This window comes from Bacteroides sp. 4_1_36, from assembly GCF_003466325.1.
In the GTDB taxonomy this organism is placed as follows: Bacteria; Bacteroidota; Bacteroidia; order Bacteroidales; family Bacteroidaceae; genus Bacteroides; species Bacteroides uniformis.
Genome location: NZ_QSOX01000020.1, coordinates 1 through 57,671, shown reverse-complemented (window position 1 = coordinate 57,671; position 57,671 = coordinate 1). Strand labels below are relative to the sequence as shown.

Here is a 57,671-nt window from a genome sequence, read left to right as displayed (position 1 = left end):
TACAGTCTGGAATGTCGAAATTAGTTTACCTAAGGACAAGGCTTATTTCACAACGCACACAACTTGGTTTAATCAGTCTTCTATTGATCAACCTTATTACCAATGGATGAATGCTGGTTATGCTACTAAAACTGGAACAAGATTTTATTATCCAGGTACTTATAGTATAGGACATTCGGGAGATTTGCATCCTTATCCGATTGATGAGGAGGGGCGAGATGTCTCGTGGTATGATAATAATAATTTTGGTGCTTCTAAATCTTTACATATAATAGGTGATTATAATGATTATTTTGGGATTTATTGGCATAATGAAAAACATGGTTCAGCTCATTACTCCAATTATGATGAGAAATTGGGGATGAAATTTTATCTTTGGAGTTTTTCACGTGAAGGGGCCATCTGGGAAGAACTATTGACTGATGATAGTGGGCAATATGCGGAACTACAATCTGGTAGAATGTATAATCAGCCAAGTGTGACCAGCGGTTTTACACCATTTAATCATAATGAGTTTGCTGCACAGATGACAGACCAATGGACTGAATATTGGTTTCCTATAGCCGAGATCGGTGGTCTTTCTCAAGCAAGTCCGCTAGGCGCTATATATGTAGAGCACTCTGAAAAAAATATTGAAGTTCATTTATCTGCTCTGAAAGATATTTGTACCGATATGGAAATTTACAATGACAGGCAATTATTGATGAAGATGCCTATAAAAGCTAAAATATTAACTCCTGAGTATTTTAATATACCTTTGCCTTTTGATATTCCGGAAGGAAAGCTCAGAATTATAATAGGGAATAAGGAATTGGTTTATTCAGAGATAAAAAATGATTATGAACTGAACCGTCCGAAAGAACTACCAGCTGATTTTGACTGGAATTCTACATATGGGCTTTATATGCAGGGTAAAGACTGGCTAAATCAGAAAATGTATGGAAATGCGGAAAAATATTTGAAAGCAGCTCTAGAGAAAGATGTATATTTTATTCCGGCATTGGTAAGCTTATCTTCATTGTATTATAAGAAAGGGATGTATCTTGATGCTTGTGAATTGGTAAAACGAGTGTTGAGTTTAGATACTTATCATGGAGAGGCCAACTATTTGTATGGATTATGTAGTCGTGCTATGGGAAATCTGGCAGATGCCAAAGATGGCTTTTCCGTGGCAACATTTTCTCCAGGTTTTCGTACGGCTGCTTATGAGCAGTTGGGTGAACTTTATATGAGAGAGGAAAATTGGGAAAAAGCTGAGCAATATGCATTAAAAAGTTTGGAGTATAATCAAATGAACTTATATGCGAAGCAGTTGCTGATTGTCCTTTACAGAAAAAGTAATCATGCGGAAAAAGCGTTGAGTGAAATAGAAAAAATGACAGAACAGTTGCCATTGCTACATTGGGTTCGATTTGAAGAGTATTTATTGGAAGCCTCGACTGCTGAAGAATTCAGTTCTCTTATTTGTAATGAGCTCTCTTTCGAGACTTATATGGAAATGGCTGTATGGTATGAGTCTATTGGCTGTCTGGATGAAGCTATTACACTTCTATCATTTGTAGATACTTATCCAATAGCTTTGTATCAGAAGGCCTATATATATCATTTGAAAGGGGATGAAAAGGGGGCAATGGTATTTTTGGATGAGGCTAATAAGAAGTCTCCTAAAATGGTGTTTCCTTTTCGTGCCCATACATTGAAAGTTTTGGAATGGGCAGCAGGTTTGTCTGATAATTGGAAAATAAGTTATTATCGTGGGCTGATTCAATGGAGTGTTGGCAATACATGTTGTGCTTTAAATTTATTGAATAGTTGCAAAGATGTTCCTGATTATGCTGCTTTTTATTTAAGTCGTGCTGAGTTGCGAAAGGATAAGTCTGGTTTGCCCGATTTGCTCATGGCTCAAAAACTTGATCAATCATGGAGAACACAGTACTATTTATTAAATTATTATGTTGATCATGAGCAATGGGCAGAGGCTGTAAAAGTGGGAAGGAATGCTTATAAGAGATATCCAGATAACTATTATATTGGATTAAAATATGCAATGGCTCTTTGTGAGAGTGGACAGTATATGGCTAGTCTCAATTGTCTGAAGAAGTTACAGGTACTTCCTTATGAGGGATCGTATATTGGACGTGATATTTATCGCAGGGCTTGTCTGTATCAAGCTATGAAAGAATGGGAAGATGGTAGGTATGCCAAAATGTTAACAATGATAGAGAAAACACAAGAATGGCCGGAGAACTTGGGGGTAGGAAAGCCTGATGAGGAGTTGATAGATACTCGCTTGGAAGACTATATGGCAGCTATTGCGTATGTAGAACAAGGGCAAAGTATGCAAGCAGATAATTTGTTCTCTCAAATTGCAAGTAGCAATATGTCTGAAGCTTATTTTGACTCAAATAACCTTTTGGTTGTGCTGGCATTGCGTAACTTAGGAAAAGTTGACATGGCAGATAGTCTTGTGAATGAATGGAAAGTTAAACATGTACATAATGAAATAGCTCAGTGGTGTATATTGGTTTATAATAATGAAAAGAAAAAGGCAACAGAGATACTTAATAAGTATGAAGAAACGGAAGAAATTGCTCCATGGAATGTTGGTTATAGGGATTATAACTTTAAATTGATAAGAAAATTGAGTCGTATATTGAAAAAATAAAATTCTAACCTTGTTTATTATATAATAAGAATGCAATGTGTATTTTCGTAACTATATGTTTTTTGCTCTTTTTCTGGCTTATACCTATTTCTTTATATGCAGATAATGAGATTCATCTGACATTGATACCTCCTGCTATTGTAACGAATCAAGTTGATCTTGATATTCGTGGAGGAGTTGTAAATAAGAGCAGTCAAGAGCAAATGTATATTGTTTCATTGTATTGGAATAAAGAAGATGATGAACATCTGATATGTCGTTCTACTTTCAAACTTTTGCCCGGTCAGTCAAAGACTGTTTGTTCTATTGTAGATACAGAAAAGAGGATAGGCCAAAATCGAGTAATCTTTAAGGTTAAAAGTCAAAATAAGCTATATAGGAAAGTTAAGGATATTGAAATTTGTAAGTCCGATATTCGTTCTACTCAGAGACTTTCTGGTGCTTGGACTGGCATCTATCACTGGAGTGAGACTGAGGGAAAATATTGGAACAAAAAACTTCAGGAAATGACGGATAGCCATTGGGGCGAGATGGTGAGAGCCATGGATAAGTTGAATATGAATATTATCGTTATTCAGGAGGTTTTTCGCAATGAAGAATATGCAGGCAAACATTCTGTAAATGTCACAAATTATACTGGTAAAGCCTTTTATCCTTCAAATCTGTATCCGGGACGGATGGATATCAAGGCTGATGATCCTATTGAGGCTATATTGACAGAGGCAGATAGGAGAAATATGAATGTATTTCTAGGAATTGGCATGTTTGCTTGGTTTGATTTTACTACTGAATCTCTAGAATGGCATAAACGAGTGGCTAAAGAGCTTTGGGAAAAGTATGGACATCACGAGTCCTTTTATGGGTTTTATATTTCGGAAGAGAGTGGAGGAGGGCTAGATAATTGGGAAAAGAGTCCGTTGATGAGAAAGAAGAGGAAGGAGGATATTGTAACCTTCTTTAAAGAGTTTAAGGCCTACTGTAATACTTTTGCACCAGGGAAACCTATGATGCTGGCTACCAATAGTTTTGATATTCCTAATGGAATGGATACTTATCCGGACTTATTGAAGCATCTGGATATATTATGTCCATTTGGATTTGCTAGAATGCCTAAAGAAGATTTAAAAGGACTTGAAGCTGCAAATTTATTACAAAAAGTATGTGATGAAGCGAAAGCTCATTTATGGTTTGATTTGGAGGCTTTTTTATTCAACCAGGATAATTCATTATATCCTCGGCCTATAGATGGAATCATTCAAGACTTAAATCAATTTGAGAATTTTGAAACTATTTTGTGTTATCAGTTTCCTGGTGTATTTAATGATCCGGAAATGTCTGTCTGTATAGGTGAAAAAGAGACAATTGATTTGTTTAACGGATACTTGGACTATTTGAACGAACAAAAAAAAGAAGGTAAAGACAAGATTGTTTCCGAAGTAAAGCCAATTACCGGTACATGGATAAATCTAGCTTATCAGGATGTACGTAATAAATATACCAATCTGCAATATTTTGACAATACTGACCCTGGAATATGGGAACAGAAGGTGAAGGAATTATCAGATATGGGGATGGAATATTTAGTTTTTATGGCAGTAGCTAATGAAGGGGAAGCCTATTATCCTTCAAAACTAATGCCGTGGGCGTATTCTGAGAATAGAAAAAGCCCGGTGGATGCCATTATGGATGCGGCAGCTCGACTAGGCATGAAGGTTTTTATGAGTATTGGCTGGGCTAAAGACCAGGATGATAATTTACGCGATCCGGTGATTCAGCAAAGGCAATTGGATATGATGAAGGAGTTGGCGTCCATATATAGGACACATAAAGCGCTTTATGGATGGTATTTACCGGTTGAGGATTGCTTGTGTCCTATACTTTCTGAGCATGCTGTGAATGCGGTCAATGCTTTGGCAGAGCAGGCGCGTAGATTGACTCCGAATAAGAAAATTCTGATTTCTCCTTATGGCATGGTCAATTCTGATTTTGATGATCCGGAATATGAAAGGCGGTTGTCTAGGCTAAAGGTAGATGTCATAACCTATCAAGATGAAGTGGGATGTGTGAGGGAAAAGTTTCCTTTGGTCCGCTTGAAGGAAAACTGGCAAAAGCTGCGGACTATTCATGATAAACTGAATATTGCCTTATGGGCGAACTGTGAAACGTTTACGTGGGAAGATGAGCTTAACGACCGCACTTCTGCTTTGATTCCGGCTGCCTATTCACGCTTACTTTCTCAGCAAGCAGCAGCATCGGCAGCGGGAGTGGAGAATATTGTTTCTTTCATGTTTTGTGGCATCATTGAGAATCCGATGTCATCTTTTCAGTTAGGACAACCTATTTGGTCCAATTGTACTTTTCAGAACTATATGGATTGGAAGCGGGGTACGAGATATTGGAAATTGCTTGAAGCTTCTTTCCTTGATAAATTGGCTAATGGTGCGACACCTGAGATGATAAGGGACGAAAAGACTCCATCGGCATTATTGGATGGCTTGATTGCTGAGGAAAATACCGGAGACAGTTGTTGGATAATCTTTAATAAGGGATATCATGAGCTGCAGGTTGATTTGCAAAAGGAAATGGAGCTCCATGACGTTTTACTGCGTATGTTAAATTATAGGCCGGGAGGTATTAGACTGCCCTCGAAAGTCTATTTATATGCTTCACTAGATGGAGACTCGTATCGTTTATTATCTATTAAAGACACTCCTTCCTTCCAGAATGCCAAGCATGATGCCTGGATTGACGGAGTCTTGTTTGAAGGTATAGATGTCAATACCCGCTATCTCAAAGTTGCTTTTGAGGCAGATACGCCGGTGTATATGGATGAATTATTTGTTAATCCAGTAATCAGATAATAGGAAAGCCTCCCGATATTTTAGTGCATATTGGGAGGCCTTCTTTATTATCTCTATTTTTTTATCAGTCGAACAGACTCTTGAACTTCTTGAATATTTTCTCCTTAATCGAAGTATTTGGCTTGAAGTTATCCGATTCTTCCATCTCCTCCAGCGCCTTCTTCTCATCCTTGTTCAGCGTTTCGGGTACGTATACGCTGACATTTACCAGCAAATCTCCCGTGCCGTATCCGTTCACGTTGGGTAAACCTTTGCCGCGCAGGCGGAGCACTTTTCCCGGTTGCGTACCTGAGTCAATTTTTACTTTCACCTTTCCATCAATCGTGGGAATTTCTACCGCACCACCCAAGGCGGCTGTCGGGAAGCTGAGGAGCAGGTTGTAAATCAAGTCGTTTTCGTCGCGTATCAGGTTCGGGTCTTGTTCTTCCTCTACAAGAATCAGCAGGTCTCCCGGCACGCCGTTGTGCTTGCCTGCGTTTCCTTTTCCTCCCATAGAGAGTTGCATACCTTCTGCAACGCCTTTCGGAATTTTTACGGTTACTACTTCTTCACCGTATACAATGCCTTCACCGGCACACTCCTTACACTTGTTCTTGATGATTTTGCCCTCACCGCCACACGTCGGGCAGGTGGTTCTTGTCTGCATGGTGCCGAGTATGGTTTGCTGGTTACGGATTACCGTGCCGCTGCCGTTACAAGTCGGGCAGGTCTCTGAACCACCGTCACCTTCGGCTCCCGTACCATGACAGTGGGTACAAGGCACGTATTTCTTCAGTTTGAATTTCTTTTCCACGCCGGTAGAGATTTCCTTGAGGTTCAGTTTCACCTTGACACGCAGGTCCGAACCACGGTAACGGCGTTGTTGTTGTGCTCCACCGCCTCCGCCGAAACCTCCAAAACCGCCGAAACCTCCACTGTGTCCGCCAAAGATGTCACCGAACATGGAGAAGATGTCGTCCATGGACATGCCTCCACTGAAGCCGCCGAACGGACCACCATTACCGGCGGCACCACCCAGTCCGGCATGACCGAACTGATCGTAGCGGGCACGCTTGTCCGGATTGCTTAGTACGTCGTATGCTTCTGCCGCTTCCTTGAATTTCTCTTCGGCTGTTTTGTCGCCCGGATTCTTGTCCGGATGATATTGGATGGCTTTCTTGCGATAGGCTTTCTTTATTTCTTCTACCGTTGCTGTCTTTTCGACTTCCAATACTTCGTAGTAATCTCTTTTTTCCATACAGTTTTATGTTATTCTCCGACTACCACTTTGGCATGACGGATCACTTTGTCGTTTAGGATGTAACCGGTTTGTACACAGTCCAGAATTTTGCCTTTCAGTGCTTCATTGGGTGCCGGAATCACGGCGATGGCTTCGTGATAGTCTGTATCGAGCGGTTGTTCCTTTGTTTCTATCACCTTAACGCCGTTTTGTCCCAATACAGACATGAACTTGTTGTAGATAAGTTCAACGCCTTCTTTTACGGCGGCTACGTCGGTGGCTGTTTCCATGTTTTTGAGGGCGCGTTCAAAGTCATCCACGATGGGGAGAATACTGCTGATACTCTTTTCACCACCGTTCAGGATAAGTTCTGCCTTCTCCTTCATGGTGCGTTTGCGGTAATTGTCAAACTCGGCAGACAAGCGCAGGTATTTGTCCTTCTGCTCTTCAATCTGTTCATTGGCCTTTTCCAGTTCCTGGGCGAGCTTTTCTTCTTCTGTCAGGGGAGCTTCGTTTTCTTGTGAAGTTTCTTGTCCGACAGTTTCTTCGTCACATTCGTTAGGAGTAGCTTGAGTTTTCAGCTCCTCTTCCTGGTTGTTTTCTTTTTCTTTCGGATTCATATTGTTATGCTTATTATTCTTGTAAAATGATTTAGCTTTCATTGCTGTTAAGGGTTTAAGTTAATACGATATTAGTGCTCCAGCAAAAACTTTGCCAAAACGGATATTTTTGCCGAAAACGCTGCAAAGGTAATACTTTTATGTCAGATTGACAGCGCTTCTCTGTGTCTATTCATGGAAAAATAACTATCTTTGCACTCGCAATTCGCAGACTAATAGGTATTAAATAGTAAATTGTAAATAAATAAATCGTAAATATAAAGATGATTACAGTCTCTAATGTCTCAGTACAGTTTGGTAAAAGAGTGTTGTTCAATGACGTAAACCTGAAGTTTACAAGTGGTAACTGTTATGGTATCATCGGTGCCAACGGCGCCGGAAAATCTACTTTCCTGAAAACGATTTCCGGGGAGCTGGACCCTACGACGGGCTCCATCATGCTGGCTCCGGGAGAGCGTCTTTCCGTTTTGAGCCAGGACCACTTTAAGTGGGATGCTTTTACGGTGATGGACACGGTGATGATGGGACACACGGTGCTGTGGGACATCATGAAGCAGCGTGAAGTGCTGTATGCCAAAGAGGATTTCACAGACGAGGATGGACTGAAGGTTTCCGAATTGGAAGAGAAATTTGCCGAGCTGGACGGCTGGAATGCCGAAAGCGATGCCGCCGCCTTGCTGAGTGGCTTGGGTATCAAGGAAGACAAGCATTATCTGCTGATGGGTGAGTTGAACAACAAGGAAAAGGTGCGTGTCATGCTGGCGCAGGCTCTCTATGGAAATCCTGATAACTTGCTGCTGGACGAGCCTACCAATGACTTGGATATGGAGACCGTGACTTGGCTGGAAGATTACTTGTCAAACTTTGAGCATACGGTGCTGGTGGTGAGCCACGACCGTCACTTCCTCGATTCCGTTTGTACGCATACGGTGGACATCGACTACGGAAAGATTAACCTCTTTGCCGGTAACTATAGCTTCTGGTATGAGTCCAGCCAGCTGGCGCTCCGTCAGCAGCAGAACCAGAAGGCAAAGGCCGAGGAGAAGAAGAAAGAGCTGGAAGAGTTTATCCGCCGATTCAGTGCCAATGTGGCAAAGAGCAAGCAGACTACCAGCCGCAAGAAGATGTTGGAGAAACTGAATGTAGAAGAAATCAAGCCGTCATCACGTAAGTATCCGGGCATCATCTTTACGCCCGAACGCGAACCGGGTAATCAGATTCTGGAAGTTTCCGGTTTGACGAAAACGCTGGAAGATGGTACGGTGCTGTTCCGCGACGTCAACTTCAACGTAGAGAAGGGAGACAAGATTGTATTCCTTTCGCACGACCCGCGTGCCATGACCGCCCTGTTCGAGATTATCAACGAGAATATGAAACCGGATGCAGGTACTTTCAACTGGGGTGTGACTATTACCACCGCTTACCTGCCGCTGGACAATACTGCATTCTTTAATACAGACCTGAATCTGGTGGACTGGTTGAGCCAGTTCGGTGAAGGCAATGAAGTCTATATGAAGAGCTTCCTGGGACGTATGCTGTTCTCCGGCGAGGAGGTACTGAAGAAAGCAAGCGTATTGTCGGGAGGTGAGAAGATGCGTTGCATGATTGCACGTATGCAGCTGCGCAATGCCAATTGCTTGATTCTGGATACACCTACCAATCACCTCGACTTGGAGTCTATCCAGGCATTCAACAATAATCTAAAGACCTATAAAGGCAATATCCTTTTCTCATCCCACGACCACGAGTTCATTCAGACGGTTGCCAACCGTATCATCGAATTGACTCCGAACGGTATTATCGACAAGATGATGGAGTATGACGAATACATCACTTCAGACCACATCAAGGAGTTGCGTGCACGTATGTACGCAACAAAGTGATAACGGAAGCTAAGGACTAAATAAGCATATTTTAAATCGTTCCATCATGAGGAAAAAATCGTTCCACCATGGTGGAACGATTTTTTCACCACGGTGGAACAATATTTCTGCCATGATGGAACGATTCTTCTTTCATATCTTTTTTGTTTAATAAAGGCTTGTGCGATATTGAAAAAAAGAAGAAGGTGTGTTAGAATGATTTTTAGCTATCATTCTGACACACCTTCTTTTGCTATTAAAAGAGTCTCTTTGTTCTTATTAAGGCGGGGAATAGTCTGAGTTATTGTTTCTCCTTATATATAATTTTGCCTTGGCTTTCGCCGAAAAGGTTGTCGCCTAACGTGGTAATCTTATTCCCCGTGGCAAGCACATAGCGCAGGTTGTCGCATCCCATAAATGCTCCGTACTCAATGGCGGTTACACTGGCAGGAAGCACCAGCGTGCCGCACAAACGGCCGCAGCCACTGAATGCACGCTGTCCGATGCTTCTAAGCTCTTGCGGGAGCCGTACGTTCAGCAGATACTTCTTTTGGGTGAAAGTATAGTCGGGAATTGCAGTGGCATTACTGTTGGTCATGTCGATGGAAACCAGATTGGGCATATAGTCGCGTATCAATGTGAAGTCGGCTTCGTCCATTTTTCCTTCAACGGTCAGAAAGTTAACGTCTTTGGGCTGAAATCCGGCTCTTAACAGTTCGCTGGCAAGGCTGCCCATTTTACCAATCTGCACATTTACTGTCAGTGGTTCTCCTTCAATGAATGCAAAGGTCTCCCATTTCTTTTTGGTACGATAGGAGTCACTGCATCCCAATGGAACAAATATGGCTGTAACGCTATCGGCCAATGCTTCGGACAACAGATTGGGAGCCGTTTTCTTCCGTATCTGGCATATCTTGAGATTTTTGCATCCCTTAAAGGCAGCATCTTCGATGTTCTTGGTCTTGTCGGAAAGGATAATCCTGGTCAGTGTCTCCTTGCCGATGAAGGTACTGTCGTCCATTTGCTTGCAGAAGGCATATGCCGGAATGCAATTGGCAGGATATACATAAAAACGGTTTGGATAAGTCCCGTTCTTGCCTGCATACATGCTGATGGAGGCATTGGAAATGTCCAGCAGTTGCAGGTTTTTGAATTCATCCCGTAGATGCCTGAAATCTACGGCATTCAGCTTGCCCTGCAGGGTCAGTTGGGTGATTTCATTGGCTTCCGCTTCTGTCATCAGTTCCACCAGGGTGCCAGGTTTGGCCACGTAGTATCTTTTGGATTTTTGTGCCGAGGCATTCAGCATTAACGCCAGTCCGGCAACGGCTAAAAGTATTTTTCTTAGTTTCATGTTTGTCGATTCCAGATTGATTTTTCAAATATAAGAAGAAACCGGCAGGAATACATGAAGTTTTTTCTTTTTATTATTATTTTTGTCGGATATTAATCAAAATGAGATACAAATGGAGACGGAAGAAACGGTGAAGGAAGAGTGTGTTGCTATGAGTAAAACAAAACGTATTTGGCTGGCATTCGTTGATATAGTACTGTTTACTGTACTTTTTATGATTTTTCTGTTTTTGTTTGCCATACCTTTTGCGATTGCTTTCCCTGAGTTGAAGACACAAGCTGGTGGGATGAGCGTCTATTTAATGATGTTGAATGAAGTCTTGATGTTGGCCAGTGGGCTTATTGCCGCTTGTATGGTGCTGGGCTTCAGGAAGCTTCCTTTTTCGAGCTTGGGCTTGTCTTTGAAGGGATGGGGCAGAAGCCTGCTGAACGGAGCTTTGTTTGTCGTGTTCTTGTATGTAGTTGGTTTTGGCTTGTCTTTATTGTTGGGGGCTGTGGAAGTGGCAGGGGTCTTGTTTTCTCCCATTTCGTTGTTGTCGAGTCTTTTGCTTTATTTTTTAGTGGCAGTTACGGAAGAAGTTATTGGACGCGGTTTCATTTTAGGGCGTATGCTGGATGGAGGCGTCAATAAGTTTGTGGCATTGCTTATCTCTGCGGTGTTATTTTCGTTGATGCATCTTTTCAATCCCAGCTTTGCCTTCGTCCCGTTTTTGAATATCATGCTGGCGGGTTGTTTCTTGGGAGCTTCCTATATATACACGCGCAACCTCTGTTTCCCCATTGCCTTGCATTGGTTCTGGAACTGGATTCAAGGTTCTGTTTTGGGATATAAAGTCAGTGGAAATGAATTTAGCAATGAGAATCTGCTGATTCTTCACTTTCCGGAAGAAAATCTGATAAATGGAGGAACTTTCGGGTTCGAAGGCTCTATTCTGTGTTCACTACTTTTAGTGCTTGGTACAGTAATTATCTTAAGACACTATTATAAGGGATTAGTGATTAGGGATTAATGATTAATACGGAAACCATTAACCACTAACCATTAATCACTAATCATTAATCCCTTATCACTAATTCTGTTCCACTCCTTTCATTGTCAGCTGTATGCGTTTCCGGTCCATATCTATGCTGAGTACCTTTACGCGTATATGCTGGTGAATGGACACTACTTCATTAGGGTCTGATATGAATCTGTCGGCGAGTTGGGAGAGGTGTACTAGTCCGTTTTCCTTGATGCCTATATCGACAAATGCGCCGAAGTTGGTGATGTTTCCTACGATGCCGGGCAATTCCATGCCTTCGCGCAGGTCGTTGATGGTGCGCACGTTCTTGTCAAATTCAAATATCTTTATCGGTCCGCGTGGGTCACGTCCGGGCTTGTCCAGCTCTTGCAGGATGTCTTTCAGTGTCGGCATGCCCACGGTGGGGGAGAGGTAGCGTTCGGGATTAATCTTCAGACGCAGCTCCCGGCTGGCTATCAGCTCGGCTACGCTGCAACCCAAGTCCTTTGCCATTTGTTCTACGATACAATAGCTTTCCGGGTGTACGGCAGTATTGTCCAGCGGATTCTTTGCCTGCGGAATGCGTAGGAAGCCGGCACATTGCTCAAACGCCTTGGCACCCATACGAGGTACTTTCATCAGTTCCTTGCGCGAGGTGAAGGCACCGTTTTCGGCGCGATAGTTCACAATGTTCTGTGCCAGTTGCGGACCCAATCCCGAGATGTAGGTCAGTAGATGGCTGCTTGCGGTGTTCAGGTTGACACCTACCAAGTTTACACAGTTTTCTACGGTCTGGTCCAGTGATTTTTTCAGCTTGGTTTGGTCCACATCATGCTGGTATTGCCCCACACCAATAGATTTCGGGTCAATCTTTACCAACTCTGCCAGCGGGTCCATCAGTCGTCTGCCTATGGACACAGCACCGCGTACGGTGACGTCGTAGTCGGGAAACTCGTCCCGTGCAATTTTAGAGGCCGAATAGATGGAAGCTCCCTGCTCGCTGACGATGAATATCTGTATGTCGCGGTTGAAGCGCTGATGTTTCAAGAACTCCTCCGTCTCGCGGCTGGCAGTTCCGTTACCTATGGCTACGGCATCTATCTTATAAGACTCTATCATCATTTGCAGCTTGGCAAATGCCTCTTTCTGCTTGCTGACCGGAGGGTGGGGGTAGATGTTCTCATTGTGGAGCAGATTTCCTTGTGCATCGAGGCACACAACTTTACAACCCGTACGAAATCCGGGGTCTATACCCATCACACGCTTTTGCCCCAGTGGTGAAGCCAGCAACAACTGACGGAGGTTTTCGGCAAATACCTTGATGGCTTCCTCATCAGCACGTTCCTTACTTTGCGTGGCGAATTCCGTCTCTATGGATGGCTTCAATAGGCGTTTGTAGGAATCCTGCACGGCTTCCGCCACTTGCTGTCCGCAGGGGTTGTTGCTCCGCACGAATTGGCGTTCCAGCCGTTCCACGCACTCCTCATCGTCTGGGCTGATGCTGACTTTCAGCAGGCCTTCCGCTTCGGCACGCCGGATGGCGAGCAGGCGGTGGGAGCTGCATCGCTTCAACGATTCGGAGCAATCGAAGTAGTCGCGGTATTTGGTCGCTTCCTCTTCTTTGCCTTTCACCACCTTGGCGGTCAGTGTGCCTTGGCGGGCAAATGCGTTGCGCACGCTGTTTCGGGCACGTTCGTCTTCGCTAACATGCTCGGCTATGATGTCACGGGCACCTTTCAGTGCATCTTCCACGTTCTTCACGTCTCCTTTCACGTAACTGGCGGCGCGTTCCTCCGGATGAGGTTCACGTTGCAGCATCAGCAAGGTGGCGAGGGGTTCCAGTCCTTTTTGGCGAGCTGCTTCGGCACGTGTTTTCCGTTTGGGCTTGTAGGGGAGGTAGATGTCCTCCAGTAGGGTATTGTCCCAAGTCTCCTCGATACGTTTCTGAAGTTCGGTGGTCAGTTTACCTTGTTCCTGTATGGTGTTCAGGATGGTTTCTTTACGTTTGGCGGTTTCGTTCAGTTTCTCATATTGCGTCTGGATAGCTTCAATCTGCACTTCGTCCAGTCCTCCCGTTGCTTCCTTGCGGTAACGGCTGATGAAAGGGATTGTCGCTCCGTCTTCCAGCAGGCCGAGGGTCTGGCTTATTTGTCTTTCTGATATGCCGAGAGCGGCAGATATCATTCGATGAAAATCTTGTATCATTTTGTATCTCATTTTATAATAGGTGCCAAAAGTACAAAAAAACAATTGTTGTTTTTTCTTTAGGTTCCAACTTTTATCTATATTTGTCAAAGCTATGGAGCAATTAAACGAATCAATCAATTGAAACACATATATCGTACAATATTACCATGCATGGTAGCGCTTTTCTGTTGCCTTTTGCCCGCTTTTTCTATTACGGGAGAGCATCCGGTACTGATTATCAGTTCCTATAATCCGGATGCCGGCCGTACTTCCGGCAACATCTCCGACTTTATGGAGGAGTTCCAACGCCTGGGCGGGACAAACACCATCGCATTGGAGAACATGAACTGCAAGAGTTTTTCCGAATCCCCTCTTTGGGAGAGGAGAATGGCTGAGCTGTTGGCTAAATATCAAGGTGATAAAAGTCCGGCGCTGATTGTACTTATAGGGCAGGAAGCCTGGGCTGCCTATCTTTCTCTGGAAGACTCCATATGCGGCAATACTCCGGTAGTGAGTGCACTGTCCAGCCGGAACGCCATATTGCTGCCGGGTGATACCGTTGACCTGAAGACCTGGATGCCCGAATCCGTCGACTTCTTCACGGATTTCCCCAGTTCGCCTATCAAGGCTGGCTTCGTTTATGAGTATGATGTGGAGGCCAACATCAATATGATAAAGCAGATGTATCCCGGCACCAAGAATATCGCTTTTGTCTCAGACAACAGTTATGGCGGCGTTGCCATGCAAGCCTATGTAGTGAAGGAGATGCAGAAGTTTCCGGAACTCAACCTGATTCTGCTGGACGGACGCGTCCATACCATATATACCATTTGTGACAGATTGCATGAGTTACCGGAAAATACAGCTATATTGATGGGGACATGGCGTGTGGACATGAACGATGGTTACTTCATGCGGAATGCAACCTACGCCATGATGGAAGCAGCTCCCACTTTGCCCACTTTCTCGCTCAGTTCCGTAGGCTTGGGATATTGGGCTGTGGCAGGTGTCGTTCCTGCCTACCGTGCTTTGGGCAAGGAGATGGCAAGACAGTCCTACCGCCTGCTGACCACCCCTCAGGATAGTGAGACCCATATGGAAATCATTCCGAATGAGACCATACTGGACGGTAAACTTGTGAAGGAAAAGAAACTGAATATCACCGGCCTTCCGCAGCCGGTAAAGATGCTGAACGTAACCCCTTCTTTCTACGAACAGTACAAGTATCATATCTGGTCTGTCGGTGCTGTTCTGTTGGTGCTGTTGGGCGGTTTGTTCGTTTCCCTTTACTTTTATTATCATACAAAGAAGTTGAAGGATGAACTGGAGGTATCCGAGGGTGCCTTGCGCGAAGCAAAAGACCGTGCCGAAGAATCCAGCCGTCTGAAGAGTGCTTTCCTTGCCAATATGAGCCACGAAATCCGTACTCCATTGAATGCGATTGTGGGCTTCTCGGACGTGCTGTCTGCCGGAGGAGCCTCGGAAGAAGAACAGCGTGGCTATTTCGAGATTATTAGGACCAACTCTGATTTGCTGCTTCGGTTGATTAATGACATATTGGATGTGTCCCGTTTGGAGGCCGACCGCGTCATCCTTTCTTTGGAGAGCTGCAATGTTGTGCAGATATGCCAGCAGGTAGTAGCTTCCGTGGCCCAGGCACGAAGGTCGACCAATCAATTTCTGTTTGACTGCAATCGTGAGGCGGTGGAAATGCGGACGGATGTGCAGCGTCTACAGCAGGTTGTGATAAATCTGCTTTCCAATGCGGACAAGTTTACGAAGGAAGGCACGATAACCTTGAAGCTGGAACTGGATACGGCAGGGAATGCAGCAGTGTTTTCGGTGACCGACACCGGTTGCGGTATTCCTTTGGACAAACAGAAACGGGTGTTCGAGCGTTTCGAAAAACTGAACGAATATGTGCAGGGAACCGGTTTGGGCTTGTCCATCTGTAAGCTGACCGTCGAGAAGTGGGGCGGCGAGATTTGGATAGATCCTGCCTATACGGATGGAGCGCGGTTTATGTTTACCCATCCTATGAACTTATAAGAACCGACAAGAAATAAGGAAATATAATGAAAAGATTTAGTTGTTTTTTTATCTGGATTTTTGTCCTGACAAGCATACTGCCTGCGCAGGAAAGAGAGGTGAAACTGAAAGTCGTACAGACCAGTGATATACACGGAAACTACTATCCCTACGACTTTATACGCCGCCGGGAGGCAACCGGCAGTCTGGCACGTGTGCATGCTTTGGTGCAAAAGGAACGTGTGGCTTATGGCGAAAACCTGATTCTTTTGGACAATGGCGACATTCTGCAGGGACAGCCCACAGCCTATTATTATAATTACATAGATACCGTTGCCCCTCATCTGGCAGCGGAGATGATGAATTTCATGGGGTATAATGCCGGCAATATGGGTAACCATGACGTAGAGACCGGCCGTACCGTTTTCGACCGTTGGGCAGGTGACTGCCGTTTTCCGATATTGGGTGCCAATATTGTGGATACTGCTACCGGAGAAACCCATTTCAAACCCTATGAGGTGCTGGAACGTGACGGAGTGAAAATTGTGGTTCTCGGTATGATAACTCCTGCCATCCCCGTATGGCTTTCAGAGAATCTGTGGAAAGGGCTGCGTTTCGACGATATGGAGGAGACTGCCCGCAAATGGATGAAGATTATCCGTGAGCAGGAAAAGCCTGATTTGGTTATCGGTATGTTCCATGCCGGCCAGGATGCCCAGCTGATGGGAGGCAAGTATCGCGAAAACGCTTCGGTGGAAGTGGCGTGCAACGTGCCGGGATTCGATATTGTCCTGATGGGGCACGACCATGCGCGCGAATGCAAGAGGGTGTGCAACATAGCCGGTGACTCGGTACTGGTGATGGACCCTGCCAGCAACGGTGTCGTTGTGAGTAATGTGGATATAACCTTGAAACTGCGTGATGGTAAAGTTATAGACAAGAAGATAGACGGCATACTGTCCGATACGCAAGACTACGGCGTCAGCGAAGAGTTCATGCAACGCTTTGCCCCCGAAAATGAAGCTGTGCAGAATTTTGTTTCCAAGAAGATAGGTTCCTTTACCGAGACCATCTCCACACGTCCTGCCTATTTCGGCTCTTCCGCTTTTATAGACCTTATTCATGAGTTGCAGTTGGCAATCAGCGGAGCGGATATTTCTTTTGCGGCTCCTTTGTCCTATGATACGGAAATCCGTAAAGGAGACATTTTTGTGAACGATATGTTCAATCTGTATAAGTACGAAAATATGCTTTACACCATGCGTCTGACGGGGAAGGAGATACGCGATGCCTTGGAGATGTCGTATGATTTGTGGACCAATCGGATGAAGTCTCCGGACGACCATATCCTTCTCTTCCGTGAGAAGCGCCGCGAAGGTGCTACGGACAGGGCCTCATTCAAGAATTTCAGCTTCAACTTCGATTCTGCGGCGGGTATTATCTACACGGTGGATGTGACCAAGCCGGATGGCGAGAAGGTAGCCATTCTCAGTATGGCAGACGGTACCCCGTTCGATATGGACAAAATGTATAAGGTAGCGGTGAATTCTTATCGCGGAAACGGTGGCGGCGAATTGCTGACAAAGGGGTCCGGCATCTCGCAGGATGAACTGAAAGAACGCATCATCCACTCTACGGACAAGGACTTACGCTATTATCTGATGCAGTACATTGAGCAGAAGAAAGTGATTGAGCCGCGTGCGCTGAATCAGTGGAAGTTCATTCCCGAAGAATGGGCGGCTCCGGCTTCCAAGCGTGATTATGAGTTCTTGTTTGGCAAAGTTAAAGAATAATTCACTATCTTTGCGGCTCAGAATCTATAGTATAAGTTTTTGGACGTGAAGCAGAAGAAAAAAATTATAGGCGCATTGAGCTTGCTGGTACTGTTTATTATGTACCAGGCAAGCATCACCGCGTTCACTCACGTCCATTATGTGAATGGGGTGATGATAACGCACTCGCACCCTTTTCATGGCACACACTCTCACTCCCAGACTTCCCTTCTGGTCATCGGGCATTTGTCGGCATTCTGCTCTTCCGGGGTGGATGTGTATGAGGTTCAGCACCCGATGCGTCCTTTGCTGGCCATGCTCAGAGCCAAACCGGCAACACCTACTGTTAAGGGGGAAGTGATACGTACCCTTTCCCTTCGCGCTCCTCCCGCTCTTTTTTCATAGTCATTAGGTTTAAAAACGCCTGGATTTTTTGTATGTAGATACCAGGCATTTTAGTCTCGAAGTCCGGCATTTCAGTGAACGAAGTGCGGCATCTCGGATGATTATCTTTTTTCAGACTTGAATTATTTTTTTTATTTAGAGCGCTAATTTGATGAAACAATACATTTTGGCGTTGGTACTTGCAGTGGTAAGTGCCAGCGTAGCTTTTGCCGTAAATCCTATAAAAGAAGGCAATATGATTTCCGGCCATGTGATAGTGAAAGGTACGGAGGAAAATATACCGTATGCCACGGTTTTGATTATCGGCAGTGGTCAGGGAACGGTTTCCAATGAAGAAGGACAATTTGAGTTCCGCAAGCTTCCGGCGGGAAAATACAAGCTCCGTGTGTCGGCAGTGGGCTACAAGACCCAAGAGAAGGAGGTGACGGTGAGCAAGGACTTTACTGCCGTCATACATTTCCCGATGGAAGAGGAGAGTTTCATGACCGATGAAGTGGTGGTATCCGCCAACCGCAACGAGGTAAGCCGCAAGGCAGCTCCGGTAGTTGTAAATGTGATGAGTACCAAATTGTTCGAGATGGTCAACTCCACCGACCTTGCCAAGACACTGAACTACCAGTCGGGCTTGCGTGTGGAGAACAACTGCCAGAACTGTGGTTTCCCCCAGGTGCGCATCAATGGCTTGGAAGGTCCGTATTCGCAGATATTGATAAACAGCCGTCCCATCATCAGTGCATTGAGCGGTGTGTACGGATTGGAGCAAATCCCCGTGAACATGATTGAACGGGTAGAAGTGGTGCGTGGCGGAGGCTCTGCCTTGTTTGGCGCCAATGCTGTGGGAGGAACTATCAATATTATAACCAAAGACCCCATCAACAATTCCTTTCAGGTATCGAGCATGTTCTCCAATATGGACGGCAAGTCCTGGGAGCAATATATGGGTGGCAATGTGTCGCTGGTTGCCAAAGATAACTCTTACGGCATTGCCTTTTATGAGAGTTACCGCAACCGCAACCCCTACGACCGCGATGGCGATGGCTTTTCCGAACTGGGCAAGCTGAACATGAATACTTTCGGCTTCCGCGCCTATTACCGTCCTACGCATTTCAGCCGCATCAATCTGGAATACCATACCACCAACGAACTTCGTCGCGGAGGCAACAAATTCGATTTGCAGCCGCACGAGACGGACATCACCGAGCAGACCAAGCATATCATCAATAGCGGAGGCGTGAGCTATGATTTGTTCTGGAAAGAGTACAAGCATAAGATTTCGGCTTACACCTCCATCCAGCACACCGACCGCAACAGCTACTATGGTGCCCAAAAGAACATGAATGCCTACGGCAAGACGAAAGACCTGACCTGGGTTGCCGGCGGCATGTACATGGGCAATATGGACAACTGCTTCTTTGCCCCCGCCACCTTCACCGGCGGACTGGAATATCAGAACAACTCCCTGCACGACATCATGACCGGCTATCATCGTGACATGGAGCAGGATGTCCGCATTGCCAGCGCCTTCGTGCAGAATGAGTGGAAGATGAACGTACTGACCATGCTGGTCGGCGCCCGCCTGGACAAGCACAACCTGATAGACAAGCTTATTTTCAGCCCCCGCGTCAACCTGCTCTACAAGCCGACAGATGATTTTCAGGCACGCTTGACTTACTCTACCGGTTTCCGCGCTCCGCAGGCATACGATGAGGACTTGCACGTGACGGCAGTAGGCGGCAAGGGAGTCCAAATCAAACTCGCCGATAACCTGAGTGAAGAACGCTCCAACAGTTACAGCGGTTCGGTGGACTGGACTGCCCATCTGGGTCACTGGCAGGCAAACATCCTGGTGGAGGGTTTCTATACAGACCTGCGCCACGTCTTTGTGCTCGAAGATATCGGCAAGAACGAAGTAGGGGATGTCATCAAGGAGCGCCGCAACGGAAACGGCGCACGCGTATATGGTGCCAATCTGGATGCGAAGATTGCCCATGGCAAGGAGGCGCAGTTCCAGCTCGGCTTCACGGCGCAGCGCAGCCGCTATACCCATGAGGAAGCCTGGACGAAGGTGGACGGAGAAGACCTTACCACCAAGCGCATGCCCCGTACACCTGATTATTACGGGTACTTCACTTTCTCCTCCGCACCGGTAAAGAATTTTGATTTCTCTCTTTCCGGTACCTATACGGGAAAGATGATTGTTCCGCACTACGCACCGGAAGATGCTCCCGAGGGTGCCTTCTGTAATATCACTTCAGACCGCATGGAGCATACTCCCCAATTCCTGGACCTGAATGTGAAGTTAAACTATACTTTTGTGCTTCACGACCATATCAAGCTTCAGTTGAATACGGGTGTACAGAATATTTTCAACAGTTTCCAGAAAGACCTGGATAAAGGGGAATTCCGCGATGCGGGTTATTTCTACGGACCGACGCAGCCGAGAACCTTTTTTATCGGTTTCAAGATAATGAACTAAAAGTTTCTATTTAAGAATTTTTAGAGCTAAATTCCGCAAAATAGTCCTACATTTGTCGCCAAAGCACAAAAACCATGGATACTAAGAGAATACGGAATGTAGACATTTCCCAGATACATCATTTGCCGATGATTGATTTCATCGGCAATGATTTTGCTATTTTTAATGATATCAAGGACATGCCTTTGAGCTCTTATCCCACCCGTTTGAATGCTGCTTGCCTGACTGTCTGCTTGAAAGGGTGGTGCAAACTGGAACTCAACCTGCAGCAATGTGAAATGCGGGAAGGTATGTTGGGTATTATTCTTCCCGACCAGATTGTTCTGCAACGCGAGCGTTCCGATGATTTTTCCGGTCTTTTCATTGCCGTCTCAAGGGATTTTATGGATATGGTGATACCTACCATGCAACAGCTTTTCCCTATGTTTTTCATGATTAAGGAGCGGCCCTTCGTTCACATCACTCCGGAGGAATCCCAATCGTTTCAGGAGTATCACTCTTTTCTTTGGAGCAAGGTGAAGCTGAAAGACAATCCTTTCCGTAAGGAAATCACTCAGGGGTTGCTGTTGGCCCTTTTTTATGAGATATATAATATCTATCAAGGACATGTCATCCAGGAACGCATTCCCAAAAGCAGGAAGGAAGACTTGTTCGAGCGCTTTATCCGTGCTATTTCCGAGTCCTATAAGGAAGAGCGCAGTGTGTCCTACTATGCTGATAAGATGTTCCTCACTGCCAAGCACCTTTCCACCGTAGTGAAGGAAATCAGCGGAAAGACGGCGGGCGAATGGATTGACAGTCTCGTCGTTTTGGAAGCCAAAGCCTTGTTGAAGTCTTCCGAGCTGAGCATTCAGGAAATTGCAGACGAGCTGCACTTTGCCAACCAGTCGTTCTTTGGCAAGTATTTCAAGCATCACACTGGCATGTCACCTAAAGAATATCGCCGGCAATAGGTTCAATGTGACGGAATAATGTTTATTTTTGCGGTAAAGATTTACCCCCAAAATAAACTATCATGGAAAAAAGAGAAATTGACCTTACTGTTTCCTGCTATGGAAAGGTGAAAGGAGTGAAGTATGACGTTGTCATCCTACCTTGGGGAGCTACGGAGCCCCATAATCTGCATCTGCCTTATCTCACTGATTGTATTCTGCCGCATGATATTGCCGTAGATGCGGCTGCACTGGCTTTGCAGAATTCCGGTGTACGCTGTATGGTGATGCCTCCCGTACCTTTCGGTGCACACAATCCGGGGCAGCGCGAACTTCCGTTCTGCATCCATACCCGCTATTCCACCCAGCAGGCCATTCTGGAAGACATAGTTGCCTCCCTCTATGCACAAGGCATGCGTAAGCTGATTATTCTCAGCGGTCATGGCGGCAACAACTTCAAGGGAATGATTCGTGACCTGGCGTTTGTGTATCCCGATTTTCTGATTATCGCTGCCGACTGGTTCAGCATCGTCCCTCCCAAAGACTACTTTGAGGCTGTTGTCGACGACCATGCCGGCGAGTCTGAGACTTCCGTCATGATGCATTACCATCCCGAGCTGGTGAATTTGGATGAGGCCGGTGACGGGGAATCCAAACCGTTTGCCATTCCTTCCTTGAATGAAAAGGTTGGCTGGGCTCCTCGCCATTGGGATAAGGCTACAGTCGACAGCGGGGTAGGGAACCCCAAAAAAGCTTCTGCCGAGAAAGGAGAACGTTATATGAAACCGGTGGTGGAGAAGTTGTCGAAGCTCTTTACGGAAGTCGGTCAAGGAAGTCTGTATTGATGTACTTGGCTTCCGGCTATATATAAAAATAGGCAATAACCATTGTGGATATTGCCTATTTTTTTAGTGCACCCTAAAAACTAATCTCTTTACTCTTATAAAAACTAATCTTTCTCTATTTCGAGTACAAAATTAGAAGGTTTTTGCGGGTTATGAATTGACATAAGTCAAAAATCTCATTCGGATATTATTTTTTCAAACGTGCCCAAAAGCCCTTCTTTTTCTGCCGGACTGGTTCACTGTTTTCGCGAAACAGTTCTTCGTAGGTCAGCCCGTCATGCACCATGCGGTAGATGCTTCCCCAGTCAGGCAGTCCGCCCAGGTTGCGGTCATCGATAAAGAGATCGGCTTTTACTTTGCGTGAAAAACCGATGTGTGCGATGTCTTCTTCCGGATAGTCCCGGTTGACGGCATAGAATTCCACACCCCGTTCCCTGCACCATTCCACAGCTTCCTCCAGGAGTTTCCCTTCACGTACCGACCATAAAATCAGCCGGTGACGCTCGTTTATCAGCATCTTCAGCGTAGCGGTGGCAAAGGGAATTTCTTCTCCTATCTGGGGATAGCGGTGTTCTACAATGGTACCGTCAAAATCAACGGCTATGGTCATAAATGAATAGCTTTTATTGGTTTCAGACTGTGGAAAAAATTATCCTTGACCGCCTGTGGTGCCGCCGGAGTGCTGGCTGACCGGATTGTTTGAATATTCTTCCTGATGTCCCGTGTAGCTTTTCAGCTCTACTTTTACGTCTTTGCTCTGGTTGCCTACCACTACTTTAAAGGTATATGTCTTCACGCGTACCATGCGCTTGCTGCCATACAGCAGTACATGGTTGCCACTGACACTTGCAGTCAGCTTTTGTTCAATTTCATAAGAACCGTTCGTACCTCCCTCTTCAGTTTCAATGTAGTTGTTGATGTATGTGGCCAGTGCATCGGATGCTCCTGCAGCTTTCAGCGCTTCAGCCGGAGAAACGGTATAGTCCCATCCGTTCTTGATTTTAAGGGTCAGGATGATGTTTTCCAGCGCATCGTAATCTCTGTTCTCAATCTTGATTACCTCGGCTTTTCCATTCACTTCGTTGTAGCCGTCTGCTACACTGGCGGCAGCTTGTTTGGTAAATTTCACTCTAGGTGAATATTTGCCGGCTATCTTCTCGCCTTGCGGAATGGTAATGATGTAATTGTTATTGTTGAATCCTACGGTTTTAGCAGCGGCTCTGGTTGCAGGCGCCTCGCTGGATTCCACTTCCATGTTTTCCGGATCAAAATAGCCCAGGTTGGCATCAGTCGACGGATTGGGAATGGCAATGATGATATCTTCCTTGGCAACAGCGTCAGCCGGCTCTGTCTTGATGGCTACGTTATTTACAGAAGCCTTTGATGCTTCCGGTTGTGTGGAAGTTGCCGGATTGGCCTCACGTGCCTCTTCAAACACGACGGCTGCAATCTTGGTGTTTTCTTCCGTACCTCCGGTGGGTATGTTGATGGTGGCGGCATTCTCCTTTTCCGGATTTTCTATTTTCGGAGCCTCAATGGTGCTTCCGTCAGCCTCCTGCATTTCGCCGAATTCTATGGTTGTTGACATTTTTACATTTACCACCATCAGGCTGTGGTTGGCTGTTCCGTCTGTAAATTCTGCTGTGGCCTCGTAGTCATCATGTCCTTCAGCTGTTACGGTGAGCGTGTAGATGCCGGTTTTGTTCACAGTCAGTGAGTATACGCCTTTTGCATCGGTTGTGGCAGAGTATTCGCCGCTTTTTACGGTGGCTCCTGCCAATGGACCGTTGGCATCGGTAATGGTACCTGCAATGTAGTAGGCTGTTTGACTTCTTAGCGGGTCTTCCACTTCTTCATACTTCTTGTCGTCATCGTGGCAAGATGTAAGGACTGTTGTGCTGAAGGTCATTGCAAACATCAATGCACCTCCTAAAAATAAACTTTTCTTTTTCATAATTTTCGTCATTTGATAAAACTAATCTGTTTAAATTATACTTATTTCGATTTTTCTTTTTGCAGTTCCTTTATAAGGAAATAGCGTATATAGTCCGGCTGGTAGAAGTTGCTGCTTCGGTTTTCGTTAGGGCGTGTACTGTAACTTTTTCCCAGTTGTTTTTCTATGTACTCTCCATCTGCCACCATGCCGTATGCCCATGCAAAGTAGTCAGCCGGTTTTACTCTGAAGAATCCTTTTCTACTCCATTTTTTTCCCGGCAGGGGGATGGCAAAATGAAATCCTCCGTTTATCTCTCCGTCTGTACAAAGGGCATACAAGCCGATGGCATACTCTCCGAAGTGCCGCGTACAGTCTCCTCTCACTCCATAATCACCGTAAATATATCTTCCTGCTTTCAAGTCGAACTGCAAGTTGAGGCGTGGTTCGTAGTACGAAGCATTCAGTGAGGCATTGATACGCTGTTTTCTGCCTATATACCAGCCGTCTTCCCGGGTGATGGCGGAGAAACCGGTGGAGCCTGCCGTTCCGCCCAGTTCCCAGCGTCCGTTGTTGGTGCGGTATTTTATTTCCAGTTGTGCACCATATCTGTTGTTGGTGAAGTTACCCACCGTCATTTTCCCGAAGATGTTGTGCCTGAAGCGTACATCCTGCGATAGAGCTATGATTCCCGGTCTTATCCGTTTCATCTCTCCACTCAGATTGGTGGCTACGGGCAGTATCACTTGTGCGGTCATTTTCCCACCTTTCCATAGAGCCATTTCCACTGCCGGATTCAGGTTGATGGCATATGTATACAGTTCGTCAAACGTATTGTTCTCCAAAAACAAATCGGGGTATATCACCAAATCCACCTTCCAGGCAGACGGCACTTCTTCCTGACCGGCATTTTTCAATGCCTTCATGGCAGGATCCGTATCTACTGTAATCCCCATTTGCTGATATACTTGTGTCAGGCTAATTTCTCCGTTTCTGTATGCTGCCGTCAGTGTATCCGGCAGATTGATGCAAAGCCTGGGAATCCGGTTTTCCAGTACCACCAATTGCAAATCGCCCTTTGTCTCGCTTCCCAAGCAGGCATCTATGGCTTTGCCCACTCCGGTGTAGGTACTTCTATATACGTTGTTCTCAAAACTTACAGTGGTTACCCCTGGGGTCTGTGCACATTGTATATTTTCCATTCCGATGGCTTTCAGGCTCTCTGTCACTTGAGCATCTGCCATTGCAGAAATGCCACAGAACCATACTGCCAGTATCCACTTCAAACTGTTTTTTCTCTTGTTTTTCATCCTATTCTCCAATCCCTAATCCCTCTCTTAGTGCAACAACCTGCATTCATACCGTATTCCTCCCGATATGCTGTTGAATTCTCTGGTAAACACATGGATGGAGAAATGCTTCCATAATCTGGCGGCGGCTCCCACATTGAAACCTTCCGAATCATATTCGGCCATGACAGTCATTTCCCGGCAGAAAGTAGGAGAGTAGCTGATACCTCCGAAAGGACCGTCCTTTATGCTGTGATCATTCAGTGGGATGTAGTAGCCTGCTGTCACAGCAAGACGGTCACCTTGGGCAATGGAGAAGCCTTTGGTAAGAGCGCCGTAGACAGTGGCAAAATAGTTTGTTCCGGTATTTTTGAAGGGGTCGTCTACACCTATTACTAGACTTGGCCGGTATTTCCCTTCTTTCAATGGTCGTATACGTGCAGTCATCGACCGGTCTTGCTGGAAATATCCTCTTTTCCCGTCATATCGTCTGGTTTTCAATAATGTGCACCGATAACTTAATTCCACAAACGAGAGGAAGGTCATATTCACGAAATAATTTCCGGTATTGAAGTTGAACGGTGTCATGCCGTCCGGCAGATAATTACCACCTCCCATAAAGGTGCCGGCTTCCTGCATGTCTGCTGTGGGGATATTCAGTTGCCCGGTATTCCCCATGGAGTATTGCGCTTGTGCTTTGAGGACACAGCACAATAGGCAACAGACCATAAGTCCTTGTCTAAATTTCATACTAATTTTTGATTTTGGAGCGTTGTTGTCTGAAGAGTTTAAAGTACGCTACGCTACTGCCTGCCACATGGGGGAAGAGGTTCGTGGTGGCGTATAGATTACAAAACGTGGCAAAGTTACGTCAAATATATCTGATATACAAGAAAAATGGGGGAAAATTATATATCCTATACTAGTAGTAATATTCTTTGCTTTGTTATTTTATATAATGGACTAATCAAGGATAATGAAGTAAGACTTTTTTGTTGAAGTGTAATGTTATAGCAGCATTTTATGGATAATATGATAGCATCTCATATAAGTGTCCAATCATAAACTGTTTTCCAAAATAGTGATACTCTACTCTGAAAATGAGTATATAAAAACTAGCCATAATAAGAAAGGGGGATATGATGGAGATTTGGTATAGTTCATTGTAAAGTTGGAAAATTTATTTTAGACTAATAATTACAGAGTAGTTACTTCTTTATATAATTAATAAGATTATTTATTAGAGTATTGGATGCTTCTAAACCAAGCTGATGAATGCATTTTAAGTCTTTTTTTAATAGATATTCTTTTAGTTCTTCTTTATTGTTAGCTACATAGGCATATCCAAGTTCTTTCATTTTTTTGGATGTAGCCAATTGGTGTTCGTTTCGGTGTTCACCTAAGGCTGCTATACGTGGAAATACGATAATTGGTTTTCCTTTTGTCATTGCTGAAATTATAGTTCCCATACCGGCATGAGCTACTATTAAACGAGCATCATGACATAATTTATCAAATTCATCAGGTGCCAAAAAATCAATCGTTTTAATATTTTTAGGTTGATATCTTCCTTTGTATGTTTGCGCAATAATGAGTTCGTTTGACATAGGAGCGATCTCATCGAGGATTTTAATAAAGCGATCAAAAGGGGCTTGTGTGCCTATAGTGGCAAAAATCATAATTTATAATTTAGAAGTTTAACCAAAGATATTTCCTGCAAAAATGACCTTATTTCCTGCCAAGCTTGGCCATTGGGTGTAGATACGTGAAGCAAATTTAGATGCGATTCTTCCACTGAATGAAATATGTTCAACATTAGCTATACTATCTATCCATACTGTACGTATACCGCAAATTTTTGCCGCAAACAGACACACTAATCCAGGGGCTGCTCCTGTTGTTATTACTATAGAAGGCTTTTCTTTGCAAATAATGTAAATAGAATGTAAAAGCTCAGGAAACATCTTATAAAAATCCCAGCGGCTAAAGTCGTTCATTGAGTAATAGACTCTTCCTTCAACCATAGTTGCACATTTTTCATGAGTAGACATATATACTACATCAAATTCTTTCTCTAATGCCTTAGCAATGCGTAGTAATTGCACCCAGTGGCCCCCGATGGAAGCCACAGCGAACACTTTTAATTTTTTTCTCATTTTTGAAGTCTATTTTTCTCCAATTCGAGTATATGAATACCCTAATTCTTCCAATTCTGTTCGATTCCAAATGTTACGACCATCTACAATGATACGCCCGGGCATTATCTTTGAAATTACATTCCATGTGGGTAAGCGGAATTGACGCCATTCAGTCATGAGTAAAAGTGCATCCGCACCATCCGCACAATCATATAGGTTTTCTGTATAAATTACTGTCTCACCAATTCGACGTTTACATTCCGGCATTGCAATAGGGTCGAATACACGAATCTTTGCACCATCCTTCAATAGTTTATCAATAACGACCAGAGCCGGAGCTTCACGCATATCGTCCGTTTCGGGCTTGAAGGCTAAACCGAGCACAGCAATAGTTTTATCTTTTACGTTACCTATCAATGAGATTAGCTTATCATAAACAATAGATTTCTGTTTCTCATTGACGTGCTCCACGGCTTCAATTATTTCCATATGATAACCATTGTCAATGCCTGTATGTATAAGTGCTTTTACATCCTTGGGAAAACAAGACCCCCCATAGCCGCAACCTGCATACAAAAACTTCTGGCCGATACGGGTGTCTGCACCGATACCTTTGCGCACATGGTCTACGTTTGCTCCTACACGTTCACAAAGGTTGGCTATATCGTTCATGAAACTGATGCGAGTAGCTAACATCGCATTGGCGGCATATTTGGTCATTTCTGCAGAAGGAATATCCATAAATATTACACGGAAGTTATTGATTAAGAAAGGTTGATACAATTTTGTCATTACTTCTTTTGCTTTCTCACTTTCAGTACCAACTACCACACGGTCAGGGCTCATGAAATCTTTGATGGCAGCACCTTCTTTTAGGAATTCGGGATTGGAAGCCACATCGAAAGGTATGGCCACACCTCGTTTATCCAGCTCTGCCTGAATTGCAGCTTTCACTTTCTTGGCAGTACCGACAGGTACTGTGGATTTTGTTACTAAAATAGTGTATTTGTTGATGTTTTGGCCGAATTGTTTGGCTACGGCCAATACATATTTCAAATCAGCAGAACCATCTTCATCGGGAGGTGTACCTACCGCAGAAAATACTACCTCTACATTATCGAGCACAGATGGTAAATCGGTAGTGAACATCAATCGGCCATATTCTACATTTCGTTTCACCAGTTCTTCCAGGCCTGGCTCATAAATTGGCATTTCTCCATTATTCAGTTTGCTAATTTTGTTTGCGTCTACATCCACGCAAGTTACAGTGGCTCCCATTTCTGCGAAACAAGTACCTGACACCAGACCTACGTAGCCTGTGCCAACAATTGCAATATTCATATTCTTACTTTGTCTTTTTGATTAAACCTGATAAATTAACAGCTTTTCCCATACGTAACAATTCCTCATCTGTAAAGAAACTCATATGGCAAGCATTACATGTAAATGTCATCTCTCCAAAATATACTTTGTCGTTAGACTCATATAAATCTACTCTTACAAGTGGAAAATCTTCCGCTAATTTCTCCGCATATGTTATCATTTCATCCAAATGTTTAGGTTTGGGCACTACTGAACCATTTCGATAATGTTCTGGAATAAGATCCTTTCGTATAGTCCAATTGGGTAGTTCATAGTAATTATAATCTGTAGTATGCTTCTTAATATTTCTGTTCGTGCAGCACATACAGCTATATGCCTTACCATTCATGCACCATATCTTGTAATCGATTAAAGAAGATGATAATTTGGGGTCTTGTTCGAGTAGTTCCTCTATTACAATGCATCTTCTTATTTTTGTATAATGCATTTCTCCTGTTAGGTATCCGTATGGCTCAGCTATCCATGATTTGAGCTCTATTTTTGTTTTCGGTATATCTAATAAGGTTTTGTCTTTTACAATTTTTACTGTACCAAATCCGTTGTTGGACTTAATGACGAACTTGTTAGGCAAAGAGTTAAAGTCAATGTCGTCAACGTCTTCATAATGACCATATAATTTGACCAATAACTCACCACATCCTTTTTTTTCTAAAAACTCTCTTACTTTATATTTGTCAGCGAGATTTGTCCATTCTGAAGTGTCAGAATTGAAAAGTAGCCACATCATTTTTTCATTAATATCTTGTGGGTTATTAAGATTAGGCCACTTTTTAAACTTTCTATAGTATAGAAGTTTGCATGTAAAAGTATCTGGTAATAGTTTTGTATGTACCAATACTTTACATATCTTGTTAAGTTGCTTCGTTATCATAAATGTTTGTTTTTATTGTAATTCTAAAAAGATATGTTTATGCAAGGATTCATTTTTTTATTTTATAATCTATAGGTATTCAGAATGTACTGTAATCTCAAAATTTGCAGGATTCAATTTTCTTCAATATATAGATGTGCTGATTCAGCCAAAAGATAAGATTGTGAACTACACTTTTTAAATAGTTATTATGCTCATAATATTTCTATTTTAGACAATAACATTTGAGTTATCACATTATTCACATCGTATTTTTCGGCTTCCTTTTGGCACTCTATCGCCATTTCCGACAAATTATATTGGCCATTTATACACTCTTCCATCATATCTGCTAATGCGGTGGTATTATGTATAGGTACAAAAAGTGCCGTTTTTCCTTCTTTCAAAAATTGACGATTGTGTGCCCATTCAGAAGCAATGATAGGAACTCCCGAAATGAAAGCATCTATGAAAATGCCTGCAAAGCCTTCTCCTTTCCAGTAGGTTGGAAATAGCATCATATCGTATGTGGAAAGCGTATCATATCCCTTACTCTCACGCAAATTCAAGAAACCTTTATAGTTCACATTTGCTAAAGTGGTTAGTTTGCTATTAAAGACATTCTCATAACTTTCCGCTACTTCTCCATAAAAGTCTATTTCGTATTTGTCCGTGAGTCCTTTCTTATTTAATGTGTTAGCGCATTCTATGATATAGTCACATCCTTTCTCTGGCATGATTCGAGATAAAAAAACGAACCGAAGTTTATTATGTCTTTTCTCTACTTGTGGCATATATGGGATGGGCTTGAAATTGGGAACTTGTATTACATTTTTTACACCAGCTTTTGTTAGCTGTTCGACCATTATATTACTCTCAACCAAGGTCCAATTCATGTATCCTATAACTTTGCTGTCAAAAGTGCCATTTTGAACTTTATCTCCAAGACTTCCGCCGATGACCCAGTGAATAGTGTGTTGTTTCCAACTCACTGTCTTCATCACTTTCATCATTGGATAGACATTTTGTGTTGAGGTACAAAATATTAAAGATGCATTACGATGAAAAAGAAGGGCATATAATAATTTAACCAATACCCATGGATGGCTTCTCCATTTATAGAAATCCATTACAAGACATTTAATACCATTCTCTTCCAATTTATTTATCATTAATTGATTTTTCATAGTCTCACCACATACAGCAGGATGCTTGTGATTAACCCAGCCTATTATAATAGCTTCTTTCATTGAACATGATATTTTGAATGATTACTTAGCAATTTTCCAAGAATCATTTTCACAGACTCTATACTTTATTATTTTTGCAGGAACACCGGCAACAATAGAATGACTTGGCACATCTTTTACAACAACAGCATTAGCCCCGATTATTACATCATTGCCAATGAATATAGGGCCTAAAACTTTTGCACCTGCACCAACCCACACATTATTTCCTATTGTTGGTGCTCCACCATCATTCCATCCTATAGTGACTTGTTGGTTTACAATGCAATTAGTCCCCATTTTTGTACAATAAATTATAGTACTGAATCCATGCATAAAACGTAGTCCTCCTCCTATTTCGGATTTGGAACTAATATATAGATTTATATGCATGCATGTTGGGTGCACAAGATATCGTAGAAATTTGATTTTTGTATATTTAAGTCGATAATCAACTAAAGCTCTGAATTCTGCAAATTTCAAGAAAAACATAATGAATGTCGATAAATTCATTGGTTTGTTTTTCCATTTACACCATATGTTAAAATCTTCTGCTAATTTTGAAGGTAAACACATTTCATTTATTTATTAATTTGGATAGAACATCTATATAGCCATGCCCGAATTTTAAGTCGGGTTCCATATAATTTCCTTCTCCCCATTCATTCCAGCTTTGAAGAAAAAGAATCTTATGTTCATAGTCTTTATCTTTGATTAAGTTTAAAGCCTTTTCTACCATCTTTCCAAATAATTGTGGTGTTGAATTATGCCATATGTTATTTGTATTCTTCCATGCGCGAGGACTGCGGTCAAAATTGGGTATAATGGTGGGATATACATCTTCTCTTTTGTCATCCTTTACATAATAGTGCTCGATAATTTTTGAGTAATTTATTCTAAGCACATAATTAATATGTAGCTTCTTCTGTAAAAAGCGTTTTAAATAATATATTAATGGAGACTCTGACTTTACTTGAGCGCCATTGGTACCTCGCGAATTTACTGCATCGAAACCTAACGAACGTATGTGATCGTAGAAATATTTTGATGTGTTGTTTTTGTCAGAGAATATATTGACTACTTTCCCTTCTGCATTGTGCATCCTGAAATTTTCAGTTATGCCAACAAAATGGAAGCCGTTTAAACCTTCTTTTTGGGCTAAACTATTCCATAATTCTTTGAAATGTGAGAAGTCTACAAAATCTTGTGGCGCAAATACAACGAAAAGTAGTTTACTATCAACCTTTATATATCGTTTATCCTTAAATGCTTTTAGATATTTGTAAAAATGATTGATGTGGTCCTCGTCGCCAGGGTATGTCATTTGAGCAATAACTGTTTGCTTAAACTTTGTTTTTGAAGATGTCCACGTTCTGGTAGACCATGTATGGTTGGCCCAGCCTAAGCAGAAAGGAAAATCTGGGTTGCCACTTTCAACAACGTCATTGAAAGGTCTTTCTAAAAGTTCTTTTCCTTCTCCAAACCAATAGTGCCAATAACAGAAGCCTTCTATTCCTGCTTCCCTTGCCAGTTCTGCTTGTTGTTCTCGAATTTCAGGTATACGTAAATCGTAGTAGCCTAAATCAGCAGGAACTCGAGGTTGATAATGTCCTTTAAACAATGGTTTTGCCTTTCCAACATTCGTCCATTCTGTGAATCCTTTTCCCCAATATTTATTATTCTCTTCTATTGGATGAAATTGTGGTAAATAAAACGCTATTACGCGAGCTGATTTATTGTTCATTTTATTGTTTTTATATGTGGATATATTAGCATAATTAGTTTCTTTTTCTGTCATTGTATGGATACAATGGAATTCTGTTTTTTCTGCTATTAATACCTAACGGTGAATTGATGAGGTATAGTATGATTAAGCCACATAGTAAATCTAAACTGGCACTATAAACTTTGTAAGTATAGCATGTAAAACCGGTAATACAAAGCATACCCCATACATAAAGCCAATATAAGTGGTTGGATGATACTATCCTTTTTCTATAGATTCTCCTAATAAGTATAAATGAAATAGTGAGAATAAATGGGATGGTAAGAAAACCAAAATCAGAAAAGATATCTCCTATAAATGTATAAAAAATGCTGGGCGAGATACCGGTTTTGGCTCCCCAGTAATTACGTCTCTTAAACAAATCGACAAATGTGTCGAGGCCGATAGCATCTTTAAAGAAAGCAAAACAATTATCACCTTCTGTATAGGCTTTAGTATGCCACATGTATTCATTGAAATTTAAAGTGCCTTCTCCTGCGTATAATGAAATCCAACCCAATATTGAAACTGATTGAGCTCCCTCGTTTGTGCTATACCTTGCTATCGTCATAATCGCAAAAAGTAAAATAAAAGATGAAAAGATTATAAGAGAAAACACTTTAATTTTTCTCAAAATTTCTCTATCTTGTATATAATTGCGTAATAAGAAAAATGATAATACGGCATTTAATGAAGTAAAAACCACAGCAGAACGTCCAGAAAGTGATAGTGTATAAAGAACTGGGTTTATACATCCTATTATTAGAGCAGTCAATTTGTATTTGTTTATATTTCTTGTGCTAATATATAAGAAAAGTAGAAACATTGAACAATATTGAAACTTGAGATTAATTGAATTACAGATTTTTCCTATTGGAGAATACCAATTAATTACTTTTGTTTTATCTAAATCACCAGACATTTTCTCGGCATAAATATCTGCTAATTGACTTGAATTGTCAAAATTATAAGTATTCAATATATGGATGAAATTCTCTATAAAGGGAAGAATAGATATGATACAAAAAAAAGTAATTACTTTTTCAAATATCATTTTATTCTTGATTTCAATGACTGTTGTTTTATCATTAAAACAATTAAATGGTATACAAGAAATAGCAAGGCACAGAACGAAAAATATATAGGGCATTAATGTAATATTGTTGTATTTTTGTGACTCGATATAAAAAATCACAGAGAAAATTGACGAAAATGTCCATACTGAAAGGATGTAGCAAAAAGAGGCCTTACATTTGAATAAGAATACTGATACAAGGAATATAATTATGCACAGTATTGAATACAGAATTACGAGTTGCATTTTGATATAACATTAAAAGCAGTGTTGAAACAAGATTTTGCTATTTGATGAGCTGCTTTTGCATATTTTTTCAGTTCATCTTTGGAAGGCTGTTCACTTATTATAAGGTGTTCGAATTCTTTATAGTCAAAGTTTAGAATGGCTTCTTTTGAGTTAAAATCCAAAGAACGGCGTTTGATTTCTAAAATATCCAATGTTCCTGCTATTTTATGCTCATAATTCAATGCAATTACAGGAATCAAATTGTTTATACCAAAAATGATAGAATGATAGCGGGCTCCTATAATCATTTGGGCACTTCGGATAATCGATTGTTGAATGTCAGAACTATAGGTATCGGATAAGACGATTATTCGTGATGAATATTTCGACAGATGCTGAAGTCTTTTAAAATATTCATAATCGCTCTTGTTGGATAGATATAATTGAGGCAGCATAACGATATTATAATCTGTTTTACATGCAATTATCTCTATCATTTTCAGATAGCTTTTGTCAATTGATTCTTGAGTCATATTACAAAAGGTCGGATGCCATGTCAATTGATTAGGTACAAAGACTACGTATGGCTTAGAGCTTACCTTGGATTTTACACTATCAGGTGCCTTGACATTGGGGACATCCAAAAAAGCAGAATCAATTGCTTTAATATAAGAAATAGACAGCGTATCAGCAAGATCCATGCTTTTCGCATCACGCAAAGATAGGAAATCTACATTTTTTAGAACAGTTTGTGCTTTTGAACAAAAAAACTTCTGAAGTATATTTTGAGGATTGAAAGGTCCAATAGAGCGTGAATAATAAATTATTGGTTTTGCTAAGTAGTTACAAAGTTTCATAATATAAAGATGCGACCAATTATAGAAGCCGCCTAAGCAAATGCCACCGGGTGCACAGATAACAATGTCAGATTCTTTAATATAGTTTGCTAAGACTCTATTCGAACGAATTAGAAAACTCACAATCATAAGATTGCTGCAAATTGAAAAAATACGTGATTTACGATAACCTATATCCGTATTAATATTGATATAAGTATTATTGGGGTTATCGACACGTATTTGCTCTATTGTACCTTCTTTTATATTTTCAAGTACTATTGTTATCAGTGCATTGGGAATACTATTGTTTATAGTACGAATTAAGCTACGGTGTGCAGCTTCGTCCCCTCTATTATAAACTGGTTGATTTAAAAGTAGAATTTTCATTTTTTTGCTTACCTATTAAAAATGGAACATATGTATTTATTATTTTTGAAAATCCTAATAATATAAATGACTGTACAATACATATAATGAATGCTGACAAGTATTGGCAATCATAAATACTATTTATGTGTCTAAACAAAAGCATGGTTAATGCCAAGGCTTTTCCATTAAATGCAAAAAATACTAATGAATTTCTTCCTATTTTCTCCAGAAAACTTAAAGGAAATAAATTGGAAATTATGTATATTGTAAACATTCCCAAAAGAGACAATATGATGAAAAAAGCAGGGGAAGAATAATAATTATAAGCAAAATGAAACTCCATATCTAAATTCAATTGCATAACTAATGCTATAAAGATGTAACATAGTAGTATGGCAATTCCAATAGCACTATTAGAATATGTTTTTATTTTATATCTTGAAGTTAATTCTTTGAAAACATTTCCAGAAATGAAGAAAGATAAAGCAAATAGTGCGATATCACAGTAATACGGCATCATTTGCGAGTCTGTATTTTTTATAAGATAGACCGATGGCAATAACGCAATTGCGGTTAATATCTTATATTTTAAGTTTTTCATATAAACATGATACAATAATATATAATATAACTGGACTGCTATTAAACAAGAGACAAACCACAAATCATATCCATATAGAATCCTTAATGTACGGTGTGCTACCAATTCAAAATTTCCATTAAGTACAGATTCCCAGTTATCTTTTCCAATGAAAAGAATAAGGAAACATAATAGAAAATATGGAATAATCAATGTTCTTGTCAATTTGAAAATATCTTCCTTAAACGTACGACATCTATATAAATAGCCGGAAAGGAAAAAAAACATTGTTAGAAAAAACGGTGTATATACCATCTGTATATATGGGTGGTGTAGTTTGCAATGTGCTAACAAAACACAAAAAACGCATATGCCTTTTGCATTATCAATCCATCTGATTCTTTCTTTCATTAATTCTGTTGTGATATGAGAATTTTGTTTACTGATAATCTTGTTTATTTGTCACAGTCACTTCAAAAAATAGCCCTCAAATAGATTTCTTATTTTATTGTGAAAATATAGCATTCCGCATCTTAATATTAGAAATCGATACCAATTGTTTTGACAAATAGCTCTAAATAGTTTTGTCTTATGAGGATTGGCGTTGTATTTAGCTTTTCTATCTATGGTTCCTTTCTGGGAGGCTATGACTTGTTTAAAATCAATTTTTGATAAAAATATATAGGTGTCATCACGACATTGTGCCAAATATGCTTCTCCAATCATAGAAAAACAAGTGACTAAAGTCTTTCCTATAGTTTCAGTTTTTATACAATCTTGTAGCCAAGGGTCAGCAAGGGCGATATCGCAATTTTTGTTCAATGTATCTTTGCACATAAAGCATTTCGGTCTAATGAATAAACGTGAATGAAAAATCTCAGTCCATATAGATTTATTATTGGGTATTTCTATCTTTTTAGAATTGTTTGTTTCTATTTGAATGCTGCTTGGCCATCCGTTGCCTCTGTATTGCAGTTTTTTGATATTGTTTATGTCAATGCCTTTTTTCCGCAATAGATATGTTGTTGCTTCAATTGTTTGCTGTGAAGAGCATGTAAGCCCTATAATTATTACTTTATGGTTCTTCTTTTCTACTATATTTCGTATGCCCCTTGATTGGCAAGGTAAACAAAAGCATGCAAAATCACCTTTTATCTCATTTATATGCTTTTTAATAAAATCTATTAAGTCTATCTCTTGATATATAGATCCGCTTATTTCATAGTCGTCATAAGAATGGATTATTAAAGGAGAATATCTTAATGTTTGATTGTTGAACTTAAAAGAAATGGCAGACTGTATAATGTCTTTATCGAACAACCATTTTAAAAATGCACTGCCAACACCTCCGGATGTGGCACTGTAGCGAACTTGAGCGTCTGCTGAATAACCTAAATATGACTTCATTCTGTTATTTAAAATTTAGTCGAAACAAATATTTCCAGCCAAAAACAACTGAATAGAGTTGAATCTTAAAAACATTGTAATAAGGCGGAATCAGAATGTTAGCTAAACACCCACTAAAAATGAGCGTAATTATAGTAACATAAGCAGCCCCAATAGTTCCATATTTAGGTATAAGTATGTAATTCAAGCCAATACAAATAAAGCAACCTAACATATTTCTGATGAAAGCCCACTTCTGCAACCCTTCCATTATTATTATTTGGCCTGCCGATGATGATAATGCCATCCCAATTGTTTTCCAAGCTAATATCTGAAGGATTGGAACAGCTAATGAATACTTTTCTCCGAATGTCAAATAAATTAGCCAATGCGAGCAAACTGAAGTGAATAATGCAAGTAGGATTGAAATCCAAACTGTTATGCTTACAAAAGCTTTTTTCTTGTTTTCGTATTCCTCCTTTGTGCCGGTTTCTCTTACTTTAACAAGGAGTGGAGTTATTGTTTGGGTTAGGACAGTTGGAAGAAATAGAGTCAAATCAAGAAATTTGCCGGCTGTTGCAAAATATCCAACGGATTCATTATCTATCATATTGCCTATCATTACTTGGTCTATCTTTTGGTATATTACTACTGCTGCACCTGAAAGGACTAAAGGGAAAGATTGTTTTAAGAAATAGGGTACTATTGATTTGTCATATTTCCATAACGATATGTTCCCTATTGTTTTTTTGTATGACAAGCAATAACCACTTGCAACGAGGAAGGTATCAAACAATGTAGCAATGATAAAGTATTCTAAAGGGGCTTTTATAAGAAGGAGAACTATTTTTATAGATGCCCCTATGATGGTTCTTGCTATTTCGGATTTTACAACATATTCGTTTTTGACAATAGATGTGAAATAATTCCGGACTAAATTGAAACAATTCGAGTACAAGGTCAACGAATAACAAATAATCATTAATGCCGTAAAACGATCTGCTTCAAATATCATTAGTGTTACCAGAATTACTAAAAATGCCATGGTAGAACATACAATTCTAATGCGTAGGCAAGTCCCTAATATAATATTTTTGTTTTCAGGCTTACGGGATAATTCTCTAATTTCGATGTTGTCTAGGCCAAAGGTAGACAAGACACTGAATATTGATACATAGCTAATAACATAATTCATTAGGCCATATTGTTCTGGCCCTAAATATCTTGCTACAAGAATACCTACCAATAGAGTCCCTGCCATGTTTACAATTTTACCACCCATGGCCCAAGCTACATTGGATAATATTTTTATTGTATTACCTCCGATATTTTGCTTGATTTTCTTAAATCTGACAAATGGATTCATTGTATTTGCTTTCGATTTTTCTAATCCTTTTTCTTGTTTTTTATTTAGGCTACGCTAATGAAAGAATAGTCTTTTTTATTGGGGCAGCTATATGTAATTATGATAATTAACATTGCGGTGAAGGTGCTTTTTTAGTTTTGAACTTTGATTTGAGTACTTACGGATATTTACTTTTATGCCAGATCTTCATCCTCCAGATAATTCTTACTTTTGGCATCTGCCGTATATCCTCCCATACGTTCCCAGTCAGTTGAACGATGTGCTTTTTGTGGGGGATTGTAGTCTACATATTCTCTTTCAGTACAACATTGCGCAGCTTGTACAAGCCGAAGCATTTCTGTTTCTCCAAGCATTTTCAGATTTCTGTAGAGATGTCTTTTTTCTTGTTATAGTACAATTTTGCAGCTTTATAATATTTTTGTGGCAGATTGAGGGAGAAAATGGCCCTCTATTGAATTTAATAGTAAGTAAGCTATTTTGAAGTGGTATATGCCTTTCCATAAGTCGGTCGAGATACTTTGTTGGTTATAGATTTCTTTGGCATATCAGTTATATCCCCTCACCTCAAAAATAGTGGGCACTCTTGCTTTGAGAACAATATCTATAATCAGAGATAAAAGTTAAAATGCTTACTCTTGTTCCTCCCCAAGAAGATCTGAAAGTTCGGTCATAAAAAGGGAATTGGGATACTTGATTTTATCCACTTTTCTCCAAGCTTTCTTGTAAATGTCTTTTTTGTTTTCTGCAATTTTTTTTATAAAGTCAATATAAACATTGGTTATCAATGAGGTTTGTTCGTTTTTCTGCAATTTTTGAATATGAATAGCTTCTCGCTGTTCAATAGAAAGAAAATCGGTTAAAAATCTGGAGGCCATTTCTATGCCAAAATTTTCTAATCTGGGCGTTTCTGCCAACTCTTCTGCCAGCTGTGCGTAAATCTTTAGAAGACGAACTTCAAAAATGTTGATACGTAGTTTTTCCATGACGTGTATCCAGGTGTTTATGTTGTGAACAACATCGTTTACATACTTTTCAGCATAGCTGTTGGCATAGTGTATCGTATGATTCTCTATCAGATTAGAGCATATCATTTTAAAATAGTAAAGATTGAGATAGGGGTCTTGGGGTTTGTTGTCCTTTTTTATAGACAGCAACAGTCTTCTGATAAAAATGTCAGTAAAACGCAAGAACTGAAATACGGCTGTTGATTGGTATTTATTATCTCTCCATTCATTTGTCTGTTCTGAAAATATAGAGTTCCCCAAGGATGATTCCCTAAACGCTTCTTCTCCAAAAGCTCTAAATACCTCCAAATTATATACAAATTCAGTTTTTGTAAACAAGAGTGTCAAAAAGGGGGAATCGTCCAAACGATATTCGATATCCTGATTTCCTTTATAATTGAGGGGGCCTTTCAAACCCTCTAATAAGTGGGAGTTTTTTTGCCGTATCATTGTTCTGAAATAAACCTCTACTACATTTTTGAAGCCTACAATATTAGCATTTATGCAGCGATGTACACATTTCAAAAAGAAGGTGGAATCGTGTTCTACTGACTTTATGACAAAAGTCTTATTCAAAATCACTTCGTTAAAAATAGCAGTTTCAATAGGTGTATTCTTTTTTTGTAACTTATTTTTTGTTGGCTGTTCATCATTCCATGGAGATTCTTCTTGGAGGGCATTGTTTTGTTCATTATAACTCTTATTTATCTTAGTGATAAGTTTTTCTATTTCTTCCAAATGATATGTTTGTAGATACTCTGTTAGTACATTGATATTGGAATTGATAAGACTTTTATAATAACTGATTAACTTGGCTTTGTTTGAAGAAGGAAAATGTCTGTAGATTGCTATTTTCCATATCAACAGAAAAATGAAAACAAGTGATAGTATATACCCCCATGTAGCAGCCATGGGGCTTCCTTTTATCATGAGGCGTTCAATGTATATTCCTCTTTGCTCATACCACGGAAAAAAGATGAAATAGTTGATTGCTATCATTATAAGAATGTATGTTATGATAGAAAATCTGCTGAATTTGTAAATCCAAATCATTTTATTATTAGCTATTGCCGTAGAAACAATGGCCAATAGAATAGTGATAAGTACTAAAAAGTCGCTGCTTGTCATTAGTGGGTGAATTGGTGTATTTGAACATTCTTTTTTTTGTAAACCCATATGTTTCTGTTTCTTTATTGCTAAAGAAATGAATTCCATTTTTTCCTAATTGTTTTTTGTTTGGAATGACACTAATGTCACCCTTTTTATGAGGAATGCACAAAAGTACGTCAGCTAACAAAGTGCGTCAAGTTAGAAAATAGAAGGGGTATCCATTTATTATACTAATTTGGTTTTTTCAATATATTGCTTCCATTGGCATTCTCCCAATCCGATATATCTTGATATAATTGCGTTTGAACGAATGCCTCTAAGCGGAAACATGGGTGCAATCTGTTCCGAATGCTATTTTCGTTTTCTTGCCTATGGATTAAGTCGTTGATTCTGAGATGATGGCAGAAACGTTTTATGAAATCATGTCCATTAGTCAGTTCATATTCACAACAAGGGGAGTGGTCTCTTTGAAATGATTCAATGTCATTAGCTGTAATAATTCTGTTTGGATTGGATTTCGGAAGAATTTGTGTATGTATATATTCGAAATCTTTTAATTGCTCGGAAGAAAGCCCTTCAACGCTAAATGTCTTGAAATTATATTTTAAATGCTCACAGTAGTTGTACCATTTAAAATAGGAAAGAATATTTAGTTCTTGAAAGATTTGTTTCCATAAATCTTCATTGTATGTTATAGCCAGATTTTCAAATATCTCCTGACGGGTGCTTTCGTTTTTCAGGCACATCATTTCATAATCGTGTGCATCAGCGTAAAAGATATTATCCTCTGTGGGAAAAATGTGGCATAAACGGGCAAAATCACTGTCTTTGATGGCAATATTCTTTATCTTTCCTTGCAGGCAATTATAGACTTTTCTAAAAGCTCCGCAACCGCCACTTGTTTTAATTTCGCTATTCGAATCTTGAAAGAATTTATAGTAGAACTCTCGGTCGTCTTTTCCTTCCACCAAGATTAATGTCTTGTGAGCTTTTGAAGGCGTCTTCCATTCCAGCAGATACTGGTTGGCTGTTATTATAGGATTATTTACACTCTGCAAATTCTGCATGGTTGTTCTCTTCGTTGTTTGTGTATAGGTCACAGGATATATCCCAATGTTCGTTGATGAAAGCAGGGGAGTGGGTGGCTATAATAATTTGGCATTTTAATTCTTCTGCCATTTTCTGATAGTCTTCAAGCATTTGGCTGACCCATGCCATGTGTAATGAGTTTTCGGGTTCATCAATTAGCAATACGGTACGCATATCAGTCGAAAAAGCCAATTTGTAGTACAAGATAATCAAATTTTGCTCTCCGCTGGATAATTTGCGGAGTGGAACTTCTTCCCCTTTATCGTTTATTACGCTGACCCCTTTGACTTCATTTAATTTGATTTTCTTATTTGAAAGGACTTTGCCTGAGACAAAACGGTCAAAAAGGGAAAGTTGCTTATAGAATTTATCAAATGAAGACATTTTTTGCTCCATATCATCAATGTAGAGTGAGAGCACATTTTGTAAATGTTCGGGATATTCTTCCAGAATATCAATTTGGGGCATCAATCCGTATTCTTTGTAATTGTTGATTTTTGCTTTTAATTTTGATAGCTTTTCTTGAAATTCTGCCTCTTTGTATTTATTATATGTTCCTTCTACTAAGCGTTTGATGAATGTGCTGTCTATTTTTTGGCTTTCTGATGCGAACTCCATTTGTTGCTTTGCGAACTCTTTTATCAGTTGTGCGGCAATATCGTCGATTTCAAATTGATTTAATAATCTTCTTCGTCCATCATAACCGGAATGTTGTGTAGAAGCGATAATCCGTTGCTCTTTTATAAAAGAGCATTTCCGCTCTTGCAAAAACATCCGGATATTTTTACTTTTTTCCAAGATAGAAATATCTGAATCTATATTGTATTCTTTGTTTAACAGTTCTTCTATATCATATTCTTCAGTCTGTCTGTATGACAGGGTAGGGAGGAGCTGTCGCCTTAAACGGAGTATGTCTGAATAAGAAAGAGAAAATTCTTCTATATAAGCTTCATCACTTTCATTGGCGTTTAAACGGAAAAAAACTTTTTCTTTTAGTGAAGCGGGCGTTCTGTCTTCACGATTGTTGTCTTCTGCCTCGATTCTCTTTTTTTGTATGGATATATTCATTCCATTTCGGAAGAATATTTGAATTTCCTTGAATTTCAGAAGATAGAAAAACCAAAAATTACAGGTTAGTAGATTATTGATTATTTTTAAGAATGTAGTTTTTCCATATCCGTTAGGACCGGTAATAATTGTTACGCGCTGATTTTCCGGAAATTGAATATCATAGTTGTAAGTGTCATACAATTGCCGGATTAGAATGCGTGCTATCATATATTATATAGTTTTTGTAAAGTAGTTTGTAAAGCGTCGCTTACCGTACAAGCTGTATCTCTGTATATGTTCTTGTTCTCTTCGGAAGTAACAACTGCGGTGTAATGTGGATAGTCTGTTCCTTTGCTGCGGTTGTTTCTCCAATTCATGGGACGTAGATTCTCTATGTGGTTTCCACCTCCCAGTTCTTCAGGATATACATGGTCTATTTCCCATCCCAAAATATTGTCGGTATCTCCATAAGCTTCACGGGAAATCCATGCTCCGGCAAAATCCTGACGATATAAACTCGCATTATATCCGTCTACGATAATACCTTTTTCCCAAATCCTTTGAATCGCTTCAGGAGTTGTTAAATCAGATATATAATTATTTGCCATTGTAGTTTTTTCTATATTCAACGTCCAAAGGTAGATAAAGTTTTTTATTTATCTTGTATTAGATTCTTTTTTTATTCTTTTCCTAATCCTTTTTCTTGTTTTTTCCCGAGTTGACACCTGTGTCACCCCTTAAACATAAATATCCGTTACGCGCGCGAGACAAATTATCAATATAACAAACCAGTATCGTTTGTGTGTGATAAATATTAGCCTATAGAAAGTATTGGAAAAAGGGTGCCACAGGTGTCAAGGCCTCGAGTGAGGTTAAGGTTTCAAGACTCCCGTATGGATTCTATAATTCCTCAAATCCCTCTCCAGGCAATCTGCTACCTCTTTCTCAAAGCTCTCCTTTTCTTGTTCGGTTTTAGGGAACGACCGCCAGAAATGCGTTACGGCATGTATCTGGTTGATGTTGTTACTCAGCCCTTTTTTAAAAGGTTGTAGGTTCTGGTACTCATCATCGTTGCTTGGGCGATGGTCTCATTGGTCAGATGTCTGCCGTTAACGAGCTGTTCTTTCTGGCATTTGCTCAGAAAGGCTCCGAATGCCGGTGTCACCGGCTCTTTCTTTGTCATGTTGACTCTTTTAATTGTTAAACAATAATAAAAACAAGTGAAATCATTTCCATGTAGTGGAAACGACCGGGCTTGTATATCTGGGCACTTATGCGTTCCTTCGCGTCGTAATTTTAAACATAAACAAAAATCAGTAAATTATGGAACACCGCAATATCAGCCTTTTCAGAGGCTATTCGGACACAGAATCTGTAGAAACTTCTCTTGAAGAAGTAGTCAACATCATTAAATGCGACGCTGCCCTGCGAGACCGCACTGAGAAACATCGCTACTACTTGCAGCAAGACCTGCGTAGGGATGCCGACCGCGAGAAGTCCGGCTGTTCCTGCTTCGCCGTTGCCGTCTGCTTTGAAGGTGGGAAGACCCGCGAACATATCTGTGCCTGGACCGGCTATACCTTGGTCGACCTGGACCACATCGCTCCCGAGCGGATGGCTGCCACGTTGACATTGATTTGTGCCGACAAGCATACATTGATGGCCTATACCACCATCAGTGGGCATGGCATCCGCATCATCTGTCGCATCGATGACCTGAACAGAGTGGAAAAGGGAAAAGCCTTCCGGCAATACGCCAAGTATTTCAATCAAGTCAACGACTACTATTCCTGTCTGGTGGGCTTCGAAAGTGACGGGCAGTGCAAGAATGCTACCCGTATCAGCGGACTGGCTTCCGATCCTCATGTATATTACAATCCCAGTGCCGCAGCCTTTGTTCTCCAAAATAGTCCGATTGCTCCCCAACCGCAGGATAGCGCTTCCGAAGTTGTGCCGGCAAAGCGTAACAAACGTTTGGAGAAGGCAGTGAAAGCTGCCGAACGCCTGCTGGAAGAGGAGGGAGTGAGTTATTGTGAACATCATCATAATGAGTACGTGATGCGCATGGGTTATTTGCTCAACCAGTACGGAGTGGCCCGGAAGACAGCCGCCGCTTGGGCAGCGGAGCACTTTCCCGACTATGACGGGGATGTGGCAGCTGTCATCGGCTCCTGCTACGCGAATACCGGGGAACATGGCACCCGTTCCCTTGTCCGCAGGGGAGAGGACGATGAAAAGTTTGCCACGGTGGCAGATATCGAGCAGTTCCTTTCCGAACAGGCGAAGTTCCGCAAAAATACGGTGAGCGGCAAGTTCGAAGTCCTGATGGCCGACTGCGGAGAGGAGTATGCGGAGCTGACCGACCGCTACGTCAACACGTTGTGGAGCCGCATGAACAAGGCAGGGATGCTTGCCCGCATTGCGGACATACGTTCCGTGCTCGATTCGGAGTACACGCCGCTTTTCAATCCCTTTGTAGCCTATCTGGAGGGGCTGCCTGCTTGGGACGGTACTACTGACCCTATTGCCCGTCTGGCTGCCGGCGTACATGTGAAGGACGACCAGAAGCTTTTCAGCATCTACTTCAAGAAGTGGCTGGTGGCCACCATTGCTTCGCTGCTCGATACTAAGGTGGTGAATCATGAGATTCTGGTCTTCATCGGTAAGCAGGGCATCTACAAGACTACCTGGATGCAGCGTCTGCTTCCTGTCGAACTTCAGCGTTATTTTTATGTGAAAAGTAACAGCCGGCGCGTCAGCAAGGACGACCTTTTTACGCTGACCGAGTTTGCACTGGTATGCCTTGAAGAGCTGGAGGAGATGACCTCTGCCCAGGTCAGCCAGTTGAAGGCCATCACCGGCATGACAGACGTGAACGAGCGTGCCGCCTACGGGCACTTCAAGGAGAGCCGTCCGCATATTGCCAGCTTCTGTGGCACGAGCAACAACGTCACCTTCCTCAACGACCTCAGTGGCAACCGCCGTTGGCTTCCCTTCGAGGTGGATTCCATAGACAGTCCTTTCGATTATCCCATAGACTATGTCGGAGTGTATGCGCAAGGCTATGCCCTCTGGAAGAGCGGCTTCCACTACTGGTTTGAGCAGGAGGAGATTGATGCCGTGAATCTTCATAACCGTTATTTTGAGGTGCCCTGCCTGGAGCGTGAGCTCGTTCAGGTTTACTATCGCCGCCCCATGCCGGGCGAGGAGTGTATGTTCTTGACCAATGCCCAGATACTGGGACATATCAACATAGGTATCCGGCAACCCTTGAGTCCCACGCGCCTCGGTCTGGTGATGAAGCAGGAGGGCTATGAGGCTGTCCGTTCCGGTGGCCGCCGTGGTTATCGGGTGGTCGAACTGAAAGGGGATGAAATCTACCGCAACCAATGCGCCATGGCGCGCTATGTGGGGGATTGATTCTTTCACGGTTTTCCTAAATACCTGAATATAAGTTCCACCTGCAGGGAGGTGAATATTTTCTGGGAGCCTTTGTAGCCGGTATGCCGCAGGGCTTCGTCCAGTTCCAAATTCAGCTTCATCCATTTGGACAAGCGGTTGAGTGCGGATGCCGGTGAAATGGTGGGGGCGTATGCCTCTGCCAGTTCACGTTTGTAATAGGGACGGACGGGCCACTCTTTGCCGGGGATATTTTCGTAGTCTTCAACGTACTTCATAAACAATGCTTTAACTGGTTATTACACTGTAAATGTACGGAATTTTTTCTGTATACCCATTGCCGGAACCCGGTATAATCTTACCTAATCTCACATTTTCCCACATCCCTTCATATCACTTCACCGCATCTCTTATTCTGCCCGGAGGTACGTCGTATCTTTGTTCTGTCAGACGATGAAGGGTGAAGATTAGTAATCGTGACGCGCGAAGATTAGTAATCGTAAGCCCCTGGGATTAGTATCGTCTCCCTATCTTTTAATTTTTAACTTATAATTTTTAATTTATGATTAACTACAGTATCGTGATGCGTGGCAATCCTACCGATAAGACGGTTGCCAAAAAAGCGTACGCAAGTGCGCAGTATTCGGAAGTGATGGACATCAACCGCTTTGCCGAGCATATAGCCAGTCATGGCTGCGTGTACAAGCGTTCGGATATCGTTGCCATCCTCACCATGTCCGTGGATTGCATGCGGGAGCAGTTGCTGGCCGGACAAAAAATCCAGTTGGGCGACCTGGGGAGTTTCTACATCAGCATCAACAGTATCGGCGCGGCTTCTGCCAAGGAGTTCAATCCTGCCATCCATATCCGTAGGCTGAATGTGAACTGGACCTGCGGCCAGCGTTTTGGAGAGCTGCTGGAGGAGGCGGAATTCAATCTGGTGGCAACCCGAAGTGCAGCCTGTGCCGTGGTGAAAGCCCTGAAGGCCGGAAAGACTACCGTGGACCTGACCGGAGCCACTGGCGGGGGTGAAGATGCCGGTGGAGGCAGCAACCCGGGAGGCGGTTCGGACGGAGACCAGGGGGAAAATCCGTTAGGATGAAACGAAAAGACAAAAGAGAGAAAATAAATATGTTCTTCTGTCTAAAAAATGCAGCTAACCATAGTATTTAATTCCTTAATTGCAAATTGTTATGAGTGAGAAAACAAAATCAAAATCTGTATGGGGCATTGTCCTTAAAGTGATTATTACCGTGGCCACTACATTGGCCGGAGTGTTTGGCTTGACTTCCTGCATCAACCGTTAGCCGGATGAAAGCAGGCAGTTTCTATCAGAACTATCGGGAGGTAACCCTCCTGGTAGTTCATTGCAGCGCTACGCGCTGTGACCGTCACTTCTCGGTGGAGGCGCTTCGCCGCAGTCATCTGGCACGGGGCTTTGCCGATATCGGTTATCATTTCTACATCACCCGTGACGGCGAGGTGCATATTTGTCGTCCGGTTCATCAGATTGGAGCCCATGCCACCGGCTGGAACGACAAGAGTATCGGCATCTGCTATGAGGGTGGGCTCGACGAGAATGGTGTCCCTGCCGATACACGTACCTATGCGCAGAAATGCTCTTTGCTCGACTTGCTCCGGCAGCTGAAGACCGACTATCCCAATGCCCGTATTTCAGGGCATCGGCAACTCAGTTCCTCTATCCATAAGGCTTGTCCTTGTTTTGACGCCAAAAGCGAATACGAGACAATTAAAAATTAATTTTCTCCACGTATCCTATCGGCATGTCCACATGTGCGCAGCCCAGCATATCCAGCCGGACTGCCACTTTGCTTTTTCCTCCTATCATGACCAGTTCTCCCTCCAATCCGGCAAGGGGGCCTTTTATTACTTTCACGGCATCACCTGCTGCCAGAGGTGTACTGCAAATCTCTACAGCCTCCGGGCTATAATCCAGCATAAAGCGGAAACGTTCCATCTGTTCCTCGGGAATGACGGCGGGACGGCTTTCACCACGCAATACCATGTATCGGCTGATAGCTTGTAAGGTAAGCGGCAAAGGGCGTTCCTGCGGAGTGACATGCACGAAAATCATCATCGGGATGACCAGACGGTCCACTTTTTTGCGTCGGTCGCTCCATTGGCGTATTTCGCTTTGTATGGGTAAGTAATATTCCACTCCCATAGCTTTCAGCCGTTCGGCAGTCTTCTTTTCCAGACAAGACTGCACGTATGCCACCAGCCATTGGCGACGAGGAATAATATGAGGGGTGATATCAGTATGGTTCATGTAAAATCCTTTAAAGGTGTATTTCTATGGTTCATAAATAGTTGAGGTTCGGGCGCGCTACGCGGTCGCCTGTCACATTGGAGGGGCGGGGTTAATTAAAAATTAGAAATTAAAAATTAGACACTCGATTATTTACTCTCAACTCTTAATAGCTAGTCGCTAACTCAACTGTATCCGTATTTCTTACCGTAGCCGTAATACTTTCCGTATTTACCATAGCCGTAGTAATAACCGTATTTTTTCTTCTTCATATCGATTCCGTTGACTACTGTGCATAAGTTGGGGAGGCGATGATGCTCCTGAAGCTCGTTGATGAGCTGGTAATCAGTCTTATGCGTATAATCTGCACGACAGACGTAGATGCTGGCGTCCGCTACGCGCGAAAGGATGAGCGTGTCGGTCACCATGCCGATAGGGGCTGTATCCAGTACGATATAGTCATATTCTTTGCGTAATGTACTGATGGTGTCTTCCAGTGACTGGCGTGCCAGTAGTTCCGTAGGATTGGGTGGGATGGGACCGCCCAATAGCAAGTCAAGGTTGGAAGTTATGCCGGAAGGCTGTATCAGCGCATGCAAGTCCGTAGATTGAGGAGCAGCAAGATATTGCGTGATTCCCTTTTCTTTGTGTGAAAGATGGAATATCTTGTTCAATCCCGGTTTGCGTATATCCAATCCTACCAGAATGACCTTTTTGCCGAGCAGTGCCAAGCTGACGGCAAGATTGGAAGCCATGAATGTCTTACCTTCACCGCTTATGGTGGAGGTGACGAGGATTACTTTCTTGTCCGGGTCACCCATGATGAAGAGCAGGTTGGTGCGCAGGCTACGGAAAGTTTCTGCCATGATATTATTGTCGTTTTCGCGGACGGCGATAGTCGGTGTTCCATTTTTACCAGCATCGGTAAGAGGTATGTCACCAATAATGGGGACGGTTGTAAGCTTTTCCACGTCGGTGTGCCCTTCGATACGAAAACGGAGTAGGTTGAGGAGGTAGATGATGCTTATGGGGATGCCTATACCGATGACAAGAGCAATTATGTAAATTAGTTTGCCTTTAGGAGAGACGATATCGCCAGGGATGGGCTCTTCGATAATCCGTCCATTATTGGCGGTGGCGGCCAGTGTAATGGCATTTTCCTCACGTTTCTGCAACAACATGATGTAAAGGGTGGCTTTGATTTCCTGCTGGCGGGAAATGGTCATAAATTCTTGCTCTTGCTTGGGGGCATTGCTGATGCGGCTTTCGTATTTGCGCGATTGCCGGTCGATATTGTTCCGTGTGATTTGCAGTCCTTTCAGTACACTGTTCACCGTAGTTTTCACATTGTGGCGCATGGCTTCGATACCCGTATTTAGATTGATAATGGCGGGGTTACTTTCTGATGAAGTGCGGAGCAGACGCTTACGCTCTACGACGAGATTATTGTATTTCTCAATGGCAGATGCCAGGTTGACATCGCTCAAGCCTACATTGGCAGGGATGACTTCGTCATTATTGTCGGGGTTATTGATATAGTCGCGTAGATAAGTCACTAAATTGATTTGAGTGGCGTTTTCGGCATATTGCTGTTCGTATTTGGAGCTTTCCTGCAGGGCAAGCTGTGCATCGCTGCTGAGGTCGGTCAGACCGGCACGTTGTTTGAATGCCGCCAACTCATTTTCAGTCGTACCCAGCTCGTTGTTGATAATGCCTATACGCTCTTCAATGAAGTCAGCGCTTTTCTGTGCTACTTCATTCTTTTCGGTGTTGGTGTCTATATTATAGACTGCTATCAAATCATTGATGAAGTCAATGGCCCGCTGTACATTCGTATTCTTTAGGCTGACAGCTGCAATAGTACTAGTTTTAGAAGTAGGCTCTATGGTGAGGGCAGAACTGTAGCCAATGGCTACGGCAGTAGGTTTGCTGATGGTGACTTTTAACTTGATGGGTTCGGTCGGGATTGACAAAGAGTCTCTGCCCGAGATGGTGATTACACCGATGGGAAGCGGCAGAATAGCGGGGAGTTTGTCAAAAGACTTTTGTGCTTTCTGCTTCTCGTTGTCTTGTGTGTAACTGACTTCGGCAGACAGTTTGCCGAGTGTATCGTAAGTCAGGTCCAATAGAATGTTTTCATCCAGTTTATCTGCCTCCTCGGCAGTCATGAAGACGTCAAAGGGAGTATCTTTATAAAGTGGAATATCGTAACCGAATGGCTGTTTTTGTGCTATGTTTATATAAAGATTCAGGTGTGATACGACTTTCTTGATGAGCGTGCGTGATTTTAGGATTTCCACTTCATTGTCAAAATTGCTGGTCATGGAAAACATACCGAAATCCTGCATAGCGGCTAAAGCATTGTTAGCGCTCTTCTTATTGTCATCTTCTTTAATAAGTACAGAAGAGGCTACTTCGTATACAGGAGCCTGATAGCGTAGATAAATGAAGGCGAGAGCCATGCATATCAGTATACTTGCAATAAACCAGGGCCAGTGGATGACATATTTAAAAAAGAGGGCTTGAAAATCTGTCTTTTCCTCTTTCTCATCAAAAAGGTCATCGTATAAATCTTCTTTCATCGATATGTAGGGATTAATGATTAGCGTTTAACTTTTAACTTTTAACTTTTAACTTTTAATTATCTTGCTATCGTCACAATCAAGCTTGCCAGCGAAACGAGTGTACCTACTACGGAGAACCAGATGGTGGTGCTGTTGCTGATACTGGCATTTTTAGCTTTGGTCTTGTTTGGAGTGACATAAAGAATGTCATTTTGTTGCAGATAATAATAAGGAGAATGAAGGATATTTTGCTCATTTAGATTCAAGCTTATGATATTCCGCTGTCCGTTATTGTCTTCGCGGATAAGCTTGACGTTACTGCGTATACCGTAGACCGTCATGTCTCCTGCCATGGCGAGTGCCTCAAAGAGATTTACTTTCTCGTTGTTGATGGTAAATGTACCGGGACGGTTCACTTCTCCGATAACTGATATTTTGTAGTTGGACATGCGTACGGTGACGATGGGAGTCTCTTTGAGGTAAGGGCGAAGTTGCTCACGAATCAGTTTTTCCGCTGCGGTTTTAGTCAATCCGCCTATCTTTAATTTACCTATGACGGGAAAGTCTATCTCACCTTCATTATTGACCAGGTATTGCTGTAGGGTGGGCTGTGATGTGACATAGGTACTATTGGCTTGAGCCACATTGATAGAGGTCTGCATGGTTAGGTTGAACGGTGCCGCTGCTTGCGGGTCGCTAGTGTTGACCGTGATGCTCAACAGGTCTTTCGGCTGAATGCGTGCATCATAGAGGGTATCCTGCTGGTTTACTTCATTAATGACAATTTCCTTATAACCCTTATCTGTAAGTGATTCGTAGCTTTGCAAATAAGGTACTCTTTTATAGGATTGGCAACTTGCCAATGTAAATGCCACCATTAGGATAGTTATGCTTTTCTTGTTTTTCATCACTATGTCTTTTTTATTTTAATTCTCATTTTTTTATTTTAATAGGCTTCCTTCTCGCCCCGGACGGCATTTCTGACTGTCTTGTATATGATGTACAAATCCAATAGGAAAGTCCAGTGTTCCAGGTACCAGACATCACGCTGTACACGTCCCTCCATCTGCCAGAGTTCTTTGGTTTCACCACGGTAGCCGGTGACTTGGGCCCAACCGGTGATGCCGGGCTTTACCAGATGTCTGACCATATATTTGTCGATAAGGTGTGAATATTCTTCAGTGTGTTTCAGCATATGGGGGCGTGGCCCTACAACGGACATTTGTCCCAATAATACATTGATGAATTGGGGAAGTTCGTCAATACTGGTTTTACGGATGAAATCTCCGATTTTTGTTTTGCGCGGGTCATTGGCTGTGGCTTGTAGTTTGTCACTATCTATGTTGACACGCATTGAGCGAAATTTGTAACACCAGAATTCTTTTCCGTTTTCTCCGCTTCGTTTTTGTTTGAAGAAGATGGGGCCGGAAGAAGATAGCTTGATGGTTGTACCTATGATGATATAGACAAAGGGAAATACGGTACAAAGGAAAGAGAGGGAGAAAAAGAGGTCGAAGGCTCTTTTCAGCAGACGATTTTCCATTTGTGTCAAAGGTTCCTCACGGATAGTTAGTACGGGAATATTGCCGAACAGCTCGAAGTGCATGCGGCGATGCAGGTAATTGCGGATATTAGGCACACTGTAGAAGCGAATCAAGTGATTCTCGCAATAGTTGATGATAGGAACTATCTCATGACTGCGTGCAGAGGGTAGACAGCAATAGACTTGCTCTATATGATGTTGCTGTAAATAAGTGACGACTTCTTTAGGTTGACCTAAATAGGGGATACTTTCAGGAAAATCATTGGAGGGTAAATCGCAGAAATAGCCGCTAATGCGGAAACCGGTAGTAGGATCTCCTGCCATTTCTTGATAAAGTTCGGCCATATTCTTGTTGCTACCAACCAGAACGACAGTACGTGAATTACCTCCATATTCCCTATATCTTTTGAGAAGATACCGAAACATAAGTCTATAAACAGCAAGACAGATAAAAAATATACCATAAAAACAAGCGAAAAAGCGGAGTGAACTGGTGCCGATTTCCGCTAGAGTAGCCAGACTTATAAATAAGGCTGCGTGGAAAATCGTGTTGCGGAAAGCTCGACGTACAATTCGTTCTGGTCGTACAATACGTTCATGCAGTACGACGCCATTGGAGTAATTGCAAAGTAGATAGACTAGATTCAATAATACCAATAGCTGGGACAATGAATGTGTAAATTCATTGCCCAGTGTTTGGTAGTCAAAAATGTGATATAGCGAGATGAAAATGATGTTCAGTAAGCATAAGTCACCAAAGATAATGACGAACTTAATCACTTTATTGAAATGGAGAACTTGTTTCATAATTCACACTAATTCAATAGCTTTTTTCTTTCTCAATGGTATTGAAAGAGAAAAAACTGTTCATTCTTGTTTGTTTAATAATTCTCTTACTTACAAGGTAATGGATACCAATACTCTCTTACTTACAAGGTAAGAGGTGGTATTTTATTTGGAGAATAATCTTATAAACCAGCCATTAAAAGGTATTTTACATTAAAAGACTATATATGTAATTAAAATGTAAAACGATATTTTATCTCATAATTAAATTTAATTTTTGAATTCAAAATGGGGGCTTTTATGTAAATATATAAGACTGAAATACAAGTGGCTGCAATGTGTCTTATATCTATATATGAGATAAATATGAATTAAAAAATAAATCTATTTTTTTTGCGATTGTAGTAATCTTTTTCATATCTTTGCAGCCACAAAACATATTCTCTTACCTTGTAAGTAAGAGAATAAAATTGGATAATAAAAGTACTCCTATACAAATAGGAATACTTTTACAAATTCTAGTTTTTAGGGTTTTTTCTTTTTGTTTGGATGGATTGTTGCAATCACTTTTTTATTTGCTTTACTCATCGCATTGTTGTCAAAAGAAGCAAGGTAAACGTGAGTTACCTTTTCAGAAGTATGTCCTAAGCTTTCACTAATCACAGAAATGGCCACTCCTTCGTCTTTGGCAGTGGTGGCCCAGCTATGGCGGGCTACATAAGATGTTAATGGAATGCTTAACCGTAACATCTTCGAAAGTGTGTGTAAATGTTGGTTGTAGAGCCGTAAAGCACTTTTGTATTGTCTGTAACCATCTTCCCCGGTTAGTGATAATATCGGTAGCAAATAGGGGGAAGAGGCGGCTTCGTTTTTATACCTATTTATAATCTGTGCGGCATACGACTCTATATGTACGGACAATTGCTGACGGGTCTTATGGCGGTAATAATAAATGGTATTGTGCTTGACATCCGTTTTGCGGAGATGTACAAGGTCTACGAACGGAATGCCTCGTAAGTAAAAACTTAACAGAAACATGTCGCGGCTGAAACGCAAGGCGGGTTTCTTCTCCAAATCAAGATTTACCAAGCGCCGGATTAGTAAAGGAGAGATGGCCCGTTTGGCGGTAGGCTCATAGCCAGTGAATACATAGGCGAACAAATCGTCTATACTGTGTGTGAATGGAATGCCTTGTTCGGCAGCTTGGTGAGAGATGGAACGGAGCATACGCATATAGGTGGATATGGTATTATGGCGCCGCCCTTCGCCGAGCAGCCGGTCTTCGTATTGCTTGATGAGGCTGGGGGTGAGATCTGCAAAAGTGATGGAACGGTGGCCGATGAAGCGGAAAAAGCTGTTCACTGTACTGGTATATATACCGGATGTACTGTATCGTCCGGCTTGTTTTGTCCGCTGTATCAGGGAAGCGGAAAAATTATGTATAGTATTCATAATCTGAATTTTAATATTTTAAATACATATAAAACAACCTTGAGCATGAAATGATTGTATGGCAATCAATGCACGCTTAGGGGAGAAATGGTAAAATTTCTATATAAATTCAGATATGTATTCTCCGGGCAGACAGGAGGAGGGTTACAGTATGCCCGAACGTACCCGACTCAGTGTTTCGGGGGTCATCAGCAGATAGGACGCAATGTGCGACAAAGGAGCCCGCTTGATGACTTCGGGCTGATGTTCCATGAGCTGGTTATAGCGCTCGCGTGCAGTCTCAAACCGCCAGGAGTCAGCCTTTATCTGTGAAACAATCAGGGAATATTCCAGAATCTTCCGATAGAACATGTTTATTTCCCATGAGATTTCGGTAAGTGTCAGCAGCTTGTTGTATGGCAGCAGGTATACGACACTCGGTTCGAGTGCCTCAATCATGAGGTGGGTGGGTTCCTGCTTCAAGGTACTTTCTATGCAGATGATGATGCAGCCTTCATAGGAAAAGTGTTCGGTGACGTCTTTACCGTTTTTATAATAGAATTGGCGCAACATGCCTTTTCCTACAAATACGATATTATGGCTTATCTGCCCTTCATTGAGTAATAATGCGCCCTTTTCTACTTCCTTGCGAATGAGGATTTCCTCTATCAACCTTCTTCCCTCGGGAGCCATGCCTGGATAGCGGGAGTTGATAGCGGCATCTACGGTTTCTTTCAATAGTGCATCCATAAAGCCATAATTTGTTTGTTCGAGGGGCAAAGATAAGGTTTTTACGAGAAAAAATCAGCTCCGTATGAAACTTTTGTTTACCCATTTCATGCCATACCAGCGGCGGACGAAAATGAAGCCGCGGATATTCTCGTCCAACAGGAAGGCTACCCACATGCCGCAGATACCCCAGCCGAAGGGGAAGCCGAAAAGGTATCCCACACCTACAGCTACACTCCACTGCACCACCAACCCTACGTAGAAGGGGTAGTTGACATCTCCTGCCGCACGAAGGGCGTTGGTGGCGAAGATGTTGATGGGGCGGCCTATTTCGAGGAGTACATCTATGATAAGGATGGTGGCACCCATACGTATGATGTCGGGGTTGGACGTGAGCCAGCCAAAGATGGCATGCCCCGAAAGGGCGAGGATGCAGGACAGCATGACGGTAATCATGACGGATTTCTTCATGACGTATTTTCCCATAAGGAAGGCTGCGTGAGGTTTCTTCTCGCCTATCAGATGCCCGATACAGATGGCGCCGCCTTGTGCCATGGAGATGCTGAACAGATAAGCGAACATGATGATGTTGACACAATAGGTACGGGTGGCGAGCGCTTCCACTCCCAGCATGTTGATGAAGTAGGTGATGACGACTTGCGACGAGCTGTACGACAATTGTTCGCCGGCAGAGGGCAGGCCTACCTTCATCAGGTTCTTTAGTTCTATCCACGGAAAAGGGCGGAAGTATGCCGGTGGGAAACGGTGGATGTGCTTGCGGAACAGTATGACGAACAGTATAATCATGGAGACACCCCGGCTGAAGGCTGTGGAGATGGCGGCGCCTTCCACGCCCAGTTCCGGAAAGCCGAAGCGGCCGAAGATGAGGGAGTAGTTGCCGATGATATTGAGGATATTGACTACGACGGTGACCATCATCGGGTAGATGGCCTTGTTGGCACTGCGCAGGGAGGCGGAGAGGGTGAGGGATAGTGCCTGGAAGAAGGCGAAAGCGCCTACGATACGCATATAGTCCATGCCGTCCTGCATCAGTTCAGCGGTGAGCCCCATCAGCCGGAGGATGGGATGGGCGCAGGAGAACAGTACCAGGCTGACCGTGATACCTACCGCCAGGTTGACGAGGATGGATACGCCGACTACTTGCACTACTTTCTTGTGTAGTTTCGCACCGAGATACTGGGAACACAGAACGGACGTTCCGAGGTTGATGACTTCGAAAACGAGGAAAGTGAGCATGATAATTTGGTTGACTACCCCTACGGCGGCAACACTGTTGTCCGAGTGGCGGCTCAGCATGATGGTGTCCACCGCACCGAGCATCATGATGAGAAGTGTCTCTATAAAAATGGGGGCGGCCAGCTTGGCAAGCCGCTTTTTTAGGCTTTCTTGTTGTATCATTGTCCGTGTATGTGCACTATACTTTAAAAATCGCGCAAAGATAAGGAAAGGTTGAAAAGGACGGTTTGATATGTATCAAATTTTTTTTCTTGTTTTAGGGTTTGAGTGTTAACGTGTTATCTCAAATTGTATGAAAACGGTGAAAAAAATATGTAGGAAAGATTTGCACAGTCCAAAAGTTTGCCCTACATTTGCACCGCATTTGAAAAGAATGCTGGTTATAAAAAAGGAAGTTTGGGTGAGTGGCTGAAACCACCAGTTTGCTAAACTGACGTACGGGTAACCGTACCGGGGGTTCGAATCCCCCAGCTTCCGCCAGATGCACTCTTAGCTCAGTTGGTAGAGCAACTGACTCTTAATCAGTGGGTCCAGGGTTCGAATCCCTGAGGGTGTACAAGACAAATGCGAGGGTGGGTTCATCTAACGGTTAGGATACATGCCTCTCACGCATGGTATACGAGTTCGATTCTCGTACCCACTACAAAAACAAGAAAGCGGTTGACTGATGAAACGGTTAACCGCTTTTTGTTTTTCATTTTTCTGTTGTAATCCGAAAATAGTTTGGGTCAACGTAACAATCTGAGGTATTTTATATTTAAGCATATAATTTAGCAAGTCTATA

General features: G+C 42.2%; 48 protein-coding genes and 3 tRNA genes (1 of these 51 running past the window's edge). 17 read left to right on the top strand and 34 right to left on the bottom strand.

The window, feature by feature from the left end; translation table 11 throughout:
* Both DXD65_RS16530 and DXD65_RS21535 read left to right on the top strand, forming a co-directional pair.
* Positions 1 to 2,665: the 3' portion of a DUF5107 domain-containing protein gene (locus DXD65_RS16530; RefSeq protein WP_117887808.1), read on the top strand. The gene continues 506 nt to the left of window position 1, outside the view; the window shows 2,665 of its 3,171 coding nt (coding positions 507-3,171); its start codon lies off the left edge, out of view; it ends in the stop codon at positions 2,663 to 2,665.
* Between the two features lie 35 nt (positions 2,666 to 2,700).
* Complete coding sequence (locus DXD65_RS21535) at positions 2,701 to 5,526, top strand: DUF4434 domain-containing protein (RefSeq protein ID WP_117887807.1); 2,826 nt, start codon at positions 2,701 to 2,703, stop codon at positions 5,524 to 5,526.
* 64 nt (positions 5,527 to 5,590) lie between these two features.
* Here DXD65_RS21535 and dnaJ read toward each other — a convergent pair whose 3' ends face one another.
* The gene (gene dnaJ, locus DXD65_RS16520; RefSeq protein ID WP_035448062.1) at positions 5,591 to 6,763 is read right to left on the bottom strand and encodes a molecular chaperone DnaJ; all 1,173 of its coding nucleotides are present in this window, start codon (positions 6,761 to 6,763) and stop codon (positions 5,591 to 5,593) included.
* Positions 6,764 to 6,774: 11 nt separating this feature from the next.
* A complete protein-coding gene (locus DXD65_RS16515; protein WP_005827933.1) occupies positions 6,775 to 7,407 on the bottom strand; it encodes a nucleotide exchange factor GrpE in 633 nt (210 codons plus the stop codon).
* 221 nt (positions 7,408 to 7,628) lie between these two features.
* Between DXD65_RS16515 and DXD65_RS16510 the strand changes: the two genes are divergently transcribed.
* A complete protein-coding gene (locus tag DXD65_RS16510) occupies positions 7,629 to 9,248 on the top strand; it encodes an ABC-F family ATP-binding cassette domain-containing protein (protein ID WP_057258978.1) in 1,620 nt (539 codons plus the stop codon).
* Positions 9,249 to 9,528: 280 nt separating this feature from the next.
* On the opposite strand, the gene DXD65_RS16505 is transcribed toward DXD65_RS16510, so the two are convergent.
* On the bottom strand, positions 9,529 to 10,581 hold the full coding sequence (locus DXD65_RS16505) for a leucine-rich repeat domain-containing protein (protein ID WP_009036854.1): 1,053 nt from the start codon (positions 10,579 to 10,581) through the stop codon (positions 9,529 to 9,531).
* Positions 10,582 to 10,693: 112 nt separating this feature from the next.
* Between DXD65_RS16505 and DXD65_RS16500 the strand changes: the two genes are divergently transcribed.
* Positions 10,694 to 11,590 (top strand): CPBP family intramembrane glutamic endopeptidase, encoded by an 897-nt coding sequence (locus DXD65_RS16500; protein WP_117887806.1) that lies wholly within the window; start codon positions 10,694 to 10,696, stop codon positions 11,588 to 11,590.
* Positions 11,591 to 11,650: 60 nt separating this feature from the next.
* Here the strand turns inward: DXD65_RS16500 and DXD65_RS16495 are convergent, their stop codons facing one another.
* Positions 11,651 to 13,786, bottom strand: coding sequence for a Tex family protein (locus DXD65_RS16495; RefSeq protein ID WP_117887814.1), 2,136 nt, complete (start codon positions 13,784 to 13,786; stop codon positions 11,651 to 11,653).
* Positions 13,787 to 13,939: 153 nt separating this feature from the next.
* Between DXD65_RS16495 and DXD65_RS16490 the strand changes: the two genes are divergently transcribed.
* The 6 genes from DXD65_RS16490 to DXD65_RS16465 all read left to right on the top strand — a co-directional run bounded on the left by DXD65_RS16490 (position 13,940) and on the right by DXD65_RS16465 (position 22,226).
* A complete protein-coding gene (locus tag DXD65_RS16490) occupies positions 13,940 to 15,817 on the top strand; it encodes a sensor histidine kinase (protein ID WP_199670744.1) in 1,878 nt (625 codons plus the stop codon).
* Positions 15,818 to 15,843: 26 nt separating this feature from the next.
* Complete coding sequence (locus tag DXD65_RS16485; protein ID WP_117887804.1) at positions 15,844 to 17,589, top strand: bifunctional metallophosphatase/5'-nucleotidase; 1,746 nt, start codon at positions 15,844 to 15,846, stop codon at positions 17,587 to 17,589.
* Positions 17,590 to 17,634: 45 nt separating this feature from the next.
* Positions 17,635 to 17,973, top strand: coding sequence for a hypothetical protein (locus tag DXD65_RS16480; RefSeq protein WP_117887813.1), 339 nt, complete (start codon positions 17,635 to 17,637; stop codon positions 17,971 to 17,973).
* A gap of 151 nt (positions 17,974 to 18,124) precedes the next feature.
* Positions 18,125 to 20,449, top strand: a complete 2,325-nt coding sequence (locus DXD65_RS16475; RefSeq protein ID WP_117887803.1) for a TonB-dependent receptor — start codon at positions 18,125 to 18,127, stop codon at positions 20,447 to 20,449.
* 74 nt (positions 20,450 to 20,523) lie between these two features.
* Entirely contained in the window at positions 20,524 to 21,402 is an 879-nt protein-coding gene (locus DXD65_RS16470; protein WP_005836102.1) for a helix-turn-helix domain-containing protein, read from the top strand.
* A 62-nt stretch (positions 21,403 to 21,464) separates the two neighbouring features.
* Positions 21,465 to 22,226 carry a creatininase family protein gene (locus DXD65_RS16465; RefSeq protein WP_057281815.1) on the top strand — a complete coding sequence of 254 codons (762 nt, stop codon included), beginning with the start codon at positions 21,465 to 21,467 and terminating at the stop codon, positions 22,224 to 22,226.
* A gap of 187 nt (positions 22,227 to 22,413) precedes the next feature.
* On the opposite strand, the gene DXD65_RS16460 is transcribed toward DXD65_RS16465, so the two are convergent.
* The 22 genes from DXD65_RS16460 to DXD65_RS21160 all read right to left on the bottom strand — a co-directional run bounded on the left by DXD65_RS16460 (position 22,414) and on the right by DXD65_RS21160 (position 44,092).
* On the bottom strand, positions 22,414 to 22,836 hold the full coding sequence (locus tag DXD65_RS16460; RefSeq protein WP_057281816.1) for a BT0820 family HAD-type phosphatase: 423 nt from the start codon (positions 22,834 to 22,836) through the stop codon (positions 22,414 to 22,416).
* 39 nt (positions 22,837 to 22,875) lie between these two features.
* A complete protein-coding gene (locus DXD65_RS16455; protein ID WP_005836104.1) occupies positions 22,876 to 24,180 on the bottom strand; it encodes a carboxypeptidase-like regulatory domain-containing protein in 1,305 nt (434 codons plus the stop codon).
* A gap of 41 nt (positions 24,181 to 24,221) precedes the next feature.
* Positions 24,222 to 25,469: a YjbH domain-containing protein gene (locus DXD65_RS16450; protein WP_117703625.1), complete on the bottom strand. Its 1,248-nt coding sequence runs from the start codon at positions 25,467 to 25,469 to the stop codon at positions 24,222 to 24,224.
* A gap of 27 nt (positions 25,470 to 25,496) precedes the next feature.
* Positions 25,497 to 26,198: a YjbH domain-containing protein gene (locus tag DXD65_RS16445; RefSeq protein ID WP_181979440.1), complete on the bottom strand. Its 702-nt coding sequence runs from the start codon at positions 26,196 to 26,198 to the stop codon at positions 25,497 to 25,499.
* A gap of 458 nt (positions 26,199 to 26,656) precedes the next feature.
* On the bottom strand, positions 26,657 to 27,127 hold the full coding sequence (locus DXD65_RS16440; RefSeq protein WP_087332644.1) for a glycosyltransferase: 471 nt from the start codon (positions 27,125 to 27,127) through the stop codon (positions 26,657 to 26,659).
* 18 nt (positions 27,128 to 27,145) lie between these two features.
* Positions 27,146 to 27,604, bottom strand: a complete 459-nt coding sequence (locus tag DXD65_RS16435; protein ID WP_087332643.1) for an oligosaccharide biosynthesis protein Alg14 — start codon at positions 27,602 to 27,604, stop codon at positions 27,146 to 27,148.
* 9 nt (positions 27,605 to 27,613) lie between these two features.
* Entirely contained in the window at positions 27,614 to 28,927 is a 1,314-nt protein-coding gene (locus tag DXD65_RS16430; RefSeq protein WP_117704058.1) for a UDP-glucose dehydrogenase family protein, read from the bottom strand.
* 4 nt (positions 28,928 to 28,931) lie between these two features.
* The gene (locus DXD65_RS16425) at positions 28,932 to 29,840 is read right to left on the bottom strand and encodes an ATP-grasp fold amidoligase family protein (RefSeq protein ID WP_117704057.1); all 909 of its coding nucleotides are present in this window, start codon (positions 29,838 to 29,840) and stop codon (positions 28,932 to 28,934) included.
* A gap of 194 nt (positions 29,841 to 30,034) precedes the next feature.
* A complete protein-coding gene (locus DXD65_RS16420) occupies positions 30,035 to 31,069 on the bottom strand; it encodes a glycosyltransferase (protein WP_087332640.1) in 1,035 nt (344 codons plus the stop codon).
* A 21-nt stretch (positions 31,070 to 31,090) separates the two neighbouring features.
* Positions 31,091 to 31,561 (bottom strand): serine O-acetyltransferase, encoded by a 471-nt coding sequence (locus DXD65_RS16415; protein WP_162612929.1) that lies wholly within the window; start codon positions 31,559 to 31,561, stop codon positions 31,091 to 31,093.
* Positions 31,562 to 31,625: 64 nt separating this feature from the next.
* Complete coding sequence (locus tag DXD65_RS16410; RefSeq protein WP_117704063.1) at positions 31,626 to 32,792, bottom strand: glycoside hydrolase family 99-like domain-containing protein; 1,167 nt, start codon at positions 32,790 to 32,792, stop codon at positions 31,626 to 31,628.
* 34 nt (positions 32,793 to 32,826) lie between these two features.
* Positions 32,827 to 34,134 carry an O-antigen polymerase gene (locus DXD65_RS16405; RefSeq protein ID WP_117887801.1) on the bottom strand — a complete coding sequence of 436 codons (1,308 nt, stop codon included), beginning with the start codon at positions 34,132 to 34,134 and terminating at the stop codon, positions 32,827 to 32,829.
* On the bottom strand, positions 34,122 to 35,342 hold the full coding sequence (locus DXD65_RS16400; protein WP_087332637.1) for a polysaccharide pyruvyl transferase family protein: 1,221 nt from the start codon (positions 35,340 to 35,342) through the stop codon (positions 34,122 to 34,124). The genes DXD65_RS16405 and DXD65_RS16400 overlap by 13 nt, the downstream gene beginning before the upstream one ends.
* Complete coding sequence (locus DXD65_RS16395) at positions 35,308 to 36,315, bottom strand: acyltransferase family protein (RefSeq protein ID WP_087332636.1); 1,008 nt, start codon at positions 36,313 to 36,315, stop codon at positions 35,308 to 35,310. The genes DXD65_RS16400 and DXD65_RS16395 overlap by 35 nt, the downstream gene beginning before the upstream one ends.
* 57 nt (positions 36,316 to 36,372) lie before the next feature.
* Entirely contained in the window at positions 36,373 to 37,311 is a 939-nt protein-coding gene (locus DXD65_RS16390; RefSeq protein WP_117704055.1) for a Coenzyme F420 hydrogenase/dehydrogenase, beta subunit C-terminal domain, read from the bottom strand.
* A 4-nt stretch (positions 37,312 to 37,315) separates the two neighbouring features.
* On the bottom strand, positions 37,316 to 38,656 hold the full coding sequence (locus DXD65_RS16385) for a flippase (protein ID WP_117704054.1): 1,341 nt from the start codon (positions 38,654 to 38,656) through the stop codon (positions 37,316 to 37,318).
* 173 nt (positions 38,657 to 38,829) lie between these two features.
* A complete protein-coding gene (locus DXD65_RS16380) occupies positions 38,830 to 38,991 on the bottom strand; it encodes a hypothetical protein (protein ID WP_227224492.1) in 162 nt (53 codons plus the stop codon).
* A 294-nt stretch (positions 38,992 to 39,285) separates the two neighbouring features.
* The gene (locus tag DXD65_RS16375) at positions 39,286 to 40,875 is read right to left on the bottom strand and encodes a hypothetical protein (protein ID WP_117704053.1); all 1,590 of its coding nucleotides are present in this window, start codon (positions 40,873 to 40,875) and stop codon (positions 39,286 to 39,288) included.
* A gap of 125 nt (positions 40,876 to 41,000) precedes the next feature.
* A complete protein-coding gene (locus tag DXD65_RS16370) occupies positions 41,001 to 41,837 on the bottom strand; it encodes a hypothetical protein (protein WP_117704052.1) in 837 nt (278 codons plus the stop codon).
* Entirely contained in the window at positions 41,812 to 43,137 is a 1,326-nt protein-coding gene (locus tag DXD65_RS16365; protein ID WP_087332631.1) for an AAA family ATPase, read from the bottom strand. Before DXD65_RS16365 ends, DXD65_RS16370 begins: the two co-directional genes overlap by 26 nt.
* Entirely contained in the window at positions 43,134 to 43,517 is a 384-nt protein-coding gene (locus DXD65_RS16360; protein ID WP_087332630.1) for an HNH endonuclease signature motif containing protein, read from the bottom strand. The genes DXD65_RS16365 and DXD65_RS16360 overlap by 4 nt, the downstream gene beginning before the upstream one ends.
* Positions 43,518 to 43,936: 419 nt before the next feature.
* Positions 43,937 to 44,092, bottom strand: a complete 156-nt coding sequence (locus tag DXD65_RS21160) for a hypothetical protein (protein WP_005828011.1) — start codon at positions 44,090 to 44,092, stop codon at positions 43,937 to 43,939.
* Between the two features lie 140 nt (positions 44,093 to 44,232).
* Between DXD65_RS21160 and DXD65_RS16355 the strand changes: the two genes are divergently transcribed.
* Entirely contained in the window at positions 44,233 to 46,329 is a 2,097-nt protein-coding gene (locus DXD65_RS16355) for a BT4734/BF3469 family protein (protein WP_117887800.1), read from the top strand.
* Positions 46,330 to 46,334: 5 nt separating this feature from the next.
* On the opposite strand, the gene DXD65_RS16350 is transcribed toward DXD65_RS16355, so the two are convergent.
* Positions 46,335 to 46,586 carry a DUF4248 domain-containing protein gene (locus DXD65_RS16350; protein WP_005828017.1) on the bottom strand — a complete coding sequence of 84 codons (252 nt, stop codon included), beginning with the start codon at positions 46,584 to 46,586 and terminating at the stop codon, positions 46,335 to 46,337.
* Between the two features lie 284 nt (positions 46,587 to 46,870).
* Here DXD65_RS16350 and DXD65_RS16345 point away from each other — a divergent pair, with 284 nt between their 5' ends.
* The 3 genes from DXD65_RS16345 to DXD65_RS16340 all read left to right on the top strand — a co-directional run bounded on the left by DXD65_RS16345 (position 46,871) and on the right by DXD65_RS16340 (position 48,069).
* Positions 46,871 to 47,410, top strand: a complete 540-nt coding sequence (locus DXD65_RS16345; protein ID WP_117887799.1) for a DNA-binding protein — start codon at positions 46,871 to 46,873, stop codon at positions 47,408 to 47,410.
* Between the two features lie 91 nt (positions 47,411 to 47,501).
* Positions 47,502 to 47,615, top strand: coding sequence for a smalltalk protein (locus DXD65_RS21020; protein WP_005828021.1), 114 nt, complete (start codon positions 47,502 to 47,504; stop codon positions 47,613 to 47,615).
* 4 nt (positions 47,616 to 47,619) lie between these two features.
* Positions 47,620 to 48,069, top strand: a complete 450-nt coding sequence (locus DXD65_RS16340) for an N-acetylmuramoyl-L-alanine amidase (protein ID WP_005828023.1) — start codon at positions 47,620 to 47,622, stop codon at positions 48,067 to 48,069.
* Here DXD65_RS16340 and DXD65_RS16335 read toward each other — a convergent pair.
* The 7 genes from DXD65_RS16335 to DXD65_RS16305 all read right to left on the bottom strand — a co-directional run bounded on the left by DXD65_RS16335 (position 48,059) and on the right by DXD65_RS16305 (position 57,049).
* Positions 48,059 to 48,598, bottom strand: a complete 540-nt coding sequence (locus DXD65_RS16335; protein ID WP_117704050.1) for a UpxY family transcription antiterminator — start codon at positions 48,596 to 48,598, stop codon at positions 48,059 to 48,061. The two genes, DXD65_RS16340 and DXD65_RS16335, sit on opposite strands and share 11 nt — an antisense overlap.
* 164 nt (positions 48,599 to 48,762) lie before the next feature.
* Positions 48,763 to 51,159, bottom strand: a complete 2,397-nt coding sequence (locus DXD65_RS16330) for a GumC family protein (RefSeq protein WP_117887798.1) — start codon at positions 51,157 to 51,159, stop codon at positions 48,763 to 48,765.
* Between the two features lie 59 nt (positions 51,160 to 51,218).
* Complete coding sequence (locus DXD65_RS16325) at positions 51,219 to 52,049, bottom strand: polysaccharide biosynthesis/export family protein (protein ID WP_087332626.1); 831 nt, start codon at positions 52,047 to 52,049, stop codon at positions 51,219 to 51,221.
* 38 nt (positions 52,050 to 52,087) lie between these two features.
* Entirely contained in the window at positions 52,088 to 53,491 is a 1,404-nt protein-coding gene (locus tag DXD65_RS16320) for an undecaprenyl-phosphate glucose phosphotransferase (protein ID WP_117887797.1), read from the bottom strand.
* A gap of 504 nt (positions 53,492 to 53,995) precedes the next feature.
* Positions 53,996 to 54,922, bottom strand: a complete 927-nt coding sequence (locus tag DXD65_RS16315) for a tyrosine-type recombinase/integrase (RefSeq protein WP_008663082.1) — start codon at positions 54,920 to 54,922, stop codon at positions 53,996 to 53,998.
* Between the two features lie 144 nt (positions 54,923 to 55,066).
* Positions 55,067 to 55,651, bottom strand: a complete 585-nt coding sequence (locus tag DXD65_RS16310; protein ID WP_005828036.1) for a Crp/Fnr family transcriptional regulator — start codon at positions 55,649 to 55,651, stop codon at positions 55,067 to 55,069.
* Positions 55,652 to 55,705: 54 nt separating this feature from the next.
* Complete coding sequence (locus tag DXD65_RS16305; protein WP_005836251.1) at positions 55,706 to 57,049, bottom strand: MATE family efflux transporter; 1,344 nt, start codon at positions 57,047 to 57,049, stop codon at positions 55,706 to 55,708.
* A 228-nt stretch (positions 57,050 to 57,277) separates the two neighbouring features.
* Here DXD65_RS16305 and DXD65_RS16300 point away from each other — a divergent pair.
* The 3 genes from DXD65_RS16300 (at position 57,278) to DXD65_RS16290 (ending at position 57,530) form a co-directional block, all read left to right on the top strand.
* A tRNA-Ser gene (locus DXD65_RS16300) sits at positions 57,278 to 57,367 on the top strand.
* A 3-nt stretch (positions 57,368 to 57,370) separates the two neighbouring features.
* A tRNA-Lys gene (locus DXD65_RS16295) sits at positions 57,371 to 57,443 on the top strand.
* Between the two features lie 15 nt (positions 57,444 to 57,458).
* A tRNA-Glu gene (locus tag DXD65_RS16290) sits at positions 57,459 to 57,530 on the top strand.
* The last annotated feature ends 141 nt before the right edge of the window (positions 57,531 to 57,671 follow it).

Bases quoted from the DNA above. Each gene is read 5' to 3' on its own strand.
- DXD65_RS21535 (WP_117887807.1), top strand. From the start codon at position 2,701: ATGTGTATTTTCGTAACTATATGTTTTTTGCTCTTTTTCTGGCTTATA.
- dnaJ (WP_035448062.1), bottom strand. From the start codon at position 6,763: ATGGAAAAAAGAGATTACTACGAAGTATTGGAAGTCGAAAAGACAGCA.
- DXD65_RS16515 (WP_005827933.1), bottom strand. From the start codon at position 7,407: ATGAAAGCTAAATCATTTTACAAGAATAATAAGCATAACAATATGAAT.
- DXD65_RS16510 (WP_057258978.1), top strand. From the start codon at position 7,629: ATGATTACAGTCTCTAATGTCTCAGTACAGTTTGGTAAAAGAGTGTTG.
- DXD65_RS16505 (WP_009036854.1), bottom strand. From the start codon at position 10,581: ATGAAACTAAGAAAAATACTTTTAGCCGTTGCCGGACTGGCGTTAATG.
- DXD65_RS16500 (WP_117887806.1), top strand. From the start codon at position 10,694: ATGGAGACGGAAGAAACGGTGAAGGAAGAGTGTGTTGCTATGAGTAAA.
- DXD65_RS16495 (WP_117887814.1), bottom strand. From the start codon at position 13,786: ATGATACAAGATTTTCATCGAATGATATCTGCCGCTCTCGGCATATCA.
- DXD65_RS16490 (WP_199670744.1), top strand. From the start codon at position 13,940: ATGGTAGCGCTTTTCTGTTGCCTTTTGCCCGCTTTTTCTATTACGGGA.
- DXD65_RS16485 (WP_117887804.1), top strand. From the start codon at position 15,844: ATGAAAAGATTTAGTTGTTTTTTTATCTGGATTTTTGTCCTGACAAGC.
- DXD65_RS16475 (WP_117887803.1), top strand. From the start codon at position 18,125: ATGAAACAATACATTTTGGCGTTGGTACTTGCAGTGGTAAGTGCCAGC.
- DXD65_RS16470 (WP_005836102.1), top strand. From the start codon at position 20,524: ATGGATACTAAGAGAATACGGAATGTAGACATTTCCCAGATACATCAT.
- DXD65_RS16465 (WP_057281815.1), top strand. From the start codon at position 21,465: ATGGAAAAAAGAGAAATTGACCTTACTGTTTCCTGCTATGGAAAGGTG.
- DXD65_RS16460 (WP_057281816.1), bottom strand. From the start codon at position 22,836: ATGACCATAGCCGTTGATTTTGACGGTACCATTGTAGAACACCGCTAT.
- DXD65_RS16455 (WP_005836104.1), bottom strand. From the start codon at position 24,180: ATGAAAAAGAAAAGTTTATTTTTAGGAGGTGCATTGATGTTTGCAATG.
- DXD65_RS16450 (WP_117703625.1), bottom strand. From the start codon at position 25,469: ATGAAAAACAAGAGAAAAAACAGTTTGAAGTGGATACTGGCAGTATGG.
- DXD65_RS16445 (WP_181979440.1), bottom strand. From the start codon at position 26,198: ATGAAATTTAGACAAGGACTTATGGTCTGTTGCCTATTGTGCTGTGTC.
- DXD65_RS16440 (WP_087332644.1), bottom strand. From the start codon at position 27,127: ATGATTTTTGCCACTATAGGCACACAAGCCCCTTTTGATCGCTTTATT.
- DXD65_RS16435 (WP_087332643.1), bottom strand. From the start codon at position 27,604: ATGAGAAAAAAATTAAAAGTGTTCGCTGTGGCTTCCATCGGGGGCCAC.
- DXD65_RS16430 (WP_117704058.1), bottom strand. From the start codon at position 28,927: ATGAATATTGCAATTGTTGGCACAGGCTACGTAGGTCTGGTGTCAGGT.
- DXD65_RS16425 (WP_117704057.1), bottom strand. From the start codon at position 29,840: ATGATAACGAAGCAACTTAACAAGATATGTAAAGTATTGGTACATACA.
- DXD65_RS16420 (WP_087332640.1), bottom strand. From the start codon at position 31,069: ATGAAAGAAGCTATTATAATAGGCTGGGTTAATCACAAGCATCCTGCT.
- DXD65_RS16415 (WP_162612929.1), bottom strand. From the start codon at position 31,561: ATGAATTTATCGACATTCATTATGTTTTTCTTGAAATTTGCAGAATTC.
- DXD65_RS16410 (WP_117704063.1), bottom strand. From the start codon at position 32,792: ATGAACAATAAATCAGCTCGCGTAATAGCGTTTTATTTACCACAATTT.
- DXD65_RS16405 (WP_117887801.1), bottom strand. From the start codon at position 34,134: ATGCAACTCGTAATTCTGTATTCAATACTGTGCATAATTATATTCCTT.
- DXD65_RS16400 (WP_087332637.1), bottom strand. From the start codon at position 35,342: ATGAAAATTCTACTTTTAAATCAACCAGTTTATAATAGAGGGGACGAA.
- DXD65_RS16395 (WP_087332636.1), bottom strand. From the start codon at position 36,315: ATGAAAGAAAGAATCAGATGGATTGATAATGCAAAAGGCATATGCGTT.
- DXD65_RS16390 (WP_117704055.1), bottom strand. From the start codon at position 37,311: ATGAAGTCATATTTAGGTTATTCAGCAGACGCTCAAGTTCGCTACAGT.
- DXD65_RS16385 (WP_117704054.1), bottom strand. From the start codon at position 38,656: ATGAATCCATTTGTCAGATTTAAGAAAATCAAGCAAAATATCGGAGGT.
- DXD65_RS16380 (WP_227224492.1), bottom strand. From the start codon at position 38,991: ATGCTTCGGCTTGTACAAGCTGCGCAATGTTGTACTGAAAGAGAATAT.
- DXD65_RS16375 (WP_117704053.1), bottom strand. From the start codon at position 40,875: ATGGAATTCATTTCTTTAGCAATAAAGAAACAGAAACATATGGGTTTA.
- DXD65_RS16370 (WP_117704052.1), bottom strand. From the start codon at position 41,837: ATGCAGAATTTGCAGAGTGTAAATAATCCTATAATAACAGCCAACCAG.
- DXD65_RS16365 (WP_087332631.1), bottom strand. From the start codon at position 43,137: ATGATAGCACGCATTCTAATCCGGCAATTGTATGACACTTACAACTAT.
- DXD65_RS16360 (WP_087332630.1), bottom strand. From the start codon at position 43,517: ATGGCAAATAATTATATATCTGATTTAACAACTCCTGAAGCGATTCAA.
- DXD65_RS21160 (WP_005828011.1), bottom strand. From the start codon at position 44,092: ATGACAAAGAAAGAGCCGGTGACACCGGCATTCGGAGCCTTTCTGAGC.
- DXD65_RS16355 (WP_117887800.1), top strand. From the start codon at position 44,233: ATGGAACACCGCAATATCAGCCTTTTCAGAGGCTATTCGGACACAGAA.
- DXD65_RS16350 (WP_005828017.1), bottom strand. From the start codon at position 46,586: ATGAAGTACGTTGAAGACTACGAAAATATCCCCGGCAAAGAGTGGCCC.
- DXD65_RS16345 (WP_117887799.1), top strand. From the start codon at position 46,871: ATGATTAACTACAGTATCGTGATGCGTGGCAATCCTACCGATAAGACG.
- DXD65_RS21020 (WP_005828021.1), top strand. From the start codon at position 47,502: ATGAGTGAGAAAACAAAATCAAAATCTGTATGGGGCATTGTCCTTAAA.
- DXD65_RS16340 (WP_005828023.1), top strand. From the start codon at position 47,620: ATGAAAGCAGGCAGTTTCTATCAGAACTATCGGGAGGTAACCCTCCTG.
- DXD65_RS16335 (WP_117704050.1), bottom strand. From the start codon at position 48,598: ATGAACCATACTGATATCACCCCTCATATTATTCCTCGTCGCCAATGG.
- DXD65_RS16330 (WP_117887798.1), bottom strand. From the start codon at position 51,159: ATGAAAGAAGATTTATACGATGACCTTTTTGATGAGAAAGAGGAAAAG.
- DXD65_RS16325 (WP_087332626.1), bottom strand. From the start codon at position 52,049: ATGAAAAACAAGAAAAGCATAACTATCCTAATGGTGGCATTTACATTG.
- DXD65_RS16320 (WP_117887797.1), bottom strand. From the start codon at position 53,491: ATGAAACAAGTTCTCCATTTCAATAAAGTGATTAAGTTCGTCATTATC.
- DXD65_RS16315 (WP_008663082.1), bottom strand. From the start codon at position 54,922: ATGAATACTATACATAATTTTTCCGCTTCCCTGATACAGCGGACAAAA.
- DXD65_RS16310 (WP_005828036.1), bottom strand. From the start codon at position 55,651: ATGGATGCACTATTGAAAGAAACCGTAGATGCCGCTATCAACTCCCGC.
- DXD65_RS16305 (WP_005836251.1), bottom strand. From the start codon at position 57,049: ATGATACAACAAGAAAGCCTAAAAAAGCGGCTTGCCAAGCTGGCCGCC.